The following is a 56,145-nucleotide window of genomic DNA, read 5'->3' as shown; positions in this document are numbered from 1 at the left end:
CGAGGTCGTCGACCTGGTGGCCGCGCTCCGTGCCTCGGTGGAAGCCGCCAAGGCCCGTCGCGCGGGTGGCGGCTCGGGTGGTGGCGGCAAGGGTGACGCGGAGGAGAGGCCGGCCGCCAAGAAGTCCGCCCCCGCGGCGAAGAAGGCTCCGGCCAAGAAGGCCGCTGCCGAGAAGGTGCCGGCCAAGAAGACCGCAGCCAAGAAGGCGGCGAAGAAGTCCGCCTGACGACTCCGGGTGACCGGAGGATCTCGACCGGAGAATTTCCGCGGAGATCCTCCGGAACACCTGCCCGATCACACGGTGCTGTGGGATCTTTGGCGGACTGTTCCTGAAGCGAGAGGCCCGTCATGAGCGAGAACCCGATCGAGAACCCGACGGCGCCGGTCGAGGCTGGTGCTTACCTGCTCGAACTCGTGCCGATGCCCGTCTCCGACATCGACCGGGCCAAGGCCTTCTACTCCGAGAAGGCGGGCTTCAAGGTCGACGTCGACGTCACCCCGGCGGACGGCGTACGGATCGTCCAGCTGACGCCGCCTGGTTCGTACTGCTCGATCACCCTGAGCTCGGGGCTCCCCACCCTCGACATGCCGGCCGGCTCGATCCGGGGCCTGCACCTGGTGGTCGCCGACATCGAAGCCTCCCGGGCGGAACTGATCGGCCGCGGCGTCGAGGTCGCGCCGGTGGAGGACATGGGCGGCGTGTTCTACGCGTCCTTCGCCGATCCCGACGGCAACACCTGGACTCTCCAGCACATGCCCTGGCGTCCCTGAGGTGTCACACCCGATCCAGCTCTGATCGGGGCCGTCTGGTCCCTGCGTGATCTTGCTCGCACGCAGGAGAGGCGCCGTCTCAGCATTGCTGCTGTGCGGGGTGTTCGGCTGAAACGCATGCTACAAATGGTGCCGCGGGGCGTGGTGGGTTCGGGAGCGGACCAGTCGGGTTCGTGGTAAGGCGTCCGACGTGGCAGCATGAAGACGCGAACCTGTCGCGGCAGGCCCCGATCGGGCCCCGCGAGGGAACCCTCAGCAGTCGACAGACCCAGCCGGGCCGAGAACCAGCCGAGCCGATCTAGGAGCACCGCACACCATGGATGCCGTCACCGCCGTTCCCACGCCTGTCAACGAGACCGTCCGCGGGTATGCGCCCGGTTCGCCCGAGCGCGGCAGCCTGGAGGCGAAGCTCAAGGAGTTCAATGCGGCCGGCGCGATCGACCTGACCTGCACGATCGGCGGCGAGCAGAAGCTCGGCGGCGGCGCGCAGGTCCACGTGGTCCAGCCGCACAAGCGCGCGCACGTGCTCGGCACGCTCGGCAACGCCACCGAGGCGGACGGCAGGGCAGCGGTGGACGCCGCGCTCGCGGCCGCTCCGGCCTGGCGCTCGCTGTCCTTCGACGACCGCGCGGCGGTGTTCCTGAAGGCGGCCGACCTGCTGGCCGGCCCGTGGCGCGACACCCTGAACGCGGCGACCATGCTCGGCCAGTCCAAGACGGTCCAGCAGGCCGAGATCGACGCCGCCTGCGAGCTGATCGACTTCCTCCGCTTCAACGTCGCCTTCGCGCGCAACATCATCAACGACCAGCCGATCTCCTCGCCGGGGATCTGGAACCGGGTCGACTACCGCCCGCTCGAGGGCTTCGTCTACGCGATCACCCCGTTCAACTTCACCGCGATCGCCGGCAACCTGCCGACCGCGCCCGCGCTGATGGGCAACACCGTGGTCTGGAAGCCGTCGCCGACCCAGCAGTTCGCGGCGCACTGGACGATGCGCCTGTTCGAGGCCGCCGGGCTCCCGGCCGGGGTGATCAACCTGGTCACCGGTGACGGCATCGACGTCAGCAAGGCCGCGCTGACCCACCCGGACCTGGCCGGCATCCACTTCACCGGCTCGACCAGGACCTTCCAGAGCCTGTGGGGCACCGTCGGGCAGAACATCGCGGGGTACAAGACCTACCCGCGCCTGGTCGGCGAGACCGGCGGCAAGGACTTCATCCTGGCGCACCCGTCGGCCGACCCCGCCGTCCTGAAGACCGCGATGGTCCGCGGCGCCTTCGAGTACCAGGGCCAGAAGTGCTCCGCCGCCAGCCGCTCGTACGTCGCCCGCTCGGTCTGGAACAAGATCCGCGACGACATCGCCGCCGAGGCCGACTCCCTCACGATGGGTGACGTCTCCGACCTGTCGAACTTCATCGGCGCCGTGATCGACGACCGCGCCTTCGCCAAGCACAAGGCGGCGCTGGACCGGGCCCGGCAGTCCGACGCGATCGAGGTCCTTGCCGGTGGCACCTATGACGACTCCGAGGGGTACTTCGTCCGCCCGACGCTGCTGGTCTCCGACGACCCGACCGACGAGATCTTCACCACCGAGTACTTCGGTCCGATCCTCGGCGTGCACGTGTACGAGGACGGCGACTACGCCAAGGTGATGCAGCAGATGGAGAGCGCCGCGCCGTACGGGCTGACGGGTGCGGTCATCGCCCAGGACCGGGCCGCCGTCGCCGAGGCGAGTGAGTACCTGCGCTTCGCGGCCGGCAACTTCTACGTGAACGACAAGCCGACCGGCGCGGTCGTCGGCCAGCAGCCGTTCGGTGGAGCCCGCGCGAGCGGCACGAACGACAAGGCCGGCTCGATGTGGAACCTGATCCGCTGGGCCAGCCCGCGCTCGATGAAGGAGACCTTCGCCCCGCCGACCGACTACCGCTACCCGCACCAGGGCTGAGCTCAACCAGGCAGCTCAGAGACGACCGGCCGGCGCACCAGCGTCGGCCGGTCGTTTCATGCTCGGCGTCGCGCCGCAGGACGGGCAGCCGACCTGCTGAAGACGGCGGTGTTCCTCCACCAGGTCAGCGGTGCCGGGTGAGATCCGGCGCAGCAGGCGCAGGATCCGCCCGCGGGCGATCGGCTTCGTCTCGGCGTGCCACCACGGCACCTGCCCAGTTGTCCGACTCGCTCGCCGGTGCCGGAAATGAGTGCGGAGAAGCAGGAGTTGGCGGCGGAAGCGGTGCCGCTCGAACAGCACCAGACCTAGCAGCACGGCGGCGATGAACACGCGAGTCAGAGTCGGGGACGGGCCGTCCGGGACCTCGTATCCGCCTTCGGTCAGCCCAGCAGCTCGCTCGAAGTGGTTGTACGCCCCAGGCGCGATCAACTCGTCGGCGCTGTACGCAACCGGGAAGGCGAGCGGCCCGGCAAGGAACGTGCCCGCCGCCCACTGGGTGGTGTGCCGCGTCTCATGCCGCTTGATCGACCGCAGTTCGCGGTACGAGTAGTCGACGTGGGCATAGGTCAGGAAAACGTGGCCGTACATCGTGCCGCCGCGGGCGAATCCCGACTCCATCCGCGCGACGAGATTGCCGTTCGGCGCGAACCTGCAGACGTCCGCACCCCGCGTCTTCGCATAGGTGAGGGCCAGCCCGGTCTGGCCGGCCGTCAAGACCTGGCGGGCGAACACCGCCGGACTCGCGCCGCTGCGGGTGTAGCTCGCCGCCTGGTTCACGGACAGTTTCGCCGGCGGCTGGCAGGTCGGTGCGCCCAGACCGAAGGCCGCCAGCCCCAGCAGGCCGACGACTTGCAGGCCGACGAGGACCGCGAGCACGCGCAACAGCCGGCGGTGTCGCTTCCGGCACCCACCGCACTTCTCCTGCCGGTCCTCCCGCCGCCGGCACGCGGCAGGCCGCATGTGCCAGAGTCCCAGTCCACCGGTCCCGAAAGTCCGCAGCACGCCCTCGCCCCAGGTCGACCGAACGCCCCGGACCAACCTCGCAAGCACGGATCATCGCCTCCCACCCCCAAGGATGAGGCCGAGCCCGCCGCCGCGGTATCAGTCAGATGACCGCGATCGGAAAGCCTTGCCGGGACAGGCCGCGGCGGACCGTGATGTAGAAGGCGGTCACGGCGCGGATGCCGGCGGCAGGGGAGCCGGCATCCGCGCCGTTGCTCAGGCGGTGCGGTGCAGTGGCTGTGCGGCGGGCCCGATCAGCAGAGCGAAGCCGCACATCACGCAGATCCACTCGGCCGCGGGGTCGTCGTCGGGGTGATCCCCGGTCTCGACCTGTTCGAAGAGCACCACGGCGTCGCACAGCACGCAGTACTGCGTGTCGTCGGTTGCCGGCTTGCGGCGTTGGGTACGCATGAGAAACCCACCTCCGAGTGTCCTTTTCAGACTGCCACCGGAGGTGGGTTCACCAGGTCAGCGACACGGGTGCAGTACGTGCCCTTGTGGCGGTCGTCAGTTCGTGCCGTTGTGCCAGTCGCGGCCGAGGTCGTGCTCCTTCTGCAGACCGGAGCGGATCGCGTCGACGACGAACGGCTCCATCTTCCTGCCGATCAGCGGGACGGCGACCTTGACGTCGAGGTCGATCGACTGGACGGTCTCGCCGCCGCTCGAGGCGATCCGCGCGGTGCCCTTGAGCGTGACCGGGGTGTTGGCGATCTCGCCGTTGACGTCGGCGTCGCGCGACCCGTCGGCGTTGGCCGCGTGCCAGGTCTCGGTCTGCACCACGGTCAGGGTCTGGCCGACGAACTTCCGGGCGATGTCCGGCACGTCGTCGGACGGCATCTCGCGCCGCACCCGGACGATCGTGTCGCCGCCGGACTCGCTCACCTTGACGTCGTACGACAGCGCCTTCGTCTTCTCGCAGGCCTGCTCGCGGAAGGTGGCGTCGCTGACGATCGCGAAGACTTCCTCAGGGGTGGCGTCGTACGACGCCGACATCTTCAGCTCCATGCCGCACATCATGGCACTCCTGATCGGTCACCGAGGTCGTGATGCAGCCGTGGGGCCTCTCGTTCGCAGATTTGATTGACGTGTCATCATTGATACATCAATCGGATTCGGGACGACAGAACGAGGCAGGCGGGATCGTGGGGAACGGCAGGACGGCCGCGGTGGAACGGCGGCGGATGACGGTGGAGGAGTTGGCGGTCTGGCGGTCGCTGGTCGACACGACCGCCGAGCTCCGGCGGCGGCTGAGCGTTCAGCTGGCCGAGGAGTCGGGGCTGTCCTCGGCGGACTACCAGGTGCTGCTCACGTTGAGCGAGGCCGAGGGAAAGCGGAGCCGGTCCTCGCGGCTGGCCGCGGAGATGGAGTGGGAGCGCAGCCGGCTCTCCCACCACCTCGGGCGGATGGAGAAGCGCGGCCTGATCCGGCGGGAGGACTGTGCGACCGACAACCGCGGTGCCGAGGTCGTGCTGACCGACGAGGGAGCCGCCGCGTTCCGGCGGGCGACCGCGCCGCACACGAAGGCGATCAAGAAGTACTTCGCGGATGCGCTGACGCCCGAGCAGTTCGACGCGCTCGCCGACGTGATGCAGACCCTGCGGAAGCACCTGGCGGCATGATGACCCGAATCGCAGTACTGGGTGCGGGGCATGTCGGGCCGGTGATCGCGCGCGTCGCGATCGAGGCCGGGTACGACGTGTCGATCGCGGCCTCGGGTGATCCCGCGGAGATCGAGTTGATCACCCAGGTGCTCGTGCCGGGCGCCGAAGCGCGGTGGGCCGCTGATGCCGTCGCGGACGCCGACCTGGTGGTGCTGTCGATCCCGCTGCACAAGTTCGCGACCTTCGACCCGGACCTGGTGGCGGGCAAGCTCGTGGTGGACACGATGAACTACTGGCCACCCGTCGACGGCGTCCAGGAACTCTTCGAGGACGACCGCTTCGGCAGCAGCGAGATTGTCCAGCGACGGCTCGCCCGGTCGACCGTGGTCAAGACCCTCAACCACCTCGGTTACCACGAGCTCGCCGACGACCGCCGACCTGCCGGCTCTCCGGAGCGACGGGCACTCGGCGTCGCGGGAGACCGTACTGCGGTCGACGTGGTGGCGGGTGTCATCGAGGACATCGGCTACGACACGGTGCGGCTGGACGGCCTGCGCGCGGGGCGTTTCCTCGAACCGGGCGGACCCGTCTTCGGGGAGGCGCTCAGCCGCGCGGAGTTCGAGTCGACCGTCAGCGCCGAAGCAGCCTGAATCCCCCTATTTTCCAACGACTTTCACAACTTCAGAGAGAGAACGAATCATGACCACAGCAGCATCCGAGGTCGGCGGGGGATTCCCGCTGGTCCTCGGCCTCGACACCTTCGGCGACCTCACCTCCGACGAGCAGGGCCGCCCGCTCTCGCATGCCCAGACGATCAGGGACCTGGTGGAACAGGGGGTTCTGGCCGATCAGGTCGGGCTCGACTTCTTCGGGATCGGCGAGCACCACACCGACGACTTCCCGCTCTCGGCCGCGGACGTCGTGCTCGGCGCGATCGCGGCGCGGACCGAGCGCATCCACGTCGGCTCGGCCGTCACGGTGCTGAGCTCGGACGACCCGGTCCGGGTGTTCCAGCGGTACTCCACCTTGAACGCGCTCTCGGGTGGCCGCGCCGAGGTCATCCTCGGGCGGGGGTCGAGCATCGACTCGTTCCCGCTGTTCGGGTACGACCTGGCCGACTACGAGGACCTCTTCGAGGAGAAGACCAACCTCTTCGCCGAACTCCTCAAGGGCAGCCCGGTCAACTGGGAGGGCAAGACCCGCGCGTCCCTGCACGACCAGGACGTCGTGCCGCATCTCGAGCACGGCACGCTGCCGACGTGGATCGGTGTCGGCGGCAGTCCGCAGTCGGTGATCCGCGCCGCGCACTACGGCTTCTCCTTGATGCTGGCGATCATCGGCGGCAGCCCGTCGCGCTTCGCGCCCTTCTCCCAGCTCTTCCACAAGGCGCTGGACAGCTTCGGCCGCGACCCGCTGCCCGTCGGGGTGCACTCGCCCGGGCACGTGGCGGCGACCGACGAGCTGGCCCGCGAGGAGTTCTGGCCGCGGTACCTGGAGGTCATCACTCACGTGAGCAAGACCCGTGGCTTCGCGATCCCGACCAAGCAGTCGTTCCTGGCCGAGGTCGGTCCGCACGGTGCCCTCTTCGTCGGCTCGCCGGAAACGGTCGCGCAGAAGATCGCGGCGAACCTCAAGACCCTCGGCGCGAACCGCTTCGACCTGAAGTACGGCATGGGCGGGCTGTCCCACGCGGCCCTGATGACCAACATCGAACTCTTCGGCACCCAGGTCGCACCGCGAGTCCGCGAACTGATGGCTAGCTGAGCAGGGATTCCGAGAGCTTCCAGAGTCGGTCGGCGTTGGCGGGGTCGATGGCGTAGGCCGCGACCCCGTCGAAGCCGCCCGGTACTGCGAGGGCGGCCGGCTGGCAGTCTTCGAAGTAGGTGCCGGTGATGCCTTGTACCAAGGGCGAGGCGGCCAGCAGGACTGAGGTGGCGGCGCCCTGTTCCGTGGTCTTCCAGGTGATGGACGGGTCCACGGCACCGAAGGAGGCGGGGGCGTTGGCGGTGGTCTCGTCGCCGATGTGGCGCATCAGATTGGTGCGGATGCGGCCCGGGGCCAAGGCGTTCACGGTGATCCCGGCGGCGGCCCAGCGGCGCGCGGCCTCGACCGCGAAGAGCACGTTGGCCGTCTTCGACTGGCTGTACGCCGCCCAGCGGTCGTACGGGTGGTGCTCGAAGTTCACGTCGTCGAACAGCACCTCGCCCTGCAGGTGACCGCGCGAGCTCACCACCACGACTCGCGCGTCACCCGCGGCGGCGAGTGCGTCGTACAAGCCGGTGGTGAGGGCGAAGTGGCCGAGGTGGTTGGTGGCGAACTGCAGTTCCCAGCCGTCGGCGGTGCGGGTCTCGGGGGTCGCCATCACGCCGGCGTTGTCGACGAGGATGTGCAGTCGCCCCTCCCAGTTCGCGACGAAGTCGGCGATCGACTTCCGGTCCGAGAGGTCCAGCGCGGCGACGAGGACGGACTTGTTGCCGGTGTCGGCGATCAGATCGTCGGCGACCTGCCGGCCGGCCTCGACGTTGCGGACGGCGAGCGTCACCTCGGCGCCTGCCGAGGCCAGGGCCCGGGCGGTCTCCAGGCCGATGCCCGAGTTGCCGCCGGTGACGATCGCGCGCCGGCCGGTCAAGTCGACGCCGGCGATCACCTCCGCCGCGGTGGAGGACGGCCCGAAGGGGTTGGTGGTGGTCATGTGAGTGCTCCTATACTTGTAAACGGAGCCGGATCCGGTTAATCGCCACTGTAACCGGACGCGGCTCCACTTATCAAGGGAGGACTCATGCGAGCCGACGCACAGCAGAATCACGACCGGCTGCTGGACGCCGCCGCCCGGGCGTTCGCCACGGACGGCACCGAGGCGTCGCTCAAGGACATCGCCAAGGAAGCGGGCGTCGGGATCGGCACGCTGTACCGCCGGTTCCCGAACCGCGAGGTGCTGGTCGAGGCCGTCTATCGGAACGAGACCGCCCGGCTCGGATCCGCCGCGACCGAGTTGCTCGAGAAGTTGCCGCCGCTGGAGGCCCTTCGAGTCTGGATGGAACGCTTCGTCGAGTACATCGCCACCAAGCACGGCATGGGCGACGCACTCCCTGTGGTGCTCAGCAGTTCGGGTGAGCTGCGGATGGGATCACGCCAGTTGCTGGCCGACGCCCTCGCAGTACTGCTCGAGGCGGGTGCCGCTGACGGCGCCATCCGCGCCGACGCGGCCCCCGCGGATGTCCTGATGGCCCTCGGCGGGATCACTTTGATCGCCGCCAAGGAACCACCAGGACTGGCCGACCGCCTCCTCGACCTCTTGGTCGACGGTCTCCGCTTCAGTGCCTGACTTTCAGGGCTTGAGGACTACTCGAGACCGAAGGCCCGGACCACCGTCTGGGTGACGCTGTTGCCCTTGGTGTCCTTGGCTGTCGCACGCACGGTCGCGAACTTGCTCTTCGAAGGTGCGTCCAGCTTGGTCAGCCACTCGTTCCCCGAGCGCCGGAGCTCGGCAGTCCGCCAGGTCGCGCCGTCGTCGTACGAGATCTCCAACGTGACCGCGCTGATCTTGCCCGCCTCGGCAGCGCCCGGCAGCTGCGACGGCGTCACCACGAGGTCGGTACGCCGGTGGGCGCGTCCGGCCAGGTCGGTGGACACGTCGTAGTCGAGCTGGATCAGCGGCAAGGGCTCCAGTGCCGTGTAGTCGGCCTGGTCCGAGACGAAACCCCACTCCGTGTGGGTGCGAGGCGAGTATGGCCGGTCGGGAAGGTCGCGGGTGGCGTCCACGACGAGCCGGTACGGGAGTTCCTCCGGGGTGACCTCGGCGGAGAGGAAATCGCTGCCCTGGGCCAGGAGATTGTCGCCCTGGTAGAGCGAGGACTCCACCGTGACACCGCCGTACACGACGCCCTGGTGACGGCCCGAATCACCCCAGCTGGGCATCCCGAAGGAGCTGATGATGTCGCCGACGCGCGAGGGAACTGTGGAGACCGCGCTGTCGCTCAGCAGCCGCGGCCGCTGGATCCCGGCGAACCAGGTTTCTTTGGTGGTGCTGCGCGCCTTGTAAGAAAGGGACGAGCCCAACTGGGTGAGGTCCGGCACAGCAGCCTGGGTGAGCCACTTGTACTGCGAGCCGGCGGTGACCCAGGCGGTGTAGTTGCCCTGGGCAGCGACTGGTGTCCCTGCCGCACTCACTGCCCAGGTGAAGTCGGTGGACAAGTCGTAGCGGATGTCGAGAGCCTCGCCCTGCTTGGTGTCGCGGAACGACTCGTCGATCTTCGCCAGCTCGTTCGCTCCCGGCCGGTAGGCGGGATCGCGCGGGATGGCGCCGTCATGGTGCTGGACCAGGTCGTACAGGTACTGCGGGTACGGGTGCGAGGTGAGCTTGAGCGACTTGGAGCCGTGCTGGATCCGGTCGATGAGCTGCTTGCCCTGGTCGGTGCTCAGCGACGCCACCGGAAGGGGGGATGACTCCTCCTGCGGGAGATCGGCCCACGCGTCCAGCGGTCCGTAGCCGTCGTTCACGATCAGCAGGAGCTTGGCGCCGGCCTTCTGGGCGGCGGCCGCCTGGGCAGTCGGGACGGTCGCGTCGTTCCGACGAACGAGCGCGATCTTGCCGCGGACGTTGACCTTCGCGAACTCTGCCGCCGATCCGCTGCCGACGTCGACGACGGAGTACGAGCCCGTGCCCTGCGGGAGCTTCGGGGAGAAGCTCTGGATGATGCTGTCGTAGGACTGGTTGCCGACAGCAATCGTCAGCGGTGATTGCACTTGACGCCAGCGAGTGGCGAAGGTGTAGGAGCCCTGCGTCACCTTGCGAGTGGGGGTGGCCCACAGGCTGTCGTAGATCCAGGGCTCGAGCTGATAGGTGTCGACGAACCGGTGCAGGTCGCCGTAGCTCCGGTACTGGTCGACCCGCACGTAGCTGTTGGTGGTCGGCTGCGGGGTGGTCGCGCTGACCTTGCGCAGGGTGGAGGCGTCGAAGGTCAGCGTCCGGTCCTTGGCGACCACCACCTCCGGCTCACTGAGCACTGCGCGCCCGAGCGAGTGCGGTCCGTCGAGCCCGGTGACATCGGCGTACAGCCAAGCCGCGTAGGTGCTCGGCTGGATGCTCAGGTCGATGCTGCCGCTCTCGTCTACCAGGTAGACCTTGGGGACGGTGTCCCGCGCGATGTCCTTCATGACGAGCATGCCGGGCAGTGCGGAGCCGCGCCGGTCCTTGGACGTGACCGAGAGCTTGACCCGCTGGCTCTGCTTGTTGAGGCCGACGGGCGTGTGAGTACGCAGTACTCCGTCCGGGCCGGTCGCCGTGAGTACGGCGCTGTAGCCGGCGTCCTCGACAGCCGCCTCCAGATGACCCACTACTCCGGCCGTGGCGGTGCCGTGCGCGGGCACGACCACCTGCGGAGTCGTCAGCGTAAACAGACCGGCGGGAATCCCCTGGACCTTGAGAGCCAGGTCCAGCGTGATCGGCTCAGAGCCGGTGTTCGTGTAGGTGACGTCCTTCTGCACGGTCTGGCTCGGCGGGTACGGCCACTTCGCCGACAAGTACGCGGACCCGGTGGCGAACAGGGTGCTCCGCACCGCAGCCGCCACGTCGAGTCGGCCGCTGCCGGCCGAGAACGGGCTGTACTGGACGGTGGTCTTGGTGGTGCTGACCAGAGCGTCCTTGAGTTGCTGGCCATTCCAGTCGGGGTGCGTCCGGGCCAGCAGGGCCGCGGCGCCCGCAACATGCGGCGTCGCCATCGACGTGCCGCTCATGGTCAGGTACGAGCCCTCACCTTCCGGCGCGTACTGCGAGCGCGCGGCGAGGACGTCGACACCGGGAGCGGTGAGATCGGGCTTGAGGGCGCTGTCGCCCACGCGAGGACCGCGGCTGGAGAACGAGGCCAGGCGATCGGCGCCGTCAACCGCACCCACGGTCAGCGCCGCGTCGGCTGCGCCGGGCGCGCTCACGCTGTAGGGGGCCGGGCCGGAGTTCCCGGCGGCGATCACGAAGAGCGCGCCGGTCTCGGCGCTGAGTTCATTGACGGCCTGGCTCATCGGGTCGGTGCCGTCGGTGGGGCCGGAGCCGAGGCTCATGCTGATGACCTTGGCGTGCTGGTCGCGCGCCGCCCACTCCATGCCCGCGAGGATCCACGAGTCCTGGCCGTTGCCGTCGTCGTCGAGGACCTTGCCGATGTGCAGGTCGGCACCCGGGGCGACCCCCTTCTCCTTGCCGTCGGAGGCCGCGCCGGTACCGGCGATCGTCGAGGCGATGTGGGTGCCGTGGCCATGCCGGTCGGTGACGTCCTGGCCCGGGACGAAGCTCGCCGTCGCGGCGATCCGGCCGCCGAAGTCCGGGTGCGCGGCATCGATGCCGGTGTCCAGTACGGCGACGTCCACGTCCTGGCCGGTGTCGCCGCCCTGCCAGACCTCGGGGGCGCCGATCTGCGCGGTGGTGTCGGACAAGGTCGCCTTCGCCTTGCCATCCAGCCAGATCTTGGCGATCCCGCCTCGTAGTACGGCCTGCGTGGTCGGGGCGGCCGAGCGGTTGGCTGTGGGGGTGCCGGTGATGGAGGTCCAGAAGTCGGCCGCGCGGGAGCGGTCGGTCGACAGCGCGGCGCCCTGGATGCTGCTCAGCGTCAGGGTCTGCCGGGCGCCCTCGGGGACGACCTGCTTGCGGGCGCGGGTGGCGGCGTCGGTGTACGAGACGATCAGCGGCAGGTGGTCGCTGTGCGCGTCGTCGTACTCGTCCGCGAGCAACTCCGTGACGTTGAACAGGTGCTCGTCGAGGGCGCCGGAGGCGAGATAGGGCAGGGCCGAGTCGGGATAGACGTAGGTGTCCTTGCCGGTGGTCATGATGTGGGCGCCGGCCGGGCGGCCGTCGGGGGCCTGCACGGTCGCGGTGGTGTGCCCGTCACTCGTGACGGTCGCCGTCACCTTGTCGCCGGTGATGAGCGTGACGGTGCGCGGAGGACCGGAAGGGGCGAGGCTGCGGGCTGCTGCCGGTGCCGGGGTGGTCGCCGGGCCGGTCTGCGCCATCGAGGGCGTTGCCGCGGTCAGAGCTACCAGGGTGGCACCAAGCGCGATCAACCCGCGTCTGGAGGACGATGACAAGAGGACTCCAAGGGTCGGCGTTCGCGAAGCCCCTGATTAAAGACACGCCCGACGCCGCCGTGCCACGAAGAAACGTGGCGCAAACCGGTCACGACCAATCCGGCCAACGAAGCCTGCCGGTGCGGCCCGTCGGTGAATTCAGAGCCAGCCGCGTTCGCGGGCTTGCCAGCCTAGTTGGAGGCGGGAGCGGGAGTTGGTCTGTTCCATCAGTTGCTGGACCCGGCGGGCGACCGTCCGGCGGCTGATTCCGAGCCGCGCTCCGGCCGCGTCGTCGGTGAGGCCGGCGACCAGGAGTGAGAGCAGATACCGGTCCTCGGCGGACATCGAGGCTTCCTCCGACAGGCCGCCCGACTCCGTCACCGAGAGCGGGCTGGCGCGCGCCCACACGGTCTCGAAGAGCGCGACCAGCGCATCCAGCAGGTTGCTCGGATGGACGAGCAGCGCCGCGTCGTGGGCCGGGGTAGTCCAGTCGAGTGGCAGCAGTGCGAGCTCCCGGTCGGCGATCGCGAGCTTGGTCGGCAGCGCGTCCGCGATCCGGGCCTGCTCGCCGGACCGCACATGGCTCACTGCGCTGGCGGCGAGCACCGCGTCCGCGAGAGCTGAGCTGTCGTAGACCACCCGATAGGCGACTCCAGCGGCCTGGCGGTCGAGCTGGGTCCGGTTCACCTCCGTGGAAGCCGCGTACGGCGGCGCCACGAGTTCTCGCATCTCCTTTTGGGCCGTGCGCTGCACCCGGTCGAACGCCCACCCGACAGCGGCCTGGCCGGAGACGATCTCGATCAGCTCCTCGGTCCGCCGGTTGCTCGGTCGGCTGTAAGCCTCTGCAGCCAACCGCTGCGCCGCCGCACGGCTCCGTTCGAGCTCGAGCTCCTGACTCTTCATGAACTGCTCGACCGCCAACTCGGGCGGCACCGGCACGACGAGCTCCTGCGGTGGCGGGGTCCGGTGCACGAATCCCTCGCGCTGCAAGGCGGCCACGGCCCGACGTACCTGGACGACCGTCAGCCCGACTCGCTCGGCAAGCTGCGTGACGGAGGCGCTGCCCTGCCGGACCAGCGCGAGGTACGTCGCTTCCTTCGTCTCACTGAGGCCGGCAGCTTTCAGCACGGATCGCCTCCCGGCGTTCGCAACCCCGATCCAATGACGGCGCAGCTCACCCGTCAACGCTGACGGCCAAGCCCAAGAACTCGATTTCCCCAGCCCGAGCGGCCCCATCGTACGTCGACCGCCCACCGCGCCGGCTTGCCCATGGGTTAGTCCGAGTTGAGCCAGGACCACGTGTCGGTGGTGGTAGGTGCGCCGGCGGCTTCGAACCAGGTGGCTACTCGGAGGTGGTTGTCGCGGAGGGGGAGGTTGTCGCCGAGGTCGCCCCGGGTGATCAGAGTGGTGAAGCAGTCGATCAAGCGGGCTTGTGGGGAGCCGGTGCTGGTGCGGCCGAGTCGTTGGTCGAAGTAGGTGATCAGTGCAGGCAGGCAGTCGTACGGCGCGTGCACGGTGTACGCGTACTCGCGGCCGGGATCGTCGGCAAGCGGGAGGTAGTCGTAGGACTCGGTGAAGCGGATCCCCTCCGCGCCTCGCTCCGGGTCGAACGTCATCCGAAGCGCGAAGATGCAGTCGTTCCGTTGCCGGTGCACCTTGAGCAAGGTCGTCTTCCACTCGGACCCGTAACTCTGGAACGGCACCCCGGCCGCGGCCAACCACCCGGCCACGCGGTCCCGTACCGCGCCCGGCTCCCCGAGCTCGAGCTCGCCCCGAGCAGCCGCCGCCCGGAACCCGGCATACAACCGATCGTCCCGGCTCAACCCGTCACCCGGGATCGGGTCCCGGCCTTCCAGTACTCCGATCACGGCGCCAAGGGTGGTGTGGCCGAGGTGGAGCTGATAGAGGCCTGATCTGTCGGCGACGGGACCGTGAGACTCCTGGAAGATGATCTGCTGGTTGAAGGAATTGATCGTCAGTTCGACGGTCGCCTCGCCCCGCGTGAGCAGTACCTCCCGCCGATCGAGTCCACCCCGGCGTGGCGACAGCCCCGCCTCTTCGCACCAGGCGAACACCTCATCGCGGAGCGCGGAACCACCACCGGCGGGGCTCAGTTCGCCGCGGATGATCAGCTCCTCGAGGCAATGGACCAGCTGCTCCGCGGGATCGCCGAGCACCTCCAGCCCGAACCGCCCGACCAGGAACGCCCCGAGCACGGGCACGTCGGAGTACGGGAGTGTCAGGTTGTAACTGTGGCCGCGCAGCTCCTCGGGACCGCTGTACAGCTCCTCGAAGGTGAAGGTCCCCTCGCCGCCCTTGTCGGACGAGGAGAAGTCGGTAGTGACGATCAGGTTGCTCGACGGGTCGACGTACAGGATGTCCTTGCGCCTCACAGCCTCCAGGCTAGATCCCCGGGGAAACGGTTCACGGAGTGGCGTTCATCAGGTCGAGGGCGCTGTGCTGGCGGGCAGCATCGAGTTTGTCGATCGGGCCGTACCAGCGGAGGCCGTCCTGGTCCATCGGGGTGCGATCTGCGGCGAAGGCGCGGTCGGCCTGCCGCTCGAGATAGCTCGTGTACGGGTGGTCGGAGAGCGCCGCGTTCAGCTTGCCGAGGCCGCGGACGTGCGCGCCCTTGAAAGACGGGCCGTCGCCACCGCAGTCGCCTGACTCGCACGGCTCCTTGAGGATGCCGTCGGTGGTGTTGAGTGCGGACGAAGTCGTCGCCGCGTCGGCGAGTTGCCTGGCCGTGGTCAGGTGGCTCGTGTTGTTCGTTGCCTTGGACAACTCGGTGAGGGCTCCGAGCAACACTCCCTGGTTGTAGCTCCAGGCAACCTCACCGTTGTTCTTGCAGGTGGACAGGTTGATGCCGTCGTTGACCAGGTGCGAGCTGTTGATCATCCCCGTCTGCTGGAACCAGGTCCAGCCGCTCTGCGCCCGTTGCAGGTAGGTGCTGTCGCTGGCGATCCGTTGGTGCAGTGCTGCGTTGAGTTGGATGTAAAGGGAGTTGGAGATCGCGTTCTTGTACGTCTTCGCCTGGCTCCACCAGACCCCGCCGCCACAGGTGCTGTCCCAGTACGCCGCCATGTGGTCGGCGTCGGCGCGTGCCGTCTGCAGGTAGCGGGACTCGCCGGTGAGGTCGTAGGCGGCGACCCAGGCGAGACCCCACCAGCCGGTGTCGTCGAGGTAGTCGTTGCGGAACTGGCCCTGCTGGGCGTTGAGGTTGAGGTCGTACGTCCTGGCGATCGCGTAGCGGTAACTGCCCATCCCGGTCACCCGGGCGTTGTCGATGATCGCGTTCAGCGCGTTCGCCGAGTTCCACCAGCCGGTGGTGTCGAACAACCCGGTCCCGTAGTTGTAGAACTGCATCTGCGCCGTGGCAGCCGCCGTACGCCGGTCGCCCGCGTTCCAGGTGGTTCGCGCCCACGCAGTACAGGCGATGTCGGGACGGTCGCCGGCCTTGCCGCAGGCGCGGAGGGCGCCGACTCCGTGGTTGTTCCAGTCGTCGACGTTGAACATCAGCGTCCGCCAGCCGCGTTGACCCGCCGGTACCACGGTGTTGCCTAGCCGGCTGCCGGATCCCCAGGTGCGGCCGCCGTCGAACGAGCGGTCCAGCCAGACCTCGTCACCCGGGTTGCCGTTCTCGATCGAGGCCCAGCCCATCGCGTCCGCGTCGTCGAAGTGCAACCGCAGCGTGCGGCCGAACATCGACGCCGATACAGGGGCACGGTCGCCTGGGGACAACGCGGGGTCCCGGGCGTCGCAGTACTTGTTGCAGATCGTCGCTTGGGTCGACATCGTCACCGGCGGGGTCGAGGGAACAGGAGGAGGTGGCGCTCCGAGGGGGGCGGACAACGCTGACATCAGAGCAGCCGAAGCTAGGGCGGCGATCATCGTGATTCTCCCTGGGGCGGTAGGAAGAGAGCGCTTTCACCGAAAGTACGGTGCGCTCGGTGACAGGGTCAATACGCCAGGTGATCACTTCTGTGCGAAAACGTCGGACCGTTGGATCCGTCGTCGAGTCCTAGCCGACGCCCGCGATCAAGGAAGTCAGGATCGCCACTGCCAGCAGGGCGAGCGGAAGGCGTCGCGGTCACACCATCGCCCTGCCGTGCTGAGCTGGCGTTGGTCTGTGGAACGCCCGTGACGCGGTGTAGTGGCGGTTATCCTCGGCGCGTGAGCAGCGCAAGCGAGACAGACGGGGTTCAGCCCAGCGGTGATGCGGTCGCCGGTCGCTGGGACGGAGTCGACGTGCACTTCGGTGAGGAAGGCGGTCGGCTCACCTACGGCAGCTACCTGCGGCTGGGGGACCTGCTCGACCAGCAGCGGCTGGAGTCCGACCCGCCCGCGCACGACGAACTGCTGTTCATCACCATCCACCAGGTGTACGAACTGTGGTTCAAGCAGGTCCTGCACGAGCTGACCGCCTCCCGGGACGCGATGCTGACCGGCGAGGTCTGGCTGGCGCAGCACCTGCTCCGCCGGGTGCACACGATCGAGCGGACGCTGACCCAGCAGGTCGACATCCTGGAGACGATGACGCCGCAGGACTTCGGCGAGTTCCGGCACCGGTTGTCACCGGCCAGCGGGTTCCAGTCGGTGCAGTTCCGGGAGATCGAGTTCCTCTCCGGCGCCAAGGACCCGTCGTTCGTGAAGCGGTTCCGCGGGCTGACCGAGGCGGAGAAGGCCCGGATCGAACATCGCCTGTCCGAGCCGACTCTGTGGGACGCGTTCCTCGCAGTAGTCGAGCAGGCCGGCTTCTCCACGACCTCCGAGGACGACCTCCGCAAGGCACTCCAGACCGTCGCGGGCGATCGCGCCCAGCACGGCGCGATCTGGGAACTGGCCGAAGCCCTTCTCCAGCACGACGAACTGGCCGCCGCCTGGCGAGCGCGTCATGTCGTCATGGTCGAGCGCATGATCGGCACCAAGCCAGGCACCGGCGGCTCCTCCGGCGCCGGCTACCTCCGCAGCCGCCTCGACCTCCGCTACTACCCTCTCCTCTGGGCCCTCCGCACCACCCTCTAACCCGCGGCCCACCCCTACCCCCGACTCCGGACCGGGGAACTGATCTGCTGACTGGGGACCAACGGGGGACCTTGAACACCAACTGGGGACCTCGGACAGGCAGTGACATGTTCAAGGTCCCGGCGAGGTGACCGCAGTCCCGACAGCCCGACGGCGTGGATGGTCAGTCAGGTGCGCTAACGCACCCAGACCCGTCGTGTGCCCTCATGCGATATCAATGCAGGCATGCCCACCGTCTACCTCGTTCGCCACGGCGAACCCGGCTTCCCTCAGATCGACGCAGAAGGCTGGTGGGGTCCCGCGCGCGACTGGGCACCACTCACAGCCAAGGGCATCGAGCAGGCCAAGGCCGCTGGCCGAGACCTCCGACGGGTGGGAGCCCTCCGCATCGTGGCCTCTCCCATGACTCGCGCCCTGCAAACGGCGAGTCTCATCGCCGCAGAGACCCACCTCCCGCTCACGGCCGTCGAGATCGACCTCCGCGAATGGCTGCCGGACTCCACGCTGTCCTGGCGGTCACTCAGCGATGTCCAAGTCCTCGGCAGCGACTTCGAACAATGCGAGGGCGAGTGGCCGTCCGGAGAGACCCGCCTCTGGGAACCTCTCTCCTCCGTACGCGGCAGAGCACTCGACGCACTACGGAGACAAGCCAACGGCCACTCTGAGCCCTTCATCGCCGTTTGCCACGCCACGGTGATCCGAGCTCTGACCGGCCACTTCCACACCGAATTTTGCGGCATCCGAGTGCTCGAAGACGTGTCCTGAGAGAACAGCCGCGCCACAGGCCAGCACTCGGCCTCGACGTGCAGCGAAGGCAACCGCGGTGGCATCGGGCTGGGTAAGTGCCGGGGTACTTCAGTTGTCGGTGGGGCGGTTGAGGGTGTCCAGGAGACGGGTGAGGACGGCGTCCGGGGTGCGGGTCCAGTCCGTGGTTAGGACGTGGTGGACTCGCCAGCCTCCGGTGGTGAGTGCTCGTGGGTGGGTGCTCAGCCGCTCCAGTAGGGAGTCGGCGGCGACCCGCTCCGGCGTGTCCACGAGTACTGCGAGCCGGTGGCCGACGTCGCCTGGACGACGCAACGCCAGGTCGCATCGGAACACTGATTCGCCGACCGAGGTGTCCACCTCGATGCCGCAGGCTCGGAGCGCCGCCGCCAACTGTTCGACCACGGCGGATCCATCACCATCAGCACCGGGACCGCTCGTACTGCGGGACGCTGTGCGGGTGGTGAGAGTTGGGCGGTGGGTGGACTGGTACGGGTTCAGAGCGGCGCGGGTCGCTTCCGGGTTGCCCTGGGAGACGGCGTCGGCGTAGGTGAGGAAGCGGCGCAGGGTGTTGGCGCCATCGTTGTAGGTGTTCGTGATCGCGTCGGGCTCGATGCTGGAGACGATCACCATGTGCTGGCGGGCGCGGCTGAAGATGACGTTCAGCCGCTTCTCGCCGCCGGCGGTGTTGATCGGGCCGAAGTTCATCAGCATCCGGCCATCTGGTCCAGCGGCGTAGCAGACGCTCATGATGACGATGTCGCGCTCGTCGCCCTGGACGTTCTCGAGGTTCTTCACGAACAGCCCGGCGTCCTGCTCGTCGCGGGTCCGCACCTGTTCAGCCTCGTACCGCGCGCCGAACGCCGGATCCGCCTCCGCCAAGGCGTCCAGTGCACGCTCGATCTCACCCTGCTGGGCTTCGGAGAACGCGACGATCCCGATGCTCTTGCCGGTCTCCCGGTCGAGCAGTTCCCGGACCAGCCCGGCGATCCAATTCGCCTCCGCCGGGTTCGTCCGCCGTACGTAGATCCCGTCCACCACTCGCACCGACGTGATACTGCCCGCGAGGACCCCATCGACCACACCGACGAAGCCAGCCGACCCCGGATCCAGCGTCGGTACCTCGTCCTGCGGCACTGAGCGCACCGCCCACGGTTGCGCACTGGCAGCCGGGAGGCGGTCGGGAATGGTGGCGAGCCGGCCTTGGTAGAAGGCCGCGTTGCTGAAGGAGATCAGCGCCTCGGAGCGGCTGCGGTAGTGCCACGTGAGCATGGTCGAGGCCAGCCGCAGCGCACTGATCGCGAGGAAGCTGTCGTCGGTCAGGGCGATGCCGACCTGCTCGGCCTCGTCGTCGTCCGGGTCCACCGTCGGTGTGCTGACCCGGAAGTACTGCGTCGGCGGCAACTGCATCTGGTCGCCGACGACGATCACCTGCGGAGCGCGGTGCAGCGCGGGAATCGCTTCCTCGATGGGGATCTGGCTCGCCTCGTCGTAGATCACCACGTCGAACGCGGTGTCGAGCGGCAACGTGTCCGACACCGACGACGGGCTCATCAGCCAGACCGGCCGCAGCAACGACACCACCTCGCCGGGCGCGCCCGAGGCGAGATCGCGGATCGACTTGTAGCGCATCACCTTGCCGAACTCGTGTTCCAGCTCGCGCCGGCCGGTACTGAAGTTCTTCTTGCGGCCACGGTCGTCCGGCGACATCCCCGTGACGCTCAGCTCGGAATGCGCGAGCTCGGTCAGGAACCGCCGGCGCACTCCGGCGACCACGACCTCCGCGTTCACCGTGGTCAGTTCGTCGTACACGAGGCTCAGTTCGCCGACGATCGAGTCGAGCCGCGCGGAGGTGAGCTCGGTCAGCAAGGGGGTCGCCGCCCGCGCCCGCTCCCAGTGCAACGCGCAGACCGCGTACTCGAGCTGCTCCGGAGTCGCCTCCAACCCGCGCACCGCCGCTTGCACGGGCGTCGGCGCCTCGGCCAACGCACGCATCGCCGGGATCACCTGCTGAATCGCCGACACCAACCCCGTGGACGCCAAGGCCTCAACAGCAGCCTGTACTCCGGACAGCGTCAAGCGGGCGTAGTCGTCGCTGAGGAAGCAGCGAGTGGCGTCCTCAGCGGAATCCTGCGCGGCGGCAACCCGAGCCAGCGCCGCAGCAACCTTCGGATCCTCCGCCAGTCGCGAACGCCAGTCAGCGAGCGAAGGGTCCTGCTCCATCGCGCGAATCCGGCGGGCCAGGTCGACCGGGTCCGGGGAACCCCAGTCGCGCTCGGCCTTCTCGGCGTTCTGCTGGACCGCCGCGGAAGCGTCCTGCGCGGCGACCAAGGTGGTCAGGATCTCTGTCACCGAAGGGCGAACGTCCCGCCCCGAGGCGTCGTAGCGTGACCTGACCAGCGTCTTCACCCGCCGCCAGTCACCGCTGAGGAACGACAGCAGTCCACCCTCTTTGCCCTGGGCAACGGTCAGTGCGGCCCGCGCATCTCTGGGCGCAAGCGGCTCCGCCCAACCTTCGGCTTCCACCCACGCGGCGCTCGCCGCAGCGACCAATGCCTCATGCTCACCCGCCGCGGCCCGCAACCGCTGCGCGGCAGACGATCCAGGCTGGAGAGCAGCACCCATCCCTCTCTCGGACAGCGGCTGCATCACCACCCCGAGCTCGCCCAGCTGCCGAACCTCGTCCAGGCTTAGCGCCCCCCAGATCTCAGCGGAGCTTGACGGATCGGCTTCAGCCAAGGCATTCGCGACCGCCGTCCAGCCATCGCGAGCGCGACTAGCCGCAACTGGGATCTCGGTGTCCGCTCCCGGCGCCACCCAGACGTCAGAGGTGACGAGACCGAGCGGACTCCGCGCCAGCAATCCACTGCTCGACGGATCCGCCTCAGCCAGCACCTGCGCCAACCTGGTCACGGTCGCCCGCCCCGCCCACCAGTCGCCGGGCGATGGAATCAGCCGACGCTCGACAGGCTCCAGCTCAGAACCCCACCGATGATCCCGCAGCTCGGCCAGCTGGTTCACCACCGCGCGCAGGCTCGGCGAATCACCGGCCAGCTGGGTCTCGAACTGCCCGACTGTCGCGAGGAGGCGGTCCACCCGCGCCACGAGGGCGTCCCGGCGTACGGTCAGTTCGTCGAGGTCGTCCTCGGCGGCCAGCCACGCCTCGTAGGTCTCGCGCAGCCCGTGGACGAAGGTCTTCTTGTCCGCCTGCGAGTCGTGGATCAGCGTGCACAATCCGTCAAGCCGGCGGCCGGCCAGCCGCGCGTGCACGACGTCGAGCGCAGCCCGCTTCTGGCAGACGAACAGCACCCGCTGCCCGCGCGCGACAAAGTCCGCGATCATGTTCGTGATCGTCTGAGACTTGCCGGTTCCCGGCGGACCCTGGATCACGAAGCTCTCGCCTCGCTGCGCCCGCGCGACCGCCGCGACCTGCGAGCCATCCGCCGGTACGACGAGATGCCGCTCCGCGGTCGGCAGCTCCGGCGGCTCGCTGCTGATCGGCCGCGGCTGGTCCGAGAACAGCTGGTCGAAGGACTGGCACGACCGCCCGGTGTCGAGCAGTTCGTCGTAGTCCCGGACCAGACCGAGCGTGCGGTAATTGAAGTTGGCCAGCGCCACAGCACACAGGTCGACATCCCATGAGTACGGGCTGCCGTCATCGCCTGTCTCTAGCGTGTACGTGTCCGTCTCGATCGCCCCGGGCCGCCTCGGCTCGCCCAGCACGATGCTCAGCGGCAAGTCCTGTACGGCGAGCTGGTTGCGGAAGATCTGCACCCCGAGCGGCTGGTAGTCGGGCCGCTGGTAGGAGTACGCGTAGTGCCGCCCGCCGAACTCGTTCGCCGTGTTCCCGTGCTGCCGCCGCCGGTAGTTCCGCAGCTTCACCATCGCCCGCTGCCGGACCAGGTCGATCCGCGGCTTCTCCCGCAGGTGCAACTGCAGCCCGGGCTCCGACGCCTGCAACTCGGCGCGCAACCGCTCATGCAGTACGCCGAGCGCGTCCGGCTCGGCCAGATCCACCTTGTCCGGCAGGTTGATCCCGTACAGCTGGTGCAGGTGATGCCGCAGGGTCGGGTTCACCTCGGCGACCGAGTCCGTGATCCTCAGGGTGTAGGAGTCCCGGACGCCACGCTTCTTGGCGAGCTCTACCTTCACCAGCACCAGGGGAGACGACAGCCGCGTGGCCGGATCGTTCTTCAGGTCGTGCCAGCGCAGGAACGCCGGAACCAGCCGCAACTGATCCTGCCCGTACTCCGCGCGGTCCCGCCGGGCCGTGGAGATCAGCTTGTCCAGGGAGGACGCGGCGAACGGGGCTTCGTCGTACCGGATCCACTTCCCGAGGGTCTGGGCCTTGCCGTCGACGAGTCGTGCGGCGAGCTCGGCGTTCCAGGTGAACAACTGCTCGGCGCGGATGTTGCGCACGTCGAGCATCAGTGGGACGGACACGTCGGTCATGTTGAGCGTCTGCGCGGTGTGCCGGAACTTGACCAGCCGGTTGCGCCGGGACAGGTCGAAGAGCCTGTCCCGCAAGGCTTTCAGCACGGCCGCACGCCGGTCCGCCGTACCGCGGGTGATCGCGGCGACGTCGAAGTCGAGCGGCTGGTCGCGGTAGTCGTCGAGCTGCTCGATCAGCGACCGGAGGTCCTGCGCCCGGTGATGCCGGTCCGGCTCGGCCATCTGCGCTGCGACCGACACGATCACCGGGTGCAGCGTGCTGGTCAGCGTGTAAAGGTTGCCTCGGGCTCCGATCAGCCGGGCGACGTCCTCTGGGCGGGACAGGTCCAGGCCGCAGCCGAGCGCGATCAGCAGCTGGCCGAGGCTGAAGATGTCGGTCAGCGGGTCGTGGTGGCCGACGACATGCTCCCAGCTCTGCCAGCCGGGCACGAGCACGGGCGCGGTGATTGCCTCGGGCACCGGTTCGGTCACCTTGAGCCGGCCCTGCCCACCGCTCTCGCCGAGATCCGTCTCGACCTGGCGGTGCGCGACCACCTCGACCGCGGCGGCCCGATGCCCTTCCCTGATTGAGATCTCGTCGGGTGCGAAGACCGGCCGCGACGCGTCCCCCGGGGCGAACCCGAGCCGCGTCTGCTCGTCAACAGTGATCCGGTCGAGCCCACGCAGCGGAGCGACCAGGTCGCGTTCGTGCACCTCCGCGGTCGCGTGGAACAGCGGCAGCACGGCCGCCAGCAACGCGTCGTTGCCGAGACCGCCCTGGGAAACGGCGAGGGCGACGAGATCCTTCACTGGATCACCCCGTCCGCGGCCGCGGCCAGCTCCGCCCGGCGCTTGTCGCTCCACCCGAGCTCGTCGTCCGCCAGATCGTCGTACGGCGTGAGTCCGGCGCGGCGAGCGAGTCGCAGGGACGCGACCAGTCCTTCGTCACCCGCATCGGGATCGGCCGTCGCGAGATCCAGCAGGAGATAGCAGAGGTACTGCTTGGTGGCGGCGGTCAACGCCCGCGGCCGGGGGATCGGTGCGCCATCCACCGGCCGGATCGCCAGCGGCTCGTCGAACCGCGGTACCGCACCACCCGGTACGCCGAGAGGCCCGGGCGGATCCGCGAACCCGGCCGCATACGTGGCGACGGTGTCCGAGCGCAGGCCTTCGGTCTGGGCGATGTGCGCGGCGAAGTCCATGCTCAGCTCGCGCAGGAGCACCGCGTCCAGCAGATCGGGCGCATCCACGTCGAGGGGACCGGTCAGGAGCACCTCGACGTCTTCGCCGGCGATCCAGTTCTGCAGGGCCCAGGCGCGGGCGACACCTTCGGGGTGGCTGGTTCCGCGGCTGCCCGTGCTGAGGTCGAGCTCGCCGGCCTGCCGCAAATAGGCCTCGGGATCGACGCCGGACAACCCGGTCTGCACCTTGAGGAGCGCGCGGACCGTAGTACTGAGGTCTCCGCAGGCCTTGAGCGCGCCGCGATCGGCGAACAACTCCGACGCCATCACCCACCGGCGACGGGTCTCCAAGTACTGCGCGGGTGTCCGGGCGTCACCGGCCGCGGCGTCCAGCAACCGGTCGACGGCGAGATAGGCGCCGTCGTCGATGGTCCAGAGCAGGCGATGCGCCAACTCGTGGCCGCAGACTGCCGCCAGCTCGTCGGGAGTCAACCTGTCGAGCAGCGGACCCTCGAACAGGATCACCGCTTTCCCACTCTGGTGCAGCAGCGACGCGTTGGGCTGCCCGGCCCCTTGCGCCTGGAAGAACTCGACCTCCACCTCGAGCCCCAACGCCTCGGCCGCCCGGCGCCCGGCCTCGTGCAATGCCGGATGACCACCTGCCTCGAGCCGGTAGGTGTTCCTCAGCAAGGTCTCGGTCAACCCCGGATCGTCGGCCTCCGCCGGCCGCAACGCCTCCCACGCACGCTCGTCCACCCGGCGCACGTGCGACAACACGGCCCGGTGATACCCCAGCGGCGACAACGACGGAAGCTCAACCACCCCGCCACCCTAACGACGCCCTCCGACAAACCCACCCCGATGTCAACACCGGCGGGACAGCTCCGACCCGGACGTCAGATTGTCGGCCGACGAGATGTGGACAGATCTGCCTGCCGGTCGCGATGTGCGGGAGGCGCAGCCACCGGATCACATCATGCAGGCGTTTGAATCTGATTCGACAGAATTGTCGACACCGCGGGACGGGCTCCGCGGCGTTACTCTCTTTGGTGCTCGAGGCCCTGTCGTCGATGGCTGAGATTGACTCGCCTTCGTTACGTCAGCCTTCGGTTGCGAGCCTTCGCGTCCGTGGCACCAGCACCGACTCCACAGGCGCCGGAGGTGGCAAGGCCTGTCCTGCGCTCCAGTGGGCATAGCAATCGAGTCGTGCCGCCTTGGCATCGCCGATGAAGGAGTCGCCAACTTCGCCGGCATCCTGACGGACAACCAGGGCGGCCAAGGACGGCTCCCCTCGGCGCTCACAGTCGACGCTGAGGACGTCGAGAAGCTTCCCCATTCCCTGAGGAATGTATGCACGCTCGCACACCTCCGAAGCCTGGCCGTAGGTCATGGTCGCCGAGGCACGGGCTGTCTGGATCAGCGCAGGTCGCAGCAGCAGGAGGGCGTTGTACATATTGTCTGTCACGCGAATCTGCCGCCCGTTTCGGAAGTCCAGCTCGACTATCTCGCCCGGTGACACTTTGGTCTGCTGCATCCCGACATCATCCGCTGCCGTCATGGAGGTGACTAGAGGTTCACGCGGTTTCCCCGTAGGTAAAGGGCTTGGGGGGTGCGGAGGCGGGTTATGTCGGTGGTCGGGTTGCCTGGGAGGATCAGGAGGTCGGCGTCGAAGCCTTCGAGGATGCGGCCTTTGTTGCTGAGGCCGCAGGTGGTGGCGGCTGTTGAGGTGGCTGTGGTGAGGGCGGCCTCGGGGGAGACGCCGCCCTGGACCAGGCCGATTACTGCTTCGGGGAGGATGCCGTGGGCCTTGTCGGGGTTGATGCCGCCGTCGGAGCCGGAGACCAGGCGCACCCCGGATTCATGAAGGCCTGCGAAGAGGTTGATGCGGGCTTCGTAGGTGGTGCCCGTGCGGCGGAGCATCTCCAGTACTGCGGGAGGCGGGTTCGCGCCCGGGACGATTCCCAGGGTCGGGCAGACCGTCGTACGGGAGGTGATCAGGTCGGCGACCACTGACTCGTCCAGGTCGACGCCGTCGGCCGTGATGAAGGAGCAGTGTTCGATGCTGTCCACCCCGGCGCTGAGGGAGTTCTTGATGGACTCCAGGGAGTGGGCGTGGGCCGTGACGGGGAGACCGCGGGCGTGCGATTCGTCAACGACCACAAGGATTTCCTCGGCGCTGAACTGGACCACGGCCGGGTCGGTCCCCGATGTGTTGACGCCGCCACTGGCCATGATCTTCACCAGGTCCGCACCGCGCTCGGCACGTTCGGCGACCGCCCGGCGGAGCTCGTCGGTACCGCGGACGGCGCCGCCCATGTTCCAGCAGTGTCCCTGCGGAATCGTGATCGGCGGCCCACTCGCGACCACAGTCGGGAACGAATCGTCGCCGGACCGCCAGTCCACGACGGCGAAAGAACGGTCGCCAAGGTCGCGCACGGTGGTGACCCCGCTGGCCAGTTGCGCCTTCAGGGAGTTTTCGATGACGGTGACGAGTTCCGCGTCGCTGAAGGTGGGGATCCGGTCGAGTGCGCCGGGTCCACTGTCACAACACAGGTGTACGTGCGTGTCGATCAGTCCCGGCAACAACGTGCCGCCCTCGAAACGCGCCACCTCACACGACAGCGCAGTACCGCGAGGCTCGACGCCGGCGATCCGTCCGTCGTCGACGATCACGACGGCTCCGTCACCGGAGTAACGCTCACCGTCGAAGACGGCGTCCACCTCGATCGCGAACACGCCCCATACTGTGCCACCGCACAGGCTGCATCACCTCGCCGAGACGCCGATCGCTTGGGCAGGTCGATCAGCCGCCACCCCTTTCGTGCGGATTACGCGCACTGATCGCGCACTTACATGCTCGATTTCGCGACTGAGCTGCTATCGAACTGGGCAGCAGGTCGATGGATCTCAAACGATCGGCCTCGCCCGGTTCAGCTTCGGCGCAAGCGCGCTACGAGCTGACAGCGATCCCCTCGGCTGGCCGTCGCTAGTGTCGCCTATGGCCCGGAGGGGCATTAGAGGGGTAGTCGACGAAGGGATTGCTGGTGAAGCTCTACTCGAGTGTGGGTGTGCAGCGGGTGGGGCAGCTGTTCGGGGATCTGATGCTGGTCACCTGGATCGCGTTCTGTACTGCGCTGGGCCTGACCGTCTTCAAGATCACCAACGCGCTGGGATATCCGGGGCGCAAGGCGGCCGAGGCCGGGGACGGCCTAGCGGGGGATCTCCGGAAGATGTCCGAGCCGGTGGGGAAGGTGCCGGCCGTCGGTGACGAGTTGCGGGCGCCGATCGACGGTGCGGCCGGCGCGGCGGCACGGCTGGCACAGGCCGGGCGGGACCAGGCGCACGCGGTCGAGCAGTTGGCGTATCTCCTGGCCGCGGTGACGATCGGGCTGCCCGTGCTGTTCGCGCTGCTGATCTGGCTGCCGCGCCGGATCCGGTTCTCCCGGCGGGCGACGGCCGCGCAGCAGTTCATCGACAACGCGGCCGACCTGGACCTGTTCGCGCTCCGGGCGATGGCGAACCAGCCGATGCACCGGCTCGCCAAGATCTCCGACGACCCGGTCGGGGCCTGGCGTCAGGGGGACACCACCGTCATCGCCCAACTCGCCGACCTGGAGTTGCGCAGTACCGGCCTGAAGGCGCCCAGACCGGCGCCCGCCTGAGCAAGGAGGTTGGCTGGGTAGGACCGTCTACGCTCAGAGGCATGGCGCGGGTGCTCCTGGTTGAGGATGATGACGCGATCCGGACGTCGCTGAGCAAGTCGCTCACGGCCGCCGGCCACGTCGTCACGCCATTGGCCAGCGGAGCCGAAGGGATCGCCGCGGTGGCTCGCGAGAAGCCCGACGTGGTGCTGCTCGATCTAGGCCTGCCCGATCTCGACGGTCGCGACGTGCTCGCCATGGTCCGCGCAGTCAGCGACATCCCGGTCATCGTGGCGACGGCTCGCGACGATGACGCGAGTGTGGTGAAACTGCTCGATGCCGGCGCCGATGACTACGTGATCAAGCCGTTCAGCTCGGCGCAGATCGACGCCAGGATCCGGGCCGTACTCCGTCGTGGTGGGCCCGACCAGCAGGGCGAGTCCGTGCTCAGCCTGGGTGCGCTGGAGATCGACCCGCGCAGCCGCGAGGTCACGGTGGACGGCGATCCGGTCGACCTGACCCGCAAGGAGTTCGACCTGCTGCTCGCGTTGTCGCGCCGCGCGGGAGCCGTCGTCACCAAGCGCGAACTGCTCGCCGAGGTGTGGGGTCTGCCGTGGGGAGGTGGCGACCGGACCGTCGACGTGCACCTGTCCTGGTTGCGCCGCAAGCTCGGCGAGACCGCCGCGGAGCCGCGGTTCCTGCACAGCGTGCGAGGGGTCGGCGTGAAGCTCGCCCCGCCGGATCCGGGCGCCTGACCATGCGCCGCCGGATCCTGCTGCTCTCCGTCGGCATGACGACGCTGGTGGTGCTGGCGTTCGCCGTACCGCTGACCATCCTGCTGCGGAACGCGGCCGAGGAGGAGTCACTCAAGGCCGCGAGCTACACCGCCAAGAACGTGGCGTACTACGTCGGCGACCAGAACCGCACGGCCGCCGACATCAAGGCGTACATCGACGGCGTCAAGAACGACGCGCCAGGCCGGATCTCGGTCCGGCTGGCCGACGGTACGACGCTGGGCGACCCACCTCCCGGTGGCGTCGCGGCGCCGAAGCCGGTTCCGGGCGAACACGGGGATGATGACGGCGACGACCGGAGGGGGCCACCGAAGATCTCGGACACCTCGACGCGCACGGTGGCCGGCGGGATCGCGACCGAGATCGACGTCGACACCCACGCCGGGCCGGCGTCGGTCTGCCTGTTCCTCACGTCCGACGAGTTGTACGAAGGACTCCTGCCGCGCATCCTCTTCCTCCTCGCGGGCAGCCTGCTGGTCCTGCTCCTCAGCATCCTCGGCGCCGAATTCGTCTCCCGCCGCCTGGCCCGCCCACTGGAAGAAACCGCCCGTACCGCGGAACGCCTGGCGAAGGGTGACGTCGACGCGAGAGCCCCGACGAGTGGTCCCGCCGAGGTGGCGAAGGTAGGTGCCGCGCTCAACGGTCTGGCGGATCGCATCGACGAGGTGATCGCGGTGGAACGCGAGGCGGTCGCGGATCTCAGCCACCGGCTCCGTACTCCGCTGACGGCACTTCGCCTCCAGGTCGAGGCGCTACCGGATCGGGAACGGGCCGAGGAGCTCAACACCCAGGTGAACAGCCTCGAGCGGACCCTGACCGCGGTCATCAGCGCGGCGAGGCGGCCCCAGCGCGAGGGCAGGGTGCCGCACTGTGACGCGGTCGAGGTGACCCGGAAGCGAGTCGCCTTCTGGGCGCCGCTGTTCGAGGATCAGGGCCGGGAACTCGTCCTGGATCTGCCGACCCCGCCGGCGATGGTGAGGTCGTCAGCGGAGGATCTCGGCGCCGCGCTGGACGCCCTGGTGGAGAACGTGGTCGCCCACACTCCCGACGGCACACCCGCGCGGATCATCCTGACCAGGCAGCCCGTCGGCGGCAGCGACGGCGTACTGATCGTGGTCGCCGACGAGGGACCCGGCATTCCGCTCGGGGCCGGGGAGCGCGGCCGAAGCGACCGCGGCTCCACCGGACTCGGGCTGGACATCGCCCGCCGCTGCGCCGAGGCGGCCGACGGCAGGCTCACCATCCACCCCAACCTGCCCACCGGCTCCTCCGTGCACTTGACCCTGGCCGCGCCCTAGCTCGTCAGACCTACGGCAGGATCGCTCGACGCAACGGGTCAACCCCCACCTGTTGCCTTCAACGCTCGAGCTCAAGAGCGCCGAGGGCCAAGCCGTCGGCGTCCTCATCCGCGATCGGCGAGAGGTTGAGATCGAGCCGCGCGAGGCGTTCGGGATCTACGAGAGAATCAATGTGGGCGATCTTGCCGTTCGTGACAGTGAAGGCCATCACCGAGAACACGTGGCCGTGCGGCGCCACCACGGCCCCGGCGGCGCCGTTCACGAGCGCGGGTCTGATGAACGGATAGAGCTTTGAGTAGGTGACGGTGTGCGCGGCCACGTCCTCCGCGCCGTGTCGTACGAGGGAGGCATCCGCGCGGAGGGTGCCACCATCGATCCGCAGTTGGACGTCGGGATCGAGCACCTCCAGGAGGGCATCGAAATCGCCGTCCCGGGATGCGGCGAAGAACGCATCAATCACGCGCCGTTGCCGCGCGAGGTCAGCGTCCGGCTCCGGGGAGTTGCGCAGACGTCGACGGGCGCGGCTGGCGAGCTGTTGCGCGGCCGCTTCGGAGCGATCGAGCGTGGCTGCGATGTCGGCGAACGGCACAGCGAACACGTCGTGCAGCACAAACGCCAGTCGCTCGGCGGGAGTGAGCTCCTCGAGCACCACGAGCAGAGCCAGGCCGACGGAGTCGGCCCAGGAGCCCTTGGTGTTCGGGGTCTCCCTCTCTCCAGCTGACGACCGGATCCGGGACGTGCGCCGAAAGCTCCTCGCGTCGCGTTCTCCGCGATCGCAACATGTTCAGGCACACCCGGCCGACGACCGTAGTCAGCCAGGCCCGCATGTTCTCAACGGTCCCACCGTCCTGGTCGCGAACCCGCAGCCATGCCTCCTGGACTGCGTCGTCGGTTTCGCTGACCGACCCGAGCATCCGGTAGGCGACCGCCCGCAGATGCGGCCGGTGTTGCTCGAATTGGTCGGTCAACCACTGACGTTCCTCCATCGACAACTCCTCGCTTGGCAATCGGATGGTCACCAGTGGTCGTGGTACGCGACGTTGGCGGACAGGGCGGCCGCCGCCAGAAGCAGGAAGAATACGGCTCCGCCGATCTGACGGTCACCGACTCGAAGATGCGCCGTCACCGCGCAGACGAAGTACAAGACGAGGCCGCTCGCGGCAGCCGCCCCGAGCACCGGCACCGCGAAGCCTGCGAGAAGTCCAACGGCGCCGCAGGCCAGCAATGTGCCGAGCGGCGCCATCCACCATCGAGGGACCCGTACCCGGTCAGCGACGACCTTGACCGACTCGGCGCCACGGAAGTTCAAGAACGCGGCGTAGCCGTTCACGAACGCCGCCAGACACGTGGTGACCATGAAGATGACGTACATACCCGTTAGACACGCGTCGCCCGAAAAACCTGACAACCCGAACGACAGTGGCGCCGATGTGGTGGCGGTCACCAACATCGACGCCGTCAGGTCGGTGCTACCAGCGAGTTGGCGATCAGGCTGCCAGGGTCGCCTTGCGCAGCGCCACGATCGCCGTACTGGCGATCCCTAGGATTCCGATGAGATCGAGCAGCTCGGTGAGCTTGCCAAAGGCAACGAGCCTACCGGCGCGATCAGCGTGAGGCTTGGTCGCTCGGAGGAATCCGGCCCGGCACCTTGCACTGACTATGCATGTCCGGCAACAGCCGGCCGAGCACGAAGGATGTGCCCAACCAGGAGGGGCGCCGTCTGAGGGGTCAGGCGTCGATGCGGCGGCCGCTGAACTTTCCGGTGTTGGATTCCACCACGTCGGTGGCGCTCCCCGGGGCAAACACCGTGGCACGGTAGGTCCCGGAGATCTTGCCGTGCTTCAGCGTGCCCACGAGCCGCACTCGCACCGTCGGCCCGACCGACTCCGGTCCCCCCTCGCCCGGGAACCCGGTCCAGAAGGTCGCGCGGAACGACTTGCCGTGTCGCGCCCAGGTGCCGGTGAACGGCGGTCCGGCTGGGCTGATGTCGTGTGACACGAAGACGCCGCCCCCAGCGAAGCTGAGGACCAGCCGAACCTTGTCCGGCGAGCCGTCGTCCTGCCGTACGCTCATCCAACTGCCGAGCAACCCGTTGTCGTCGTCGGCCAACGCGGGAGTCGTCGCCAGCCCGGCGATCGCTACGCCACCCGCGGCGATTCCTGCACCCCTCAACGCCTGTCGGCGCGCCATCGCGTTCTCACTCATCGGAGTCCCTCCCTGAGATCCGTAGATTCTTTCAAGCTGCACCCAGAACTGCTGAGTGGCAAGGCCGTGTGGCCGTTTGCCCGCCTCGGATAGGCCGAGGTCACCGCAGCAGAACTGACGCGTCGCTCCTTGTCACCAAGGCGTTGCCGCATCGGCGTCGATGGCTGGGCGGGGTGTCTGCGCGATGCGCGCCGCAAGGTAAGCCTGCATTCTCGGTCAGGGCAACGACATCCAGCTATGGCCCAGGTACGCCACCCGCAGCAGGCCGCGCACCGCGAGATTCGCCAATCCCTGCGCACGCATAGTCCGTAGGGCCGGGGTGTTCAGCTTGTCAGTCATTGCCGTGGGTCACCACCGCTCGGACGGAAGGGAGCGCGGGGCGCTGGGTCGGATCGCCGGTTGGAACCATGCGCATGACCTCCGCCGGCATCGCGCCAACCGTGAACGCGCGGACGGCCGTCCCGACGGACACGGTGACGAACGACGCCACCGGCGGAACTTCGGCGGGGAGCGGAACGGAGTACTCCCCTGAATCGAAGTGGGAGTCGATCACCCGCAGCGAGGTGCTCGTCGGCTCGGGCGGCGTGAACGAGGTAGCCCACCAAGCCTCGACGACCACCTGGGCGGGTTTCTGCAGGGTGAGCTGGACCGTTCTCTTCGTCGTGTCATATGCGATGCCGTTGTGGTCTCCGGCAGTCGACGTGACGCCCTCGACCTGGGCGGCGATGAGGCCTGCGATTCCGGCGAGTCCCTGCACAAAGGTGACGTGGCCGTTGACCTTGGAGATCTCTTCCCTGAGGAACCGCTTGGTGTTGGGCGGAACCATGCCACCGAAGACGACGACATCGAGGTCTGTGGCGTCGTACTCCGTCAGCACCTCGTCGAACTGGTTGGTTGCATCTGCGCGGAAGCCCTTGCTTCGCAGAATGTCGGCAGCGTCAAGGATCACGCTCGGGCTTCTGCCGATGACCAGAATCCGCTCGGTTCCAGTCGTGGTTGGTTCGTCCATGAGCAGGTCTCCTCATCAGAGTCTATGTTGGCCCAACCAACATAACCTATGTTGGTTAGGCCAACAACGTGTACTGTGGACCCATGCCGATGGATCACCCGCCTGGCCGTACTCCGGCCCGTGTCAAGGATCGTCCGACATGGCTGATCAGCCGGACCTTCGCTCGCTCGTCGGGTCTCCTCGCCGCTGGGTTCGAGTCCCGCGGCCGCGGCCTTCGCAGTTACCACTACCGCCTCTTGGCTGCGCTCGACGAGTGGGGGCCCGCGAGCCAGGCTGACCTGGGCCGTGGCACCGGGATCGATCGCAGTGACGTCACGGCAGCGCTGTCCGAGCTCGAGTCACGTCGGCTCGTCGAGCGGTCCGTCGACCCCGCGCACCGGCGGCGCAACATCGTCACCATCACCCAGGCCGGAGTCGAACAACTCCTGGAGCTCGACAACGTCATCGACGGTGTTCAGGAGCAAGTCCTGAAGCCGCTGACAACTGCGCAGCGGCGCCAATTCATCGCTCTGATGGCGAAGCTTCTCGCGACCGAAGACGAGTCACCGAACGGATGACTCTGGCAGCCGAGATCGTCTGCCGGGCCGGAGCCGATGGCCGGGCGCGCGTTGGTCGCTCAATGCATGTAGAGGCCGCCGTCGACGTTGAGGGTGTGGCCGGAGATGTAGCCGGATTGTTCGGATAGTAGGAACGCGATTGCGGACGCGACGTCGTGCGGCTGCCCGACGCGATTGACCAGGAGGTCGTCGACCAGGGCCGCCCGGCGTTCGGGAGTCAGCGGTCCGCCCATGATGTCGGTGTCGATCGGACCGGGGGCCACCGCATTGACCGTGATCCCGTGCGGACCGAGCTCTCGTGCGAGAGCACGGGTCAGTCCGATCACGCCCGCTTTCGCAACGGAATAAGGGGTTTTGCTGTAGGTGCCGCCGCCCAGCTGAGCCGAGGTCGAGGAGACACTGACGATCCGGCCGTAGCCGTACCGCACCATGCTTTCGGCGACGCGCCGGGTGACGTAGTGCACGCCGTTCAGGTTGATGTTGATCACCCGGTGCCACTCGTCAGCAGTGAGCTCGAGGTAGGGGATCGGTGAGCTGACCCCGGCGATGTTGGCCAGCGCTGCCAGCGGCGGCAGCGCGGCCTCGAGCTCGTCGATCGCCGTACGAACCTGATCTTCCTTCGACACATCGGCCACGGCGACGGAGGTCTTGACGTTGTACTTCTCGGTGATCTCTGCGGCGAGCGCGTGGCCGCCGTGCTCGTCGATGTCGAGGATGCCGATGCTCCACCCCCGCTCGGCGAGGAGCATCGCCGTCGCCCGTCCGATGCCGCGTGGCGATGCCGCACCTGTCACGACCGCACTGCGTTCCACCTGATGATCTACCACCTCAACGCCCCCTCAGTCCGTATTCGCGACAATTCGCAGTGATCATTTCGCGCCCGCGTAGTCCTGTCCCGGCTTCCAGTCGCTGAAGACGTAGTCGTCCTCCGAAACCTTGGCTCCGGACGCTTTCGCCTTCTGGAGCGCCTGCGCCCGATCAGCAGCCGTGGCGTCGCTCAACTTCTTCAGCTCGGCCTTGAGGTCCTTGATCGATCCACTCAGGTAGCCCTGGACGATGTTGCCGACGTGTGGCGTGACCGGCTTGCGGAGCGCATCCACGCTTGCCTGTGCGGGGTTCTTCACGATCGCCTGCGGCATCAGGAACACGTTCGCCTTGCAGAATTCGACCGCCTTCTTGTACGCGTCGATCGCCTTCGACGACGCGACCAGATCAAGATTGAGCGGCGGCTGATCCATCGCCTCGATCATCCCGTTCTGGTAGTCGTCGGACATGAAGGACGCGATCAGCTTCCCGGCCGCATCAGGATTCTTGCTGTCGGCGGAGACGAAGTACGCCGCACTCGGCCGCCCGCGGTAACACCAGGCATTCATACCGGCCGTCGGCACCAGAACCTGCCCGGAGGCGATCTTGTCGACGATCGGCGGCGCCAGCGCCTTTGATCCCCCAGCACACCAGATGCCGTCGATGAATGCCGCAACCGCACCGGACGCGTACCGGGTCCGGGCGTCGACGACGCCGAAGTTGTTCGAGCCGGGCATGATCAACTTGTCGTCGTTCAGCTCCTTGAGATATTCGATCACCGTGACGTAGGCGTCGTGGTGATAGGCGTACTCGCCGGTGGTGAACTGCAGACCCTGATAGCCCGGGAAGCCGGCAGTCTGCGCCATGTCGTCGACCTGATCCCGAATTCGCCCGCCGTCGGCACCGATCGCCAGGGTCAGAGGCTGGAGCCCCGCCGACTTCAGCTTGTTGAGGGCGTCCTTGAAGGCCGCGTAGTCCGAGGGCACGTTGTCCGGATCGAGCCCGGCCTTGGTGAAATGATCTTTGTTCACCCACACCAGCGTCGAGCTCTGCTGGAGGCTGAACATCGGGAAGCCGTAGAGCTTGCCGTCCAGCTGGGTGATGCCCTCGGTGAACGCGTCCTTGGGGAGCTTGGACTTGACGTCCGCGGGAAGCGTCACTTCGTGCACCCATTTGCCACTGACCAGGGCCGGCAACGGCAACCCGACCACGTTGGAGTAGACGTCGGGCATCTTGTTGGCCTGATGCGCCAGCTGTAGCGCCTGGGTTGCTTTGGACGCGTCGTAGTAGGTGTGGGCGACGTTGGTCTTCATCGCGGACGACTGGGTCTTTGCCCAGTCGTTGTTGAGATGTTTGAACGAACTGAAGTGGTCCCACCAGTCCAGCGATTCCGTGGCACCACCGCCACCCGCGCTGCCGACGTTGTCGCTCGAGCTGCTGCAGCCGGTCGCGACGCCGGCGACAGCAAGTACCGATGCGCCGAGGAAACTGCGACGTGTCAATCCGGTCATGATCGTTTCCATTCCTTCGGGTGTTGATCATTTCTTGGCTGTGGGAGGTCATTCGACGTGCTCAGGACCCTGCTGTGGTCAGGCCTTGACTGCTCCGGAGATTCCCTCGACGAAGGAGCGCTGCAGGAAGATGAAGAGCACCACCACCGGGACGATCGAGATCACACCGGCGGCAGCCATTCCGGACCAGTCGGTAGCGGTTTCTCCGACGAACGCCTGCATGCCGACGCTCACCGTCCGCAGATCGGGCCGGCTGAAGGTGAACACCAAAGGTAGGAAGAAGGCGTTCCACGTGGTGATGAAGGTGAGGACGGCGACGGTCGCCGTGACCGGCATCGCCAGCGGCAGCATCACCGAGAAGAACGTCCGGAAGAAGCCGGCGCCGTCGACGACCGCGGCTTCTTCCAACTCCCGGGGTATCTGCCGGAAATAGCCGTAGTAGATCAGGATCGCCGACACGTACGCCCCACCGCTGAGCGCCAGGATCATTCCGCCCAGTGAGTCGATCAGGTGCAGCTGCATCGAGATCTTGACCACCGGGATGATCGTGTAGCCGGTGGGTACGAAGAGCGTCGCGACCAGCACCCCGAGGAAGATCTTCGATCCGTGGAATCGGTAGCGGGCAAGGACATAGCCGGCGGTCGCGCAGCGGATGGTGACGATCACGACGGTGAACACAGTGACTACGACGGTGTTGATCAGATACCGGCCGAAATGCGCGTCGTTCCACGCCCGCGCGTAGTTGTCCCAGACGAACTTGTCCGGCCACAGCTTCAGTCCGCCGCTGAACATCTCCATGTTGTCCTTCAGCGATGCGGACAGCATCCACAGGAACGGGAAGATCCAGATCACCGCGATACCCACCAGGAAGATCGCGGCGAGCCACCAGGGCAGTCGGCGCAGCACACGCCGTTGCCTGCTTGTCCGGTCGCTCCGGGGCACAGCCAGTTGTGCGGTCATCGCTGTTGTCCTCTCAGCCGACGGCCGGCGTACACGCCCCACAACTGGACGGCGCCGACGACCGCGACCAGCAGCCCGAAGATCACCGCTGCCGCGGACGCGTGCCCGAGCTGCGGGATCGAGGCGCCGAACGCCCACCGGTAGATGTAGATCTCGACGATCTCGGTGTGGAAGTACGGCCCACCCGCGGTCAGCGTGTACATCAGATCGAAGTTGTGGAACGTCTCCTCGATCGTCAGCACGGTGATGATGATCAAGAACGGCTTGAGCATCGGCAGCGTGATGTGCCGGAAGAGCTGCCAGGTGCCGGCGCCGTCGATCCGGGCCGCCTCGTACAACTCGTACGGGATCGTCTGCAACGCCGCGAGCCAGTAGATCATCGTGACGCCGAAGAACTTCCAGATGTACAGCACGGCCGCCGTCGGCAGCGCGAGGTGTTGACCACCCAGGAAGTCCACGCCGCTGCCGCCGAGCTTGATCAGCAAGGAGTTGATCGGCCCGGTGGCCGGATCCAGGATGAAGCGCATCACCACGCCGATGATCGCCGTTGTGGTCACCACCGGGATGAAGAACGCCGACCGCAGGACGCCGATCAGTGGCAGCTTCGGAGAGTTGAGGACCATCGCCATCAGCAGCGTGAGCAGCACCCGCGCCGGCACCACCAGCACCATGAAGAGCAACGTGACCTTGAACGAGTTCCAGAACAGCGGATCGGCGAAGACTTCGCGGTAGTTGCTCAGTCCGACGAATCGTTGGTTGGCGTCGAAACCGTTCCACTCGACCAGCGAGTACCAATAGCTCGCGATGATCGGATAGATGGTGTAAATGCCGTACAGCACCACGGTCGGCAGCAAGAAGATCCAGATCCAGGTGGTCTTCTGCCAGCCGTGACGCGGTAGTTGGGGGTTGTCGACGGCTGTGCCGGCCCGAAACCGGCGGCTCTGCCGCCTGGTGAGTTGCACAGATCTGATCGTCATTGGTCGCATCCGTCCGTGATCATCCGGCTATCTGATCTGGCTGATCGCGAACGTGCGGGGATCGCTGCCGAGCCGGTTGCCGTTCTCCATCGCCGTGATCGAGGCGATCTCGTCGTCGGTCAGCTCGAAGCCGCCAAGATCGAAGTTGGCGCGAATCCGCTCGGGATTGACCGACTTCGGGATGACGATGTTCCCGCGCTGCAGATGCCACCGCAGCACCACCTGTGCCGGTGTCACGTGGTGATCGCCCGCGATCGACGCCAGTACAGGATGATCGAGATCGCCACCCTGGCCGAGCGGTGAGTACGCCTCGACCGCGATCGACCGCTCGCGGCACAGCTCGGTCAGTTCGCGCTGTTGATACGTGGGGTGCAGCTCGATCTGGTTGACTGCCGGCACGACCTCGGCCTCCTTGGCCAATCGGTCCAGGTGTTCTGAGAGGAAGTTGGACACACCGATCGCCCGCGCACGCCCGTCGGTGTGGATCCGCTCCAGCGCACGCCAGCTGTCGACGTACAGATCGGCAGCCGGATTGGGCCAGTGCACGAGATACAGGTCGGCGTAATCCAGTCCGAGGCGCTGCAGCGTTTCGTCGTACGCCCTCAGCGCCGACTCGTAGCCGTGCTCGCCGTTGCGCAGCTTGGTGGTGACGAACAGTTCCTCGCGGAGAAGCCCGCACGCCCGCACGGCCGCGCCCACACCGGCCTCGTTGTTGTACGCCGCCGCAGTATCGATGTGCCGATAGCCGAGCTCGATCGCCTGCTCGACCGCGGGTTGGGTGTCGCTCGGCGGGACCTGGAAGACGCCGAAGCCACGCTGGGGAATCCGTACGCCGTTGTTCAGCGTGATCACGTTCTGGTCCATCGTCTCCCTCTCGTCCTCAGGATCGTCCGGGTCAGCTGCTCGGCACCAAGACCAACAACGATGCCGACGGCAAGGGCAGTGAGACCTCCAGCGAAACCTCACTGTCCACCGTGAGGATGCGGTCGGCCTCGAACTCCTCGAGACCCTGACGGCCGGTGATCGTGGCCAGCTGTTCGGCGGTCGGGTCCTGGGGTGAGCCGAGCTGCTGCCAGACGGTGAAGGAATTGCTGTGGTCGGCGTCGATGCGCAGATGCCGCAACCGGTAGGACCCGGCCGGCAGGTTGCGGACGGTCACGGTCACCGGTGTCAGGTCCTCGTTGGTCTGGTACTGATCATCGATGTGCCGCCAGACCAGCACGGCGACGCTCCCGTCCTCCGAACGCGAGGCGAGGGCGTCAACTTCCTCGGGCATGCTGCTGCCGTCGGTGTGGTCGAGTTCGCCGACCTGCCAGGCTGCGTCCGAGGTCGTGCGCAGCCGATCCGGACCGAGCAGCGACAGCATCCGATAGGCGTTGAGGAATGGCTTTTCGACGCCACCTGCGGTGAGGAATGACCGGGTGCCTTCGAAGTAGCGTTCGGCCTCGAAGTAGAAGCTCCAGGAGGTGGCGTAGGCGACCTGGGCCGGCTCGGTGGCGTTCAGATCCAAGATTTTTTTCATCAGCTTGGCCTGGAAGACCGGGTAGTACTCGGTGTTCTGGAAGCTGTAGTTGCGGTTGTCGTAGCGTCCGAAGTGCGCCGGCACCGCTGCGTCGCACTCGTCGACGATCACCGGCAGCTCGGCGTAGGCGTGATACGAACCGATCAGCCGGTTGAACTCGCGCAGGTCGTACAACATTTTCGTCGACGACGGGCTCAGTAGCTCGGCCGCCGGTTCGGCGAACGGCCGGTAGTCGCGGGTCGGGAAGTGGCAGCCTTTGGTGTGATAGGAAATGAAGTCCAGTGGCTCGTCACGGCGCGACGTGTAATCCAGGAAGCCTCGCAGGAAGTTCAGTCCGCCGCTGGTGACAGCCGGTCCGCCGACCTTGGCCTCGGGCAGCACGGCTCGGATCGCTTGGACCGTCGCGGTGTAGAGCTCGTTGTACTGATCGAGAGTGCCGCGCCAGTAGGAGATGTCCGGCTCGTTCCACAGCTCCCAGAGCCAGGTCTTCACCTCCGCCTCGCCGTAGCGATCGATGCAGTGCCGAACCGTGGCGCTGATCAAGCCCGCCCACCTGGCGTTGTCCTTGGGCGGGTATCCCCAGGCACCTGCCTCGTAACTGGTGTAGGCAGTGGGGCTGGGCACGACGGTCAGCTCAGCGGCCTCAGGTGGCAGGAGATCCCTCGGGGTGAAGCCGAGTTCCACCAGCAGGTGATGCCCGGCGCCGACAATCGCGTCGTACGCCTGGTCCAGCAGCGTGAAGTCGTAGTAGGGATTGCCGTCGGCGTCTTCGTGGTAGACGTTGCCGGAGCTCCAGTGCGGGATGCCGAAGCCGCTGCCGGAGCAGTACATGTAGTGCGGCCGGACGAAGTAGCCGCCGCCGGAGAAGTCGGCGAAAGTCTGCAGCAGCCGCTTGCCGGTGGGCGTGTACGTCCAGTTGAACTCGTCGTAGCCGAAGCTCTCCCAGACGCGCGTCAGTGGACCCTGGCTCTCCGCGGCGTCGACATCGATCGTCGCCGCGGTGACGTGCGGCGCATCGGGATTCCGGGGAGCGGCCGGCGGGAACGGGCCGAGTGCCGTGCGTCCGGTGTGAACCGCTGTATCGGTGGTCATCGTTGTCGTGACCTCTCTCTGCCCTGGGATCGGGCTGCCTCACGGTTGGCCGACGTTGGCGCCGGCGCTGTGCCGCTCTGCCTGAGTGGAGGTTCCGAGTCTGCTCTGGTAGTTGATTTACTGTCAATGACTTACTGTTTACAATCAACAGTGGAACCTGAACAGAGGCTAGAGTCGTCCTGTTTTCGGATACTGGCGGTAACTGCCTTGAGGAGGTGGTCGGCATGATCCCCGACGACGTCGTGCCCGCGCTGCCATCGCAGCGCGCTCTTGGCGATCTGGTGACTGACGTGCTCCGGGAAATGATCACCGGTGCCAAGTTCCAGCCGGGCCAGCATCTCAAGGAGACCGAGCTGGCCGAGGCACTGAAGGTCAGCCGTGGGCCGATTCGGCAGGCGCTGGCCCGACTTGAGGAAGAGGGCCACGTCGAGCTCCGGCGGCACCGCGGAGCGTTTGTCAGCACCCTGACAAAGACCGACGTCGACGAGGTGCACACCCTCCGCGGCGCCATCGAGAAATTGGCCGCCGGCCGGGCGTGTACGCGGATGCAGGGACAGGGATTCGCCGAAATGGATGCGGTCCTGGAGCAGATGAAGAGCGTCGACACCAAGATCGATCCGGAGGACGCCGTACGGCTGGACCTCCAGTTCCACGACATCATCTACGCCTATTGCGGCCATGCCCGGGTGCAGCGGGTCTGGGAGTCCATCCGTGGGCAGGTGACGGTCTTCCTGCGGGCCCGCAACGCGAGCTTTCCGGACTTCCTCGACGTCGGTTACAGCGAGCACAAGGAGCTACGAGACGCCTTGGCCTTGGGTGATCCACAGGCTGCCCAGGACGGAATCGACAAACACATCCTCGGCGCGTACGAACGCCTGAAGCGACTCAACCTCCCGGACCGCTGACGGCCGGCTGTCGCGTGGGTTCCGGTTCAGCGCAGCTTGAAGACCCGCCTGCAGGGCCGCATCAAGCGGCTGCTGTTTCCGGCCTCGGCATGTGGGCCGCGTCGCAGATGTTACGACGACGAGCGAGGCCCGGCTTCTCCCATTGAGTCACCGCAGTCGTCACTGTCGGCTGAGTCATTTCGGTCGACGGCCAGGTCCGTCAACCGCCGCGGGCCGGAGCGCTCCAGCGTGGCCAGCGTTGACGCAGCGGTCAGACTGAGGGCGCGGTCCGCTCGACGGGTCGGCCGTCGACGCTGAGGGTGACTACGACGTTGTCGCGGGTGGCGTTGGAGTACGGGCAGCGCTGGTCGGCGCGTGCCATGAGGTCCGCGGCCTCAGCCGGTGGCAGTTGTGGGGCATGCAGGTCCAGGGCGACCTGCAGACCGAAGCCGCCGTGTCCGGTCGGGCCGATGCCGACCCGGGCGGTGACCTGAGCGTCGTCGGCGTCGAGGTGGCGGCCCTGGGCCACCGCCAGCAGCGCCGACTGGAAGCAGGCTGCGTAGGCGAGTGCGAACAGCTGTTCGGGGTTGGTGCCGGGACCGCCCTGGCCGCCCATGTCCTCGGGTACGGACAGTTTGAGGTCCACCCGCCCGTCCGAGGTGCGGCCGTGCCCGGCTCGGCCGCCTTCAGTGACCGCCTCGGCGGTGTAGAGGATCTTGCTCAGTGGTGTGGCTGTCATGTGGTTACGTCCTTTCGCCCGGTCAGGAGCCGTCACTGGTCGACTTCGGTGCCGGTCGGGGACAGCACGAACCACTCGGCGCCGAACTCGTTCACCTTCTGGCCGTTGGTATCGCCGGGCTTGCTGTCGCCGGCGAAGTAGTACAACGGGTGGCCGTGGTAAGTGACCTCGGTTGTGCCGTCGGTTCGTTTCGTGGTCCCGAGCAGCGGGCCCTGTGCGCCGGCGCCGGCCTGTGGCGACCCAGTCGTGGTGTACGGAGGCCAGGCCGTGGCGCAGGTGCCGTAGCACGACGACGTGCTGCCCTTGTCCTTCTCGAACAGGTAGAGCGTCCGCCCGCTGCCGTCGACCAGGATCGACCCGAGGTTGCCCTTGGTCACCGCCACCGACGCCGCCCCCGACGTCCTGGCCGGCGGGGACGCTGAGGACGAGCCGCCGGAGCCGTACACACCCGAACCCGACGAGCTCGATGAGCCCGATGAGCCCGACGAGCCCGAACTGTTGTCGCACGCGGCCGCGAGCGTCGCCGCTGCTGCCACCACGGCGAGCGCGGCGAGCGGGCGGCGCGTTGATCCTCTGACAAACCGGACTCTCACGATCGTCCTTTTCCTTCCATTGACTGCATTGACCTGTCTGGTAGCCGGCCGCGTCGCCTCTACGTGCCACCGTGTCGGGAGTCACGCGGAGGACTCGGCCCTACCTGCGACAGTGCCGCTCCAGCGGTCTCGCGGCATCCCGACGAGCCCCCGAGCCCACCCCCTGCCAACCGGAATCCGGACTTCTGGCTAGCAGCAGCGGGTGGCGCGGCTGGACGATGATCGGCGGCGACCGAGGAAGTGCCGGTCGATCTGATCAGCCGCCGATGCGCGCTGCCGCCGAAGAGGGGTCCGTCACTTGGTACGCGTTGCGGCTCGGGCCGACGACATTCGGGATCTTCGATACGTTCGCCGACGAGGACGCCGGCAGGCTCACCTCAACGGCGAGATCCCGGCCGCCCTCGGACAGGTCGCTATCCGCCGGAATCGACGCCGCAATCTCGGTGTATCGCGTTGGCGGCTGCTCCGTCCCTGCTCCGTGGGACGTTGCCAGACGGTGGCTAGTGATGCGAGACGGTGGGCAGATCGGCTGCCTTGGATGGCGGCTCGGGTTGCCGGGCCGAGCCGCCGCTCGAGGTCTGAAGAACGTCAGCTGGTTGCCGCTTTGAGCTCATTCTTGTGCTCGGCCAGCCAGTCGTCGAAGGACTTCAGTTCCGGGTTGAGCTCGCGAACCAGTTCGAGGTCGCGGTCGCCGGTGAAACGGTCGGAGTCCTCGGCGTAGAACTGGAACATGTTCGCCATCTCGACGCCGCTCACGATCCCGAGGGCGCGGAACTCGTCCCAGGTCAGCGGCCGGTAGACGACCTCCTCGCCGAGCGCCTCGGTCAGCTTGGCGGCGTACTGGTCGACGGTCAGGTGCTCGCCGGCGACGCTCACCGTCCGGCCGACGAACTCGTCGCCGCGCTTGAAGATGCCGAGCGCGGTCTTGCCGATGTCCTCCGACGCGATGCCGGACAGCGGCTGGTCGGCCATCGGCAGGGTGATCGCCAGCTTGCCGTCCTCGCCGCGGAGCGGGCCGACGCCCGGGATCGCCATCGAGTCGAAGTAGAACGTCGTCTGCAGGAACGTGGTCGGCACGCCGTACTTGGTGAACAGTTCGTTGCCCTCGCCCTTGGCGTCGAAGTGCGGCACCTTGTACCGGCCGTCGTCGAGGCTCGGCACCCGCTCGTCGTCGCCGAAGTGCTCGCGGGTGTCCTCCAGGGTCGACCAGATCACGTGGTGCACGCCGGCGTCCTTGGCCGCGCGGGCCGCGATCTCGGCCTGCTCCAGTTCCATCTCGGCCCGGGTCCGCGCGGCCTCTTCCTCCGGGGTCCGCTCGACCCAGTAGTTCGTCACCACGAACGCCCCGTGCGCGCCGTCGAACGCCTTCCGCACGCTGGTCTCGTCGTCGAGGTCGGCCTGGACCACCTCGGCGCCCGCGGCCGCGAGCTCCTGTGCCTTGGCCGACTGCGGGTTCCGGGTCAGCGCCCGTACTGCGAACTGCCGGTCGGGGTCGGCCAGGATCGCCCGGACCAGGCCGCCGCCCTGTGAGCCGGTGGCACCCACTACGGCGATCAGCTTCTGCTCGGTCATCGGAATAGCTCCCTCGAAATTGTCGGGTTGATGTGTCAACTCCGTCGATGGTAGCTCGTTAGGTTGATGTGTCAACCAGGCGCGCTAGGATGGGTCTCGTGGCGAACGAACCGTGGCTCGACGACGACGAGCAGAAGGCCTGGCGGAGCTATCTGCTGATGCGCAGGACGCTGGAGACGCACCTGTCCAGGCATCTGCAGCGCGAGTTCGGCCTGTCCGAGTCCGACTTCGAGATCCTGGTCAACCTGTCCGAGTCCGAGACCGGCCGGATGCGGGCCTTCGAGCTCGGCGAGGCGACCCAGTGGGAGAAGAGCCGGATGTCGCACCACCTCTCCCGGATGGAGAAACGCGGGCTGATCCGCAAGGAGGCCTGTGACGCCCGGTATCCGGAGATCGTGCTGACCGACGAGGGGCGGGCCGCGATCGAGGCCTGTGCTCCGGCACACGCCGGCCGGGTCCGGGAGTTCTTCGTCGACGTGCTCGGCAAGGAGCGGATGGCCGAGCTCGGCAAGGCGGCCGACGACGTGATCGCCGCCGTCGAGGAGCACGAGCAGACCACCTGCCCGCCAGAGGTCCGCGGCTTCTGCTGACCAGCTTTGTTGACATCGGCGGGGTCGAACGCCGGGTTCCTGTGGGTGGGCTCTCAGGAGAGTCTCAGCAGAACTTGATCCTGGCTTGATGGTCTCTTGGCGTGCGCCTAGGGCCTGCGCGGCGACGCTGTCGGCATGGTCACCACTGAAGCGTTCGATCCGCACCCCGACCGCAGCCGCTGGCTCCGCCGTTCCGCGGCGGCCGCCGTCGCGACCGCCGTGCTCGGCGTCACCGGCACCGGCCTCGCCGTTGCCGTCCTGACCGCGCGCCAGCCCGACAACTCCGGTGGCACCCAGGCCACCACCGGCACCGACGACGGCAGCTCGAGCAGCTCCGGCTCCAGCGACTCAGGCAGCAGCTCCAGCGACAACGGCAGCAGCGACAGCGGGAGCAGTGGGCTGGGCTCGGGGCAGCAGGATGCCCCGACGCAGGGCGGGAGCCACGGCTCATGACCGCCTCCCGAAGCTGGAAGGCGTGGAGCTGCACGGTCCGCCTGACCGTCGATGACGCCGCGGTTCTGGGTGCGGCTTGCGGAGCGCTCAAGGCCCTGATGGATCGTGTGGACAAGGCGGCAAGCCGGTTCCGCTCCGACTCCGAGCTGTCCGCGATCAACACCCGGGCCGGCTCGATGGTCCCGGTCTCGCGGCTCTTGGTCGACCTCGTCGATGTGAGCCTGGTGGCCGCCTCCATGAGCGGTGGCGCAGTGGATCCGACCGTAGGCGGCGCGGTGGTGGCCGCCGGCTACGACGACGACATCGAGGCCGTACGCCGTCGCCTCCCGCAGGCGAGCGGTTCCACCGGCACTGTCCCCGGCTGGCAGCAGGTCCAGCTGAACCGCCGACTCGCCCTGATCGGTATCCCGAAGGGCGCGACACTTGACCTCGGCGCGACCGCCAAAGCCTGGACCGCAGACCGCGCAGCACTCGTACTCAGCAAGCGCCACGGTTGCGCAGTACTCGTAGAGATCGGCGGAGACCTACGCGCCGCCGGTACTCCGGCCGAGCCCTGGGTGATCGAGGTCGCCGAACGCGAGAGTGACGCCGGCGTAGCGGTGACCCTGGCCCACGGCGGCCTCACCACCTCCACCCGTACTGCGCGGCGCTGGTCCACCCCGGGCGGTTTCGCGCACCACGTCATCGACCCCCGCACGGGACGACCCGCGGACGGCCCCTGGCGAACCGCCTCGGTCTGGGCGCCGTCCGCAGTACGGGCCAACACCTTCAGTACTGCGCTGGTGGCGACGGGCGATGCGGCACTCGGGCGGTTGACGCTGGCGGGGCATCCGGCTCGGCTGGTGGACGAGGACGGCGACGTCACCGAGCTGGCCGGCTGGCCCTCGGCTAGCAGGGTCGCCTGATGACGTTGTGGTACCTGGCCCGCGCGGCCGGGGTGATGGCTCTGGTCTTCTTCACGGTCGCGGCGTCGCTCGGAGCCCTCGGTGCGGGCAGTCGCAAACCGGAGCAGCGGTTCTGGCTGCAGTACGTGCACCGCTCGGCCGCAGTCACCGGCCTGCTGCTCCTGGTCGCACATGTGATCGCGGTGATCTCCGACAGCTACGTGGACATCAACGCGTCGGTACTGGTCTGGCCGTTCGGCTCCGGTTATCGCCCGTTCGCTGTGACTGTCGGAGCGCTCGCTGCCTACAGCCTGGTGTTCGCCGCACTCGTCGGCGCCGCCAGAGGACGGCTGGCCCGTTCTGAGGCCTTCACGAAGCGCTGGCGGTCGATTCACCTCGCAGCCTCCCTCGGCTGGTTGCTGTCGATCGGCCACAGCCTGCTGGCCGGTACCGATCGCGGCACGCCCTGGATGCTCGCCATCACCATCGGCTGCCTGGCCGCAGTCGGTACCTCCGTGGCCGTGCGCCTCCGCCGCCGCGAAGACCAACGCAGTACGCCGCTCAGTCTGGCCCGCGCGGGGAGATTCCAATGACGATCCTGCAGGAGAACCCAGTACAACTCCGGGTGATCGGACAGCCTCGGCTGCTCGCCGGTCTCAGGGAAGGCCGGGCGGAGCTGCGACGGCACCTCTGGACCCACGGGCCGATGCCACAGCTGTCCAGGGAGACGTACGCCGAGTTGGCGACGGCAGTCGGGCTGCGAGGCCGGGGCGGAGCCGCCTTCCCGGTCGCGCTCAAGCTGGCGGACCTCCCGTCCAGTCGCATCGAGGCTGTGGTCGTCAACGGCTCCGAGAGCGAGCCACTGAGTCGCAAGGACCGGCTGCTGCTCACCCTGGCCCCTCACCTGGTCCTGGACGGAGCCACTGGGCTGGCGCAAGCACTGGGTGCCCCGCAGGTCCTGGTAGCGGTCCACGACGCGGCAGCGGCCTCGTCGATCCGGACAGCGCTGCTAGAGCGCCAGGACGCGGTGGCGGTCCAGGTGGCCGATACACCCGGCCGCTTCGTGGCAGGCGAGGCCCGAGCCGTGCTGAGTGTGCTCGAGGGAGGGCCTGCGGTTCCGCCCGGGCGGCGGGTGCTGCCGACGCGGAAGGGGTACCACCGGCGCCCGACGTTCCTGTCGAACGTGGAGACCTTCGCCCAGCTCGCAGTACTGGCCAGGCTCGGCTCCAGGGAGTTCAGCAGCACCGGCCTGATCAGCGAACCCGGCACCCACCTGCTCACGGTCGCAGGGGCGGTCGACCGGCCTGGGGTGATCGAGACACCGACTGGCATCCCGCTGGACACGGTGCTCCAGTTCGCCGGAGCACCTCAGACCGGCGCGGTCCTGATCGGCGGGTACCACGGCCGGTGGCTGCCGCAGGCGACCGGCGTCCAGCTCAGCCGGCCGGACGTGCCGCTGGGTGCCGGGATCGTCCTGGCGCTCGGCACGGACACCTGCCCGCTCGGCGAGGTGCACCGGGTCGCCGGGTGGCTGGCGAGCCAGTCGGCGGGGCAATGCGGGCCGTGCGTCTTCGGTCTGGCCGCACTGGTCGACGACTTCGGGCGGCTGCTGAACGGCGACCCCGCCGGTTGGCACGACGCGCAGCGCCATCTGGGCCTCGTCCCAGGCCGAGGGGCCTGCGCTCACCCGGACGGTTCGGCCCGCTTCCTGGCATCCGCGCTCGAGGTGTTCGGTGAGGACGTCCGGATTCACCTGGGTGCCGGCGGATGCGGTCGCGCAGTACAAGGAGTCCTACCGGTACCCGGAGGTGCGTGGTGAATAGGCTGGAGATCGACTGGACCCGGTGCGACGGACACGGTCTCTGCGCGACCCTCCTGCCGGACGACGTGGTACTCGACGAGTGGGGCTTCCCGGTGCTCCGTGGGCGCGAGATCACCCGCGGTGAAGTGACGAACGCACGCCGCGCGGTACTGGCCTGTCCGGCCCTCGCGCTGCGGTTGTCCAGAGCCGGTAAAGGTGATCTGTAAGGCATCGGAAAGGACCGTCCCGACATCACACCAGTGACTGAAGTGGACTAATCTCTGAGGGAGGCGCACAAAGGCGTGCGGCCCGGCGCAGAGCGTCACGTCACGCGTGGAGACGGTGGGGAATGCAGAGCAAGCTGGACGTCCAGAAGGCGGATGTTCTCGCAAAGGCGGTGGAGGCCGGAACGCACGGCCACGACAAGTCGGTCGATCCCGGGAAGCTGAAGAACTTCCTGGAGCGGTACTACCGCTACGTGGCCGCCGAGGACGTCGCCGAGCGGCAACCGACCGACTGTCTGGGCGCTGCCAGGCACCATTACAAGTCCGCGCTGTCGCGGCCGCAGGGCACCGCCAAGGTGCAGGTGTTCACGCCGACGCTCGAGGAGCACGGCTGGACCGCGAACGGCCGGACCGTGGTGGAGATCGTGGTCGACGACATGCCGTTCCTGGTCGACTCGGCCTCGATGGTGATCACCGAGCGGAACCTCGAGCTCCAGCTGCTGGTGCACCCTCAGTTCGTGGTCCGGCGGGACATCGCCGGCACTCTGCAGGAAGTCCTCGACGACGCGGCCCCGGCCGACGAGCACGACCTCGTCCGGGAGAGCTGGATGCACCTCGAGGTGGAGCGCATCCCCGACAGCGCCGAGCACCGGGCGCTGGAGAAGGCGCTGCTGAAGGTCCTCAACGACGTCCGCGAGGCGGTCGAGGACTGGCCGAAGATGCACGAGAAGGCGGTCAACATCGCCCTCGGGCTGGACGCCGCCAAGGTGCCGGTCAGCGCCGGTGAGGTGGAGGAGGCCCGGGAGCTGCTCGAGTGGCTCGCCGACGAGCACTTCACCTTCCTCGGCTTCCGTGAGTACAGCTTCACCATGCGCGGAGAGCAGGGCGTACTGCGGGGCGTGCCCGGCACCGGCCTCGGCATCCTGCGCCAGGACCCGAAGCTGGACGAGAACACCGGGCTGCTGCCGCCGGAGGTGAGCGCCAAGGCCCGGGAGAAGAAGCTGCTGATCCTGACCAAGGCGAACTCCCGCTCGACCGTGCACCGCTCGTCGTACCTGGACTACGTCGGCATCAAGCAGTTCGACGAGAGCGGCGAGCCGGTGTCCGAGCTGCGGTTCATCGGCCTGCTCTCGTCCACCGCGTACACCGAGAGCGTCATGCAGGTGCCGGTACTGCGCCGCAAGGCGCTCGAGCTGTTCCGGATGACCGGCTTCGATCCGAACAGCCACAGCGGCAAGGGCCTGCTGGACGTGCTGGAGACCTACCCGCGCGACGAGTTGCTGCAGGCGCCGGTGGAGGACCTGCTGCCGATCGTGCAGTCCGTGCTGCACCTGCAGGAGCGCCGCGCGGTCAAGCTGTTCGTCCGCCGCGACGTCTACAACCGGTACCTGTCCTGCCTGGTCTACCTGCCGCGTGACCGCTACACCACCGCGGTCCGGCTGAAGATGCAGCAGATCCTCAAGGACGCGATCGGCGCGGAGTCCGTGGACTACGCCGCCTACGTGACCGAGTCCGTGCTGGCCCGGGTGCACTTCGTCGTCCGGATGAAGCAGGGCGCGACCGTCGGCGAGTTCGACCCGGACCTGCTCGAGCAGAAGGTGGTCGAGGCCACCCGCGCCTGGCAGGACGACTTCAACGTCGCCCTGCACGCCCTCGGCGGCGACGGCGCCGTCACCCGGCTGAGCAGCCAGTACGCCACCGCCTTCCCGGAGGCGTACAAGGAGGACTTCGACGCCCGGGTCGCGGTCAAGGACGTGACGATCCTGGACGGCCTGCCCGCCGAGGACGGCCTGGCCATGTCCCTCTACACCCCGATCGACCAGGCCTGGGAGGGCGAGCGCCGCTTCAAGGTCTACCGGACCGGTACGGCGCTGTCGCTGTCCCAGGTGCTCCCGCTGCTGACGCACATGGGCGTCGAGGTGATCGACGAGCGGCCGTACGAGATCCGCCGGCCCACGGACACGGCGTACATCTACGACTTCGGGCTGCGGACGCCGGATCACTACCAGGAGCGGGAGGAGCTGCGCAGGCTCTTCTCCGAGACCTTCCAGGCCGTCTGGGAGGGCCGGGCCGAGAGCGACAGGCTGAACGCCCTGGTACTGCGCGGCAACCTCAGCTGGCGGCAGGTCTCCATCCTGCGCGCCTACCAGCGCTATATCCGCCAGGGTGGTACGCCGTTCAGCCAGCTCTACATCGAGCGGACCTTCCTCAACCACGTCGACGTGGCGAACCTGCTGGTCCGGCTGTTCGAGACCAGCTTCGACCCCGCTCACGGTGCCGCCGACGACCCGGACCGGGCGAACGCGGTGGACCAGCTGGAGAAGGAGATCGTCGCCGCTCTGGACACCGTGCAGAGCCTGGACGAGGACCGGATCCTGCGCGGCTACCTGACGGTGATGAAGGCGACCCTGCGGACGAATTACTACCAGCCGGGACCGGACGGGCAACCGCGCGACTACATCTCGATCAAGCTGGAGCCGAAGGCGATCCCGGACCTGCCGCAGCCGCGTCCGGCGTACGAGATCTTCGTCTACTCACCACGGGTCGAGGGTGTGCACCTGCGCTTCGGCGCGGTCGCGCGCGGTGGTCTGCGCTGGTCGGACCGGCGCGAGGACTTCCGCACCGAGGTGCTCGGCCTGGTCAAGGCGCAGATGGTGAAGAACTCGGTGATCGTGCCGGTCGGCGCGAAGGGTGGCTTCTACGCCAAGCAGTTGCCGGACCCGGCGGCGGACCGCGATGCCTGGCTGGCCGAGGGGATCGCGTCGTACAAGACGTTCATCTCCGGGCTGCTGGACATCACCGACAACATCGTTGCCGGCGCCATCGTCCCGCCGCGCGAGGTGGTCCGGTACGACGGTGACGACGCGTACCTGGTGGTCGCCGCCGACAAGGGCACGGCGACCTTCTCCGACCTCGCGAACGGCGTGGCCAAGCAGTACGGCTTCTGGCTCGGTGACGCGTTCGCCTCGGGTGGTTCGGTCGGCTACGACCACAAGGCGATGGGGATCACCGCGCGCGGTGCGTGGGAGTCGGTCAAGCGGCACTTCCGCGAGATGGGCCACGACTGCCAGAACACCGATTTCACGGTCGTCGGCGTCGGCGACATGTCCGGTGACGTGTTCGGCAACGGGATGCTGTTGTCGGAGCACATCAGGCTGGTCGCGGCCTTCGACCACCGGCACATCTTCCTCGACCCGGCGCCCGACGCGGCGGTCTCGTTCGCGGAGCGGCGGCGGCTGTTCGAGCTGCCGCGCTCGTCCTGGGCGGACTACGACGCCTCGCTGATCTCGGCGGGCGGCGGGGTCTACCCGCGGACCGACAAGGCGATCCCGATCTCGGCGGAGGTCCGGGCGGCGCTCGGGCTGGAGGGCAGCCCGTCGACGTTGACGCCGGTGGAGTTGATGCAGGCGATCGTGAAGGCGCCGGTCGACCTGTTCTGGAACGGCGGCATCGGCACCTACGTGAAGGCGAGCACGGAGTCGCACGCGGACGTCGGCGACAAGGCCAACGACGCGATCCGGATCAACGGCAAGGACCTGCAGGCCAAGGCGGTCGGCGAGGGCGGCAACCTGGGCTTCACCCAGCTCGGCCGGATCGAGTACGCCACCAAGGGCGGCCGGATCAACACCGACTTCATCGACAACGTGGCCGGCGTGGACACCTCCGACCACGAGGTGAACATCAAGATCCTGCTGGACAAGGTGGTCGCCGACGGGGACCTGACCGAGAAGCAGCGCAACGACGTGATCGCGTCGATGACAGATGAAGTGGCCGCCCTGGTACTGAAGAGCAACTACCGGCAGAACATCGGCCTGGCCAACGCGACCGCGCAGGCGCCCGCGTTGATGCACGTCCACCAGGACTGGGTCCGCCGGCTCGAGCGCGAGGGGCTGCTCAACCGGGAGCTGGAGTTCCTGCCGAGCGTCGCGGAGTTCAAGCGCCGCAAGGCCGAGGGCAAGGGGCTGACCTCGCCCGAGCTGTCGGTGCTGATCGCCTACACCAAGATCGTGCTCGAGGCGGAGCTGCTGAAGAGCACGCTGCCCGATGACGAGTACCTGGAATCCAAGCTGATCAGCTACTTCCCGCGAGCGATCCAGGACCGCTTCGCCGAACAGGTCAAGTCGCACCAGCTGCGCCGGGAGATCATCACCACCCAGGTGGTGAACGAGTTCATCAACTCCTCCGGCATCACCGCCTACCACCGGCTCTCGCTGGAGACCGGCGGCTCGGTGGAGGACGTGGTCCGGGCGAACCTGGCCGCGTCGCGGATCTTCGCCCAGCCCGAGCTGCTGGCCCGCAACTCCGAGCTCGACAACGTCGTCGACGCCCAGACCCAGACCGCGATGCGGCTGGAGACGCGGACCCTGGTCGAGCGCGCGACCCGCTGGCTGGTGAGCAACCGCCGCCCACCGGTCGACATCGCCGAGCTGATCGACTTCTTCTCGCCCGGCATCGCCAAGCTGACCACCGCGCTTCCCGAGGTACTGCGGGGCCGGGAGCTGGCGTTGTTCGAGCAGCGCCGGCAAGCCCTGGTGCTGAAGGGGGTTCCGGCGGACTTCGCCACCCGGATCGCGGTCCTCCCGCCGGCGTACGCGGCGCTGGGGATCGTGGAGACCGCCGACCTCAAGGACCTCGACGTACTGGAGGTCGCCAAGGTCCACTTCGCGCTCGGGGAGCGGCTCCAGCTCGGGCTCTTCCTCGAGCGGATCATCGGCCTGCCGCGGACGGACCGCTGGCAGACGATGGCCCGCGCGGCCCTGCGCGACGACCTGCACACGGTGCACGCCCGCCTCACGGCCCAAGTGCTCGCGACGACGGACGACGCGGCCGAGCCGGAGGACCGGGTGATCGCCTGGCAGGACATGAACGAGGTGGCCCTGTCCCGAGCGGCCACGATGATGGACGAGATCGTCGACACCGAGGGGCCGGAACTGGCTCACCTCTCCGTCGGCCTCCGCCTGGTCCGAACCCTCCTCAGCAACCAGGCCTGACCCCCCGCTGTCGCTCGCTGTCGCTTGCGTCCGAAGAACTGAGGGCTATAGCGCTCGGTTGTTCGGACGTACTGCGTTTGTGGTGGCAGGGGGGTCAGCGTTCGCTGACGAGGACGTCGACGGAGTACTGGTCGGCCCGGTAGCAGTGGTCGCCGAATTCGACGGGGGAGCCGTCGGCGTCGTAGGCGCTGCGGGTCATGGTGACCAGGGGCTCGGCCTTGGACATGTGCAGGGTGCGGCGTTCCTCGGCAGTGGCGTTGCGGGCGCCGATCCGCTGCCGCGCCACCGTCGGGCGGACCCCGCGCGCCCGGAGTACGGCGTACAGGCCGTCGGCCTCGAGCTGCGCGACGGTCAGGTCGTCCATTGCCGGGGGCAACCAGTTGCGCAGGATCGCCAGCGGCAGGTCGTCGGCGTACCGGAGCCGGACGATCGAGACCAGCGGCGTGCCCGGGGGGAGCCCGAGGGCCTCGGCGGCGCGGTCGTCCTGGGCGGAGCGGACCAGGGACAGGACGTCGGTCCGCGGGGTTCTGCCTTCGCGCTCGAGGTCGTCGTACAGGCTGGTGAGTTCGGCGCGGCGGTGCACCATCTGGTTGGCGACGGTGGTGCCGATGCCGCGGCGGCGGACCACCAGACCCTTGTTCACCAGTTCGGAGATCGCGCGGCGCACGGTCGGCCGGGACAGGCTGAGGCGGTCGGACATGGCCAGTTCGTTCTCGAACGGGTCGCCGGGGCGCAGGGTGCCGTCGCTGATGGCAGCAGTGAGCTGCTCGGCGAGCTGGTGGTAGAGCGGCACCGGGCTCGTCCGATCGATCTGGATCGGCAGGGCGGCCATGGCAGGAGGTTACATGAAGGACGTTTGTATGTCCCGATGTGAAAATGTGCTAACAAAGTATTGACACGCTTGCCCGGCCGGGTGAGGCTAACCGGAACGAACCGGTGCCGCGACTGGCGCGACCTCCCGCGGCCCCGGCTCACTCAGACACGAGCCTTTCGAGAGGGCACAGGATGCGAATCGGGTTGGTCGGAGTCGGGCGGATCGGTGCGTTCCACGCGGCGACCTTGAAGAACCTGCCGGCGGTGGACCAGGTGGTGGTGGCCGATGCCGACGCGAGCAGGGCGGAGCTGGTCGCCAAGGATCTCGGCCTCGAGTTCGCCGCCGACGTGGACCAGTTGCTGGGCAGCGACCTGGACGGCTTCGTGATCGCGGCGGCCACCTCGGCGCACGCGGACCTGATTGCCAAGGGGGTGGCGGCCGGGCTGCCGACCTTCTGCGAGAAGCCGGTCGCGCAGGACCTCGCCGACACCCAGCGGGTCGTCTCCCTGGTGGAGGCGTCGGACGTGCCGGTGCACATCGGCTTCCAGCGGCGCTTCGACCTCGGCTACCAGGCCGCGCGGCAGCAGGTCCAGGCCGGTGAGCTCGGCTTCATCCACCACATCCGCGCGAACACCAACGACGCGTTCCCGCCGCCGCAGGAGTACATCCCGACCAGCGGCGGGTTCTTCCGCGACTGCACGGTGCACGACTTCGACATCATCCGCTTCGTCACCGGACGTGAGGTGGTCAGCGTCTTCGCCACCGGCGCGAACCGTGGCGAGGCCTTCTTCGGCCAGTACGGCGACGTCGACGCGGCCGCCGCGCTCCTCACGCTCGACGACAGCACCTTCGTCTCGGTCAGCGGCACCCGCTACAACGCGGCCGGCCACGATGTGCGGATGGAGGTGCTCGGCAGCCTGGGCTCGGTCGCCGTCGGTCTCGACGAGCACACGGCGCTGAAGTCCGCCGAAGCCGGCGTGACCTTCCCCGAGGGCCCGGCGCACACCACCTTCATGGACCGGTTCCGGCCGGCCTACGTCGCCGAGCTGACCGCCTTCACCGAGGTCGTCGCGAGGGGCCGCGAGGTGCCCTGCACGGTCCGCGACGCCCTGCAGGCCTTCCGGATCGCCGACGCCTGCGAACTGTCCCGCCATGAGAACCGCGTCGTTGCCTTGGAGGAGATCGGCCGATGAGTGACGTTGCTGCCAGGATCGCCGGAGCCCCGATCTCCTGGGGTGTCTGCGAGGTCCCGGGCTGGGGTTGGCAGTACGACCCGGAGACCGTGCTCGCGCAGATGCGCGACGTGGGGATCGCCGCGACGGAGTTCGGCCCGGACGGCTTCCTGCCGGACGACCCGGCGCTGAAGGCGAAGACGCTCGCCGATCTGGGACTCCGCGCGGTCGGCGGCTTCGTCCCCGTAGTACTGCATGATCCTTCGCACGATCCGGCCGCCGAGGTGCTGCGGTCGCTCAAGGGATTCGTCGCCGCCGGGGCCGGCACGCTCGTGCTCGCCGCCGCGACCGGCCAGGACGGGTACGACGGCCGCCCGGTGCTGGACTCCCTCGGCTGGGACACGTTGCTCGCCAATCTCGACAAGCTGGCCGGGATCGCCGCCGAGCACGGGGTCACCGCGACGCTGCATCCGCACGTCGGCACGATGGTGGAGAACGCCGAAGATGTGGACCGAGTGCTGCAAGGTTCCACGATCGGGCTCACGCTCGACACCGGTCACCTGTTGATCGGCGGGGTCGACCCGGTGGCGCTCGCGCTGAAGCACGCGGACCGGATCGTGCACACGCACCTCAAGGACGTGGACGCCGCCTGGGCCGCGAAGGTCCAGGCCGGCGAGGTCGGCTACACCGACGCCGTGCGGCAGGGGATGTACCGCCCGCTCGGTGGTGGTGACATCGACTTCGCCGCGATCGTCGGCGCGCTGGAGAAGGCCGGGTACGACGGCTGGTACGTGCTCGAGCAGGACACGGTCCTGCGGGACCGTCCGAACGGTGAGGGACCACTGGTCGACGTACGGGCGAGCATCGAGCACCTTCGGCGTCTGGCCGAGGCGGTCTGATGGCTGACGACGTACTGACCATCGGGCGGATCGGCGTCGACCTGTATCCGCTGCAGACCGGCACGCACCTGGAGGATGTCGAGAGCTTCGGCAAGTTCCTCGGTGGCAGTGCCACCAACGTCGCGGTCGCGGCGGCCAAGCACGGGCGGAAGTCGGCGGTGATCAGCCGGACCGGGCATGACCCGTTCGGGACCTTCATCCACCGGACGCTGCTCGAGCTCGGCGTGGACGACCGGTTCGTCACGCCGGTGGACGGTCTGCCGACGCCGATCACGTTCTGCGAGATCTTCCCGCCGGACAACTTCCCGCTGTACTTCTACCGCTTCCCGAAGGCACCGGACCTCGTCATCAATCCGGAAGAGCTGGACCTGCAGGCGATCAAGGACGC

General features: G+C 68.0%; 50 protein-coding genes and 1 pseudogene (2 of these 51 only partly in view). 24 read left to right on the top strand and 27 right to left on the bottom strand.

The genetic code is table 11. From position 1 onward, the window contains the following. The 3 genes from ku to pruA form a co-directional block, all read left to right on the top strand. Nucleotides 1-226, top strand: partial view of a non-homologous end joining protein Ku gene (gene ku, locus ACFPJ1_RS01470; protein WP_380100922.1) — the 3' end only. Its footprint begins 719 nt before the window's first position; only the last 226 of its 945 coding nucleotides appear in the window; its start codon lies off the left edge, out of view; the stop codon is at nucleotides 224-226. A 122-nt stretch (nucleotides 227-348) separates the two neighbouring features. Continuing rightward, nucleotides 349-771 carry a VOC family protein gene (locus ACFPJ1_RS01465; RefSeq protein WP_380100921.1) on the top strand — a complete coding sequence of 141 codons (423 nt, stop codon included), beginning with the start codon at nucleotides 349-351 and terminating at the stop codon, nucleotides 769-771. 316 nt (nucleotides 772-1,087) lie between these two features. Further along, nucleotides 1,088-2,716: an L-glutamate gamma-semialdehyde dehydrogenase gene (pruA, locus tag ACFPJ1_RS01460; RefSeq protein ID WP_380100920.1), complete on the top strand. Its 1,629-nt coding sequence runs from the start codon at nucleotides 1,088-1,090 to the stop codon at nucleotides 2,714-2,716. 15 nt (nucleotides 2,717-2,731) lie between these two features. On the opposite strand, the gene ACFPJ1_RS01455 is transcribed toward pruA, so the two are convergent. The 3 genes from ACFPJ1_RS01455 to ACFPJ1_RS01445 form a co-directional block, all read right to left on the bottom strand. Then, on the bottom strand, nucleotides 2,732-3,766 hold the full coding sequence (locus ACFPJ1_RS01455) for a hypothetical protein (protein WP_380100919.1): 1,035 nt from the start codon (nucleotides 3,764-3,766) through the stop codon (nucleotides 2,732-2,734). Between the two features lie 168 nt (nucleotides 3,767-3,934). Further along, nucleotides 3,935-4,129, bottom strand: coding sequence for a hypothetical protein (locus tag ACFPJ1_RS01450; protein WP_380100918.1), 195 nt, complete (start codon nucleotides 4,127-4,129; stop codon nucleotides 3,935-3,937). Nucleotides 4,130-4,225: 96 nt separating this feature from the next. Beyond that, on the bottom strand, nucleotides 4,226-4,723 hold the full coding sequence (locus ACFPJ1_RS01445; protein WP_380100917.1) for a DUF2505 domain-containing protein: 498 nt from the start codon (nucleotides 4,721-4,723) through the stop codon (nucleotides 4,226-4,228). A gap of 137 nt (nucleotides 4,724-4,860) precedes the next feature. On the opposite strand from ACFPJ1_RS01445, the gene ACFPJ1_RS01440 reads away from it, so the two are divergent. The 3 genes from ACFPJ1_RS01440 to ACFPJ1_RS01430 are packed head-to-tail and all read left to right on the top strand — an operon-like array spanning nucleotide 4,861 to nucleotide 7,083. After that, nucleotides 4,861-5,337, top strand: a complete 477-nt coding sequence (locus tag ACFPJ1_RS01440; protein WP_380100916.1) for a MarR family winged helix-turn-helix transcriptional regulator — start codon at nucleotides 4,861-4,863, stop codon at nucleotides 5,335-5,337. Beyond that, nucleotides 5,334-5,969, top strand: coding sequence for an NADPH-dependent F420 reductase (locus tag ACFPJ1_RS01435; RefSeq protein ID WP_380100915.1), 636 nt, complete (start codon nucleotides 5,334-5,336; stop codon nucleotides 5,967-5,969). Before ACFPJ1_RS01440 ends, ACFPJ1_RS01435 begins: the two co-directional genes overlap by 4 nt. A 49-nt stretch (nucleotides 5,970-6,018) precedes the next feature. Next, on the top strand, nucleotides 6,019-7,083 hold the full coding sequence (locus tag ACFPJ1_RS01430; protein ID WP_380100914.1) for an LLM class flavin-dependent oxidoreductase: 1,065 nt from the start codon (nucleotides 6,019-6,021) through the stop codon (nucleotides 7,081-7,083). On the opposite strand, the gene ACFPJ1_RS01425 is transcribed toward ACFPJ1_RS01430, so the two are convergent. Beyond that, the gene (locus tag ACFPJ1_RS01425; protein ID WP_380100913.1) at nucleotides 7,076-8,011 is read right to left on the bottom strand and encodes an SDR family NAD(P)-dependent oxidoreductase; all 936 of its coding nucleotides are present in this window, start codon (nucleotides 8,009-8,011) and stop codon (nucleotides 7,076-7,078) included. The two genes, ACFPJ1_RS01430 and ACFPJ1_RS01425, sit on opposite strands and share 8 nt — an antisense overlap. A gap of 87 nt (nucleotides 8,012-8,098) precedes the next feature. Between ACFPJ1_RS01425 and ACFPJ1_RS01420 the strand changes: the two genes are divergently transcribed. After that, the gene (locus ACFPJ1_RS01420) at nucleotides 8,099-8,644 is read left to right on the top strand and encodes a TetR/AcrR family transcriptional regulator (protein ID WP_380100912.1); all 546 of its coding nucleotides are present in this window, start codon (nucleotides 8,099-8,101) and stop codon (nucleotides 8,642-8,644) included. Nucleotides 8,645-8,661: 17 nt separating this feature from the next. Here ACFPJ1_RS01420 and ACFPJ1_RS01415 read toward each other — a convergent pair whose 3' ends face one another. The 4 genes from ACFPJ1_RS01415 to ACFPJ1_RS01400 form a co-directional block, all read right to left on the bottom strand. Beyond that, nucleotides 8,662-12,393, bottom strand: coding sequence for a S8 family serine peptidase (locus tag ACFPJ1_RS01415; RefSeq protein WP_380100911.1), 3,732 nt, complete (start codon nucleotides 12,391-12,393; stop codon nucleotides 8,662-8,664). Between the two features lie 138 nt (nucleotides 12,394-12,531). After that, nucleotides 12,532-13,500 (bottom strand): helix-turn-helix domain-containing protein, encoded by a 969-nt coding sequence (locus ACFPJ1_RS01410; RefSeq protein ID WP_380100910.1) that lies wholly within the window; start codon nucleotides 13,498-13,500, stop codon nucleotides 12,532-12,534. 146 nt (nucleotides 13,501-13,646) lie between these two features. Next, nucleotides 13,647-14,765 (bottom strand): hypothetical protein, encoded by a 1,119-nt coding sequence (locus tag ACFPJ1_RS01405; protein WP_380100909.1) that lies wholly within the window; start codon nucleotides 14,763-14,765, stop codon nucleotides 13,647-13,649. 31 nt (nucleotides 14,766-14,796) lie between these two features. After that, a complete protein-coding gene (locus ACFPJ1_RS01400; protein WP_380100944.1) occupies nucleotides 14,797-16,167 on the bottom strand; it encodes a glycoside hydrolase family 76 protein in 1,371 nt (456 codons plus the stop codon). 378 nt (nucleotides 16,168-16,545) lie between these two features. Here ACFPJ1_RS01400 and ACFPJ1_RS01395 point away from each other — a divergent pair, with 378 nt between their 5' ends. Both ACFPJ1_RS01395 and ACFPJ1_RS01390 read left to right on the top strand, forming a co-directional pair. After that, on the top strand, nucleotides 16,546-17,397 hold the full coding sequence (locus ACFPJ1_RS01395) for a tryptophan 2,3-dioxygenase (protein ID WP_380100908.1): 852 nt from the start codon (nucleotides 16,546-16,548) through the stop codon (nucleotides 17,395-17,397). A 225-nt stretch (nucleotides 17,398-17,622) separates the two neighbouring features. Next, nucleotides 17,623-18,162 (top strand): histidine phosphatase family protein, encoded by a 540-nt coding sequence (locus ACFPJ1_RS01390; RefSeq protein ID WP_380100907.1) that lies wholly within the window; start codon nucleotides 17,623-17,625, stop codon nucleotides 18,160-18,162. Between the two features lie 90 nt (nucleotides 18,163-18,252). Here ACFPJ1_RS01390 and ACFPJ1_RS01385 read toward each other — a convergent pair whose 3' ends face one another. From ACFPJ1_RS01385 to ACFPJ1_RS01370, 4 genes are all read right to left on the bottom strand, one after another. Next, nucleotides 18,253-23,400 (bottom strand): AAA domain-containing protein, encoded by a 5,148-nt coding sequence (locus ACFPJ1_RS01385; protein ID WP_380100906.1) that lies wholly within the window; start codon nucleotides 23,398-23,400, stop codon nucleotides 18,253-18,255. Continuing rightward, the gene (locus ACFPJ1_RS01380) at nucleotides 23,397-24,593 is read right to left on the bottom strand and encodes a M48 family metalloprotease (protein WP_380100905.1); all 1,197 of its coding nucleotides are present in this window, start codon (nucleotides 24,591-24,593) and stop codon (nucleotides 23,397-23,399) included. Before ACFPJ1_RS01380 ends, ACFPJ1_RS01385 begins: the two co-directional genes overlap by 4 nt. 277 nt (nucleotides 24,594-24,870) lie before the next feature. Continuing rightward, the gene (locus ACFPJ1_RS01375; protein WP_380100904.1) at nucleotides 24,871-25,329 is read right to left on the bottom strand and encodes a hypothetical protein; all 459 of its coding nucleotides are present in this window, start codon (nucleotides 25,327-25,329) and stop codon (nucleotides 24,871-24,873) included. A gap of 8 nt (nucleotides 25,330-25,337) precedes the next feature. Continuing rightward, a complete protein-coding gene (locus ACFPJ1_RS01370) occupies nucleotides 25,338-26,507 on the bottom strand; it encodes an amidohydrolase family protein (protein ID WP_380100903.1) in 1,170 nt (389 codons plus the stop codon). 308 nt (nucleotides 26,508-26,815) lie between these two features. Here ACFPJ1_RS01370 and ACFPJ1_RS01365 point away from each other — a divergent pair, with 308 nt between their 5' ends. Genes ACFPJ1_RS01365 through ACFPJ1_RS01355 form a run of 3 tightly spaced genes read left to right on the top strand, consistent with a single transcriptional unit; the run spans nucleotide 26,816 to nucleotide 29,504 of the window. Next, complete coding sequence (locus ACFPJ1_RS01365) at nucleotides 26,816-27,433, top strand: hypothetical protein (RefSeq protein ID WP_380100902.1); 618 nt, start codon at nucleotides 26,816-26,818, stop codon at nucleotides 27,431-27,433. A 41-nt stretch (nucleotides 27,434-27,474) separates the two neighbouring features. Next, nucleotides 27,475-28,167 (top strand): response regulator transcription factor, encoded by a 693-nt coding sequence (locus ACFPJ1_RS01360; protein WP_380100901.1) that lies wholly within the window; start codon nucleotides 27,475-27,477, stop codon nucleotides 28,165-28,167. A gap of 2 nt (nucleotides 28,168-28,169) precedes the next feature. Then, nucleotides 28,170-29,504 carry a HAMP domain-containing sensor histidine kinase gene (locus ACFPJ1_RS01355; protein ID WP_380100900.1) on the top strand — a complete coding sequence of 445 codons (1,335 nt, stop codon included), beginning with the start codon at nucleotides 28,170-28,172 and terminating at the stop codon, nucleotides 29,502-29,504. Between the two features lie 58 nt (nucleotides 29,505-29,562). On the opposite strand, the gene ACFPJ1_RS01350 is transcribed toward ACFPJ1_RS01355, so the two are convergent. From ACFPJ1_RS01350 to ACFPJ1_RS01330, 5 genes and pseudogenes are all read right to left on the bottom strand, one after another. Next, entirely contained in the window at nucleotides 29,563-30,156 is a 594-nt protein-coding gene (locus tag ACFPJ1_RS01350; RefSeq protein ID WP_380100899.1) for a sigma factor-like helix-turn-helix DNA-binding protein, read from the bottom strand. Between the two features lie 172 nt (nucleotides 30,157-30,328). Continuing rightward, nucleotides 30,329-30,418: pseudogene (locus tag ACFPJ1_RS01345) on the bottom strand (RNA polymerase subunit sigma-70); the annotation flags it as partial. A 101-nt stretch (nucleotides 30,419-30,519) separates the two neighbouring features. After that, the gene (locus tag ACFPJ1_RS01340) at nucleotides 30,520-30,876 is read right to left on the bottom strand and encodes a DoxX family protein (RefSeq protein WP_380100898.1); all 357 of its coding nucleotides are present in this window, start codon (nucleotides 30,874-30,876) and stop codon (nucleotides 30,520-30,522) included. Nucleotides 30,877-31,232: 356 nt separating this feature from the next. Further along, complete coding sequence (locus ACFPJ1_RS01335) at nucleotides 31,233-31,709, bottom strand: hypothetical protein (protein ID WP_380100897.1); 477 nt, start codon at nucleotides 31,707-31,709, stop codon at nucleotides 31,233-31,235. A 331-nt stretch (nucleotides 31,710-32,040) separates the two neighbouring features. Beyond that, entirely contained in the window at nucleotides 32,041-32,718 is a 678-nt protein-coding gene (locus tag ACFPJ1_RS01330; RefSeq protein WP_380100896.1) for a hypothetical protein, read from the bottom strand. 83 nt (nucleotides 32,719-32,801) lie between these two features. On the opposite strand from ACFPJ1_RS01330, the gene ACFPJ1_RS01325 reads away from it, so the two are divergent. Then, the gene (locus ACFPJ1_RS01325; RefSeq protein ID WP_199235137.1) at nucleotides 32,802-33,275 is read left to right on the top strand and encodes a MarR family winged helix-turn-helix transcriptional regulator; all 474 of its coding nucleotides are present in this window, start codon (nucleotides 32,802-32,804) and stop codon (nucleotides 33,273-33,275) included. 59 nt (nucleotides 33,276-33,334) lie between these two features. Here the strand turns inward: ACFPJ1_RS01325 and ACFPJ1_RS01320 are convergent, their stop codons facing one another. From ACFPJ1_RS01320 to ACFPJ1_RS01295, 6 genes are all read right to left on the bottom strand, one after another. After that, nucleotides 33,335-34,087: an SDR family NAD(P)-dependent oxidoreductase gene (locus tag ACFPJ1_RS01320; protein ID WP_199239601.1), complete on the bottom strand. Its 753-nt coding sequence runs from the start codon at nucleotides 34,085-34,087 to the stop codon at nucleotides 33,335-33,337. Between the two features lie 57 nt (nucleotides 34,088-34,144). Further along, entirely contained in the window at nucleotides 34,145-35,590 is a 1,446-nt protein-coding gene (locus ACFPJ1_RS01315; RefSeq protein WP_380100895.1) for an ABC transporter substrate-binding protein, read from the bottom strand. Between the two features lie 78 nt (nucleotides 35,591-35,668). Continuing rightward, nucleotides 35,669-36,550 carry a carbohydrate ABC transporter permease gene (locus ACFPJ1_RS01310; RefSeq protein ID WP_380100894.1) on the bottom strand — a complete coding sequence of 294 codons (882 nt, stop codon included), beginning with the start codon at nucleotides 36,548-36,550 and terminating at the stop codon, nucleotides 35,669-35,671. Further along, the gene (locus ACFPJ1_RS01305) at nucleotides 36,547-37,527 is read right to left on the bottom strand and encodes a carbohydrate ABC transporter permease (protein WP_380100893.1); all 981 of its coding nucleotides are present in this window, start codon (nucleotides 37,525-37,527) and stop codon (nucleotides 36,547-36,549) included. Before ACFPJ1_RS01305 ends, ACFPJ1_RS01310 begins: the two co-directional genes overlap by 4 nt. Before the next feature lie 27 nt (nucleotides 37,528-37,554). Further along, the gene (locus tag ACFPJ1_RS01300) at nucleotides 37,555-38,391 is read right to left on the bottom strand and encodes an aldo/keto reductase (RefSeq protein ID WP_380100892.1); all 837 of its coding nucleotides are present in this window, start codon (nucleotides 38,389-38,391) and stop codon (nucleotides 37,555-37,557) included. A 31-nt stretch (nucleotides 38,392-38,422) separates the two neighbouring features. Beyond that, nucleotides 38,423-40,141 carry a GH39 family glycosyl hydrolase gene (locus ACFPJ1_RS01295; protein WP_380100891.1) on the bottom strand — a complete coding sequence of 573 codons (1,719 nt, stop codon included), beginning with the start codon at nucleotides 40,139-40,141 and terminating at the stop codon, nucleotides 38,423-38,425. A 224-nt stretch (nucleotides 40,142-40,365) separates the two neighbouring features. On the opposite strand from ACFPJ1_RS01295, the gene ACFPJ1_RS01290 reads away from it, so the two are divergent. Beyond that, a complete protein-coding gene (locus ACFPJ1_RS01290; RefSeq protein WP_380100889.1) occupies nucleotides 40,366-41,046 on the top strand; it encodes a GntR family transcriptional regulator in 681 nt (226 codons plus the stop codon). A gap of 250 nt (nucleotides 41,047-41,296) precedes the next feature. On the opposite strand, the gene ACFPJ1_RS01285 is transcribed toward ACFPJ1_RS01290, so the two are convergent. The 3 genes from ACFPJ1_RS01285 to ACFPJ1_RS01270 form a co-directional block, all read right to left on the bottom strand. Then, the gene (locus ACFPJ1_RS01285; protein ID WP_380100887.1) at nucleotides 41,297-41,764 is read right to left on the bottom strand and encodes an organic hydroperoxide resistance protein; all 468 of its coding nucleotides are present in this window, start codon (nucleotides 41,762-41,764) and stop codon (nucleotides 41,297-41,299) included. Nucleotides 41,765-41,796: 32 nt separating this feature from the next. Beyond that, complete coding sequence (locus tag ACFPJ1_RS01280; protein WP_380100885.1) at nucleotides 41,797-42,147, bottom strand: COG4315 family predicted lipoprotein; 351 nt, start codon at nucleotides 42,145-42,147, stop codon at nucleotides 41,797-41,799. Nucleotides 42,148-42,945: 798 nt separating this feature from the next. After that, nucleotides 42,946-43,929 (bottom strand): NmrA/HSCARG family protein, encoded by a 984-nt coding sequence (locus ACFPJ1_RS01270; RefSeq protein WP_380100883.1) that lies wholly within the window; start codon nucleotides 43,927-43,929, stop codon nucleotides 42,946-42,948. Between the two features lie 98 nt (nucleotides 43,930-44,027). Here ACFPJ1_RS01270 and ACFPJ1_RS01265 point away from each other — a divergent pair, with 98 nt between their 5' ends. The 7 genes from ACFPJ1_RS01265 to ACFPJ1_RS01235 all read left to right on the top strand — a co-directional run bounded on the left by ACFPJ1_RS01265 (nucleotide 44,028) and on the right by ACFPJ1_RS01235 (nucleotide 52,872). Next, nucleotides 44,028-44,519 (top strand): MarR family winged helix-turn-helix transcriptional regulator, encoded by a 492-nt coding sequence (locus tag ACFPJ1_RS01265; RefSeq protein WP_380100881.1) that lies wholly within the window; start codon nucleotides 44,028-44,030, stop codon nucleotides 44,517-44,519. A 135-nt stretch (nucleotides 44,520-44,654) separates the two neighbouring features. Next, nucleotides 44,655-44,972 carry a hypothetical protein gene (locus ACFPJ1_RS01260; protein WP_380100880.1) on the top strand — a complete coding sequence of 106 codons (318 nt, stop codon included), beginning with the start codon at nucleotides 44,655-44,657 and terminating at the stop codon, nucleotides 44,970-44,972. Beyond that, nucleotides 44,969-45,877 (top strand): FAD:protein FMN transferase, encoded by a 909-nt coding sequence (locus ACFPJ1_RS01255; RefSeq protein WP_380100878.1) that lies wholly within the window; start codon nucleotides 44,969-44,971, stop codon nucleotides 45,875-45,877. The genes ACFPJ1_RS01260 and ACFPJ1_RS01255 overlap by 4 nt, the downstream gene beginning before the upstream one ends. Further along, nucleotides 45,877-46,449, top strand: a complete 573-nt coding sequence (locus ACFPJ1_RS01250) for a hypothetical protein (protein ID WP_380100876.1) — start codon at nucleotides 45,877-45,879, stop codon at nucleotides 46,447-46,449. Before ACFPJ1_RS01255 ends, ACFPJ1_RS01250 begins: the two co-directional genes overlap by 1 nt. Next, the gene (locus ACFPJ1_RS01245) at nucleotides 46,446-47,675 is read left to right on the top strand and encodes an NADH-ubiquinone oxidoreductase-F iron-sulfur binding region domain-containing protein (RefSeq protein WP_380100875.1); all 1,230 of its coding nucleotides are present in this window, start codon (nucleotides 46,446-46,448) and stop codon (nucleotides 47,673-47,675) included. The genes ACFPJ1_RS01250 and ACFPJ1_RS01245 overlap by 4 nt, the downstream gene beginning before the upstream one ends. Then, nucleotides 47,672-47,884 (top strand): ferredoxin, encoded by a 213-nt coding sequence (locus tag ACFPJ1_RS01240; RefSeq protein ID WP_380100873.1) that lies wholly within the window; start codon nucleotides 47,672-47,674, stop codon nucleotides 47,882-47,884. The genes ACFPJ1_RS01245 and ACFPJ1_RS01240 overlap by 4 nt, the downstream gene beginning before the upstream one ends. A 122-nt stretch (nucleotides 47,885-48,006) precedes the next feature. Continuing rightward, on the top strand, nucleotides 48,007-52,872 hold the full coding sequence (locus ACFPJ1_RS01235) for an NAD-glutamate dehydrogenase (RefSeq protein ID WP_380100871.1): 4,866 nt from the start codon (nucleotides 48,007-48,009) through the stop codon (nucleotides 52,870-52,872). A 94-nt stretch (nucleotides 52,873-52,966) separates the two neighbouring features. Here ACFPJ1_RS01235 and ACFPJ1_RS01230 read toward each other — a convergent pair whose 3' ends face one another. Further along, nucleotides 52,967-53,704 (bottom strand): GntR family transcriptional regulator, encoded by a 738-nt coding sequence (locus ACFPJ1_RS01230; protein ID WP_380100869.1) that lies wholly within the window; start codon nucleotides 53,702-53,704, stop codon nucleotides 52,967-52,969. Between the two features lie 173 nt (nucleotides 53,705-53,877). Between ACFPJ1_RS01230 and ACFPJ1_RS01225 the strand changes: the two genes are divergently transcribed. The 3 genes in view from ACFPJ1_RS01225 to iolC are tightly spaced (each overlapping or abutting the next) and all read left to right on the top strand, a layout consistent with a single transcriptional unit that may run on beyond the window. Continuing rightward, on the top strand, nucleotides 53,878-54,879 hold the full coding sequence (locus ACFPJ1_RS01225; protein WP_380100867.1) for a Gfo/Idh/MocA family protein: 1,002 nt from the start codon (nucleotides 53,878-53,880) through the stop codon (nucleotides 54,877-54,879). After that, nucleotides 54,876-55,757: a sugar phosphate isomerase/epimerase family protein gene (locus ACFPJ1_RS01220; RefSeq protein ID WP_380100865.1), complete on the top strand. Its 882-nt coding sequence runs from the start codon at nucleotides 54,876-54,878 to the stop codon at nucleotides 55,755-55,757. The genes ACFPJ1_RS01225 and ACFPJ1_RS01220 overlap by 4 nt, the downstream gene beginning before the upstream one ends. Further along, on the top strand, nucleotides 55,757-56,145 hold the beginning of the coding sequence (gene iolC, locus ACFPJ1_RS01215; protein ID WP_380100863.1) for a 5-dehydro-2-deoxygluconokinase. Its footprint extends 553 nt past the window's final position; 389 of the gene's 942 nt are visible here — the first part of the coding sequence; the start codon lies at nucleotides 55,757-55,759; the stop codon falls past the right edge of the window. The genes ACFPJ1_RS01220 and iolC overlap by 1 nt, the downstream gene beginning before the upstream one ends.

This window comes from Kribbella qitaiheensis (assembly GCF_042657745.1).
GTDB lineage: Bacteria > Actinomycetota > Actinomycetes > Propionibacteriales > Kribbellaceae > Kribbella > Kribbella qitaiheensis.
This window is presented reverse-complemented; position numbering and strand designations above follow the sequence as displayed.

Excerpts from the sequence above, each read along its gene's own strand:
- ACFPJ1_RS01225 (WP_380100867.1), top strand. The coding sequence starts at position 53,878 with ATGCGAATCGGGTTGGTCGGAGTCGGGCGGATCGGTGCGTTCCACGCG.
- ACFPJ1_RS01390 (WP_380100907.1), top strand. The coding sequence starts at position 17,623 with ATGCCCACCGTCTACCTCGTTCGCCACGGCGAACCCGGCTTCCCTCAG.
- ACFPJ1_RS01315 (WP_380100895.1), bottom strand. The coding sequence starts at position 35,590 with ATGACCGGATTGACACGTCGCAGTTTCCTCGGCGCATCGGTACTTGCT.
- ACFPJ1_RS01220 (WP_380100865.1), top strand. The coding sequence starts at position 54,876 with ATGAGTGACGTTGCTGCCAGGATCGCCGGAGCCCCGATCTCCTGGGGT.
- ACFPJ1_RS01375 (WP_380100904.1), bottom strand. The coding sequence starts at position 25,329 with ATGACGGCAGCGGATGATGTCGGGATGCAGCAGACCAAAGTGTCACCG.
- ACFPJ1_RS01295 (WP_380100891.1), bottom strand. The coding sequence starts at position 40,141 with ATGACCACCGATACAGCGGTTCACACCGGACGCACGGCACTCGGCCCG.
- ACFPJ1_RS01325 (WP_199235137.1), top strand. The coding sequence starts at position 32,802 with ATGCCGATGGATCACCCGCCTGGCCGTACTCCGGCCCGTGTCAAGGAT.
- ACFPJ1_RS01260 (WP_380100880.1), top strand. The coding sequence starts at position 44,655 with ATGGTCACCACTGAAGCGTTCGATCCGCACCCCGACCGCAGCCGCTGG.
- ACFPJ1_RS01255 (WP_380100878.1), top strand. The coding sequence starts at position 44,969 with ATGACCGCCTCCCGAAGCTGGAAGGCGTGGAGCTGCACGGTCCGCCTG.
- ACFPJ1_RS01400 (WP_380100944.1), bottom strand. The coding sequence starts at position 16,167 with ATGTCGACCCAAGCGACGATCTGCAACAAGTACTGCGACGCCCGGGAC.
- ACFPJ1_RS01340 (WP_380100898.1), bottom strand. The coding sequence starts at position 30,876 with ATGTACGTCATCTTCATGGTCACCACGTGTCTGGCGGCGTTCGTGAAC.
- ACFPJ1_RS01430 (WP_380100914.1), top strand. The coding sequence starts at position 6,019 with ATGACCACAGCAGCATCCGAGGTCGGCGGGGGATTCCCGCTGGTCCTC.
- ACFPJ1_RS01250 (WP_380100876.1), top strand. The coding sequence starts at position 45,877 with ATGACGTTGTGGTACCTGGCCCGCGCGGCCGGGGTGATGGCTCTGGTC.
- ACFPJ1_RS01425 (WP_380100913.1), bottom strand. The coding sequence starts at position 8,011 with ATGACCACCACCAACCCCTTCGGGCCGTCCTCCACCGCGGCGGAGGTG.
- ACFPJ1_RS01235 (WP_380100871.1), top strand. The coding sequence starts at position 48,007 with ATGCAGAGCAAGCTGGACGTCCAGAAGGCGGATGTTCTCGCAAAGGCG.
- ACFPJ1_RS01465 (WP_380100921.1), top strand. The coding sequence starts at position 349 with ATGAGCGAGAACCCGATCGAGAACCCGACGGCGCCGGTCGAGGCTGGT.
- ACFPJ1_RS01245 (WP_380100875.1), top strand. The coding sequence starts at position 46,446 with ATGACGATCCTGCAGGAGAACCCAGTACAACTCCGGGTGATCGGACAG.
- ACFPJ1_RS01445 (WP_380100917.1), bottom strand. The coding sequence starts at position 4,723 with ATGGAGCTGAAGATGTCGGCGTCGTACGACGCCACCCCTGAGGAAGTC.
- ACFPJ1_RS01360 (WP_380100901.1), top strand. The coding sequence starts at position 27,475 with ATGGCGCGGGTGCTCCTGGTTGAGGATGATGACGCGATCCGGACGTCG.
- ACFPJ1_RS01290 (WP_380100889.1), top strand. The coding sequence starts at position 40,366 with ATGATCCCCGACGACGTCGTGCCCGCGCTGCCATCGCAGCGCGCTCTT.
- ACFPJ1_RS01355 (WP_380100900.1), top strand. The coding sequence starts at position 28,170 with ATGCGCCGCCGGATCCTGCTGCTCTCCGTCGGCATGACGACGCTGGTG.
- ACFPJ1_RS01310 (WP_380100894.1), bottom strand. The coding sequence starts at position 36,550 with ATGACCGCACAACTGGCTGTGCCCCGGAGCGACCGGACAAGCAGGCAA.
- ACFPJ1_RS01420 (WP_380100912.1), top strand. The coding sequence starts at position 8,099 with ATGCGAGCCGACGCACAGCAGAATCACGACCGGCTGCTGGACGCCGCC.
- ACFPJ1_RS01330 (WP_380100896.1), bottom strand. The coding sequence starts at position 32,718 with ATGGACGAACCAACCACGACTGGAACCGAGCGGATTCTGGTCATCGGC.
- ACFPJ1_RS01305 (WP_380100893.1), bottom strand. The coding sequence starts at position 37,527 with ATGACGATCAGATCTGTGCAACTCACCAGGCGGCAGAGCCGCCGGTTT.
- ACFPJ1_RS01335 (WP_380100897.1), bottom strand. The coding sequence starts at position 31,709 with ATGAGTGAGAACGCGATGGCGCGCCGACAGGCGTTGAGGGGTGCAGGA.
- ACFPJ1_RS01230 (WP_380100869.1), bottom strand. The coding sequence starts at position 53,704 with ATGGCCGCCCTGCCGATCCAGATCGATCGGACGAGCCCGGTGCCGCTC.
- ACFPJ1_RS01435 (WP_380100915.1), top strand. The coding sequence starts at position 5,334 with ATGATGACCCGAATCGCAGTACTGGGTGCGGGGCATGTCGGGCCGGTG.
- ACFPJ1_RS01450 (WP_380100918.1), bottom strand. The coding sequence starts at position 4,129 with ATGCGTACCCAACGCCGCAAGCCGGCAACCGACGACACGCAGTACTGC.
- ACFPJ1_RS01300 (WP_380100892.1), bottom strand. The coding sequence starts at position 38,391 with ATGGACCAGAACGTGATCACGCTGAACAACGGCGTACGGATTCCCCAG.
- pruA (WP_380100920.1), top strand. The coding sequence starts at position 1,088 with ATGGATGCCGTCACCGCCGTTCCCACGCCTGTCAACGAGACCGTCCGC.
- ACFPJ1_RS01285 (WP_380100887.1), bottom strand. The coding sequence starts at position 41,764 with ATGACAGCCACACCACTGAGCAAGATCCTCTACACCGCCGAGGCGGTC.
- ACFPJ1_RS01270 (WP_380100883.1), bottom strand. The coding sequence starts at position 43,929 with ATGACCGAGCAGAAGCTGATCGCCGTAGTGGGTGCCACCGGCTCACAG.